This window comes from Bradyrhizobium sp. 160 (genome assembly GCF_023073735.1).
Classification (GTDB): Bacteria; Pseudomonadota; Alphaproteobacteria; order Rhizobiales; family Xanthobacteraceae; genus Bradyrhizobium.
Window position 1 is genome coordinate 187,665 of record NZ_JADPKD010000005.1, and the last position, 56,937, is coordinate 244,601.

At 63.8% G+C, this 56,937-nt stretch carries 50 protein-coding genes and 2 pseudogenes (1 of these 52 cut by a window edge); 24 read left to right on the forward strand and 28 right to left on the reverse strand.

What is annotated here, in order from left to right:
* Window positions 1-145 precede the first annotated feature (145 nt).
* Entirely contained in the window at window positions 146-1,525 is a 1,380-nt protein-coding gene (locus IVA98_RS01920; RefSeq protein WP_247299281.1) for an LLM class flavin-dependent oxidoreductase, read from the reverse strand.
* Between the two features lie 265 nt (window positions 1,526-1,790).
* On the opposite strand from IVA98_RS01920, the gene IVA98_RS01925 reads away from it, so the two are divergent.
* The 6 genes from IVA98_RS01925 (at window position 1,791) to IVA98_RS01950 (ending at window position 7,521) form a co-directional block, all read left to right on the forward strand.
* Window positions 1,791-3,176, forward strand: coding sequence for a M20 family metallopeptidase (locus IVA98_RS01925; RefSeq protein WP_247299282.1), 1,386 nt, complete (start codon window positions 1,791-1,793; stop codon window positions 3,174-3,176).
* Between the two features lie 86 nt (window positions 3,177-3,262).
* Window positions 3,263-4,174 carry an amino acid ABC transporter substrate-binding protein gene (locus IVA98_RS01930; RefSeq protein ID WP_247277654.1) on the forward strand — a complete coding sequence of 304 codons (912 nt, stop codon included), beginning with the start codon at window positions 3,263-3,265 and terminating at the stop codon, window positions 4,172-4,174.
* A 128-nt stretch (window positions 4,175-4,302) separates the two neighbouring features.
* A complete protein-coding gene (locus tag IVA98_RS01935; protein ID WP_247277760.1) occupies window positions 4,303-5,034 on the forward strand; it encodes an amino acid ABC transporter permease in 732 nt (243 codons plus the stop codon).
* Window positions 5,035-5,036: 2 nt separating this feature from the next.
* Window positions 5,037-5,729: an amino acid ABC transporter permease gene (locus tag IVA98_RS01940; RefSeq protein WP_247299284.1), complete on the forward strand. Its 693-nt coding sequence runs from the start codon at window positions 5,037-5,039 to the stop codon at window positions 5,727-5,729.
* A 12-nt stretch (window positions 5,730-5,741) separates the two neighbouring features.
* Window positions 5,742-6,473 carry an amino acid ABC transporter ATP-binding protein gene (locus IVA98_RS01945; protein WP_247277653.1) on the forward strand — a complete coding sequence of 244 codons (732 nt, stop codon included), beginning with the start codon at window positions 5,742-5,744 and terminating at the stop codon, window positions 6,471-6,473.
* Window positions 6,474-6,660: 187 nt separating this feature from the next.
* The gene (locus tag IVA98_RS01950) at window positions 6,661-7,521 is read left to right on the forward strand and encodes a D-amino-acid transaminase (protein ID WP_247299286.1); all 861 of its coding nucleotides are present in this window, start codon (window positions 6,661-6,663) and stop codon (window positions 7,519-7,521) included.
* Between the two features lie 88 nt (window positions 7,522-7,609).
* Here IVA98_RS01950 and IVA98_RS37435 read toward each other — a convergent pair whose 3' ends face one another.
* The 4 genes and pseudogenes from IVA98_RS37435 to IVA98_RS01965 all read right to left on the reverse strand — a co-directional run bounded on the left by IVA98_RS37435 (window position 7,610) and on the right by IVA98_RS01965 (window position 10,873).
* The gene (locus tag IVA98_RS37435; RefSeq protein ID WP_524536342.1) at window positions 7,610-7,789 is read right to left on the reverse strand and encodes a carboxymuconolactone decarboxylase family protein; all 180 of its coding nucleotides are present in this window, start codon (window positions 7,787-7,789) and stop codon (window positions 7,610-7,612) included.
* Between the two features lie 76 nt (window positions 7,790-7,865).
* Window positions 7,866-8,069: pseudogene (locus IVA98_RS37440) on the reverse strand (carboxymuconolactone decarboxylase family protein); the annotation flags it as partial.
* Between the two features lie 26 nt (window positions 8,070-8,095).
* The gene (locus IVA98_RS01960; RefSeq protein WP_247299287.1) at window positions 8,096-9,706 is read right to left on the reverse strand and encodes an MDR family MFS transporter; all 1,611 of its coding nucleotides are present in this window, start codon (window positions 9,704-9,706) and stop codon (window positions 8,096-8,098) included.
* 15 nt (window positions 9,707-9,721) lie between these two features.
* Window positions 9,722-10,873: an HlyD family secretion protein gene (locus IVA98_RS01965; protein WP_247354240.1), complete on the reverse strand. Its 1,152-nt coding sequence runs from the start codon at window positions 10,871-10,873 to the stop codon at window positions 9,722-9,724.
* A 133-nt stretch (window positions 10,874-11,006) separates the two neighbouring features.
* Between IVA98_RS01965 and IVA98_RS01970 the strand changes: the two genes are divergently transcribed.
* Complete coding sequence (locus IVA98_RS01970) at window positions 11,007-11,918, forward strand: LysR family transcriptional regulator (RefSeq protein ID WP_247299289.1); 912 nt, start codon at window positions 11,007-11,009, stop codon at window positions 11,916-11,918.
* Window positions 11,919-11,930: 12 nt separating this feature from the next.
* Here IVA98_RS01970 and IVA98_RS01975 read toward each other — a convergent pair whose 3' ends face one another.
* Window positions 11,931-15,362, reverse strand: a complete 3,432-nt coding sequence (locus IVA98_RS01975) for an indolepyruvate ferredoxin oxidoreductase family protein (RefSeq protein ID WP_247299290.1) — start codon at window positions 15,360-15,362, stop codon at window positions 11,931-11,933.
* A gap of 156 nt (window positions 15,363-15,518) precedes the next feature.
* Here IVA98_RS01975 and IVA98_RS01980 point away from each other — a divergent pair, with 156 nt between their 5' ends.
* Window positions 15,519-15,974: an Lrp/AsnC family transcriptional regulator gene (locus IVA98_RS01980; RefSeq protein WP_247299291.1), complete on the forward strand. Its 456-nt coding sequence runs from the start codon at window positions 15,519-15,521 to the stop codon at window positions 15,972-15,974.
* 185 nt (window positions 15,975-16,159) lie between these two features.
* Here IVA98_RS01980 and IVA98_RS01985 read toward each other — a convergent pair whose 3' ends face one another.
* The 3 genes and pseudogenes from IVA98_RS01985 to IVA98_RS01995 form a co-directional block, all read right to left on the reverse strand.
* Window positions 16,160-16,945, reverse strand: coding sequence for a fumarylacetoacetate hydrolase family protein (locus IVA98_RS01985; protein ID WP_247299292.1), 786 nt, complete (start codon window positions 16,943-16,945; stop codon window positions 16,160-16,162).
* A gap of 15 nt (window positions 16,946-16,960) precedes the next feature.
* Window positions 16,961-18,327, reverse strand: a pseudogene (locus IVA98_RS01990) (LLM class flavin-dependent oxidoreductase).
* Window positions 18,328-18,348: 21 nt separating this feature from the next.
* The gene (locus tag IVA98_RS01995) at window positions 18,349-19,401 is read right to left on the reverse strand and encodes an Ldh family oxidoreductase (RefSeq protein ID WP_247299295.1); all 1,053 of its coding nucleotides are present in this window, start codon (window positions 19,399-19,401) and stop codon (window positions 18,349-18,351) included.
* Between the two features lie 295 nt (window positions 19,402-19,696).
* On the opposite strand from IVA98_RS01995, the gene IVA98_RS02000 reads away from it, so the two are divergent.
* Window positions 19,697-23,812: a sensor domain-containing phosphodiesterase gene (locus IVA98_RS02000; RefSeq protein WP_247354241.1), complete on the forward strand. Its 4,116-nt coding sequence runs from the start codon at window positions 19,697-19,699 to the stop codon at window positions 23,810-23,812.
* Here IVA98_RS02000 and IVA98_RS02005 read toward each other — a convergent pair.
* The 5 genes from IVA98_RS02005 to IVA98_RS02025 all read right to left on the reverse strand — a co-directional run bounded on the left by IVA98_RS02005 (window position 23,786) and on the right by IVA98_RS02025 (window position 29,613).
* Entirely contained in the window at window positions 23,786-24,127 is a 342-nt protein-coding gene (locus IVA98_RS02005) for a hypothetical protein (RefSeq protein WP_247299299.1), read from the reverse strand. The two genes, IVA98_RS02000 and IVA98_RS02005, sit on opposite strands and share 27 nt — an antisense overlap.
* A gap of 217 nt (window positions 24,128-24,344) precedes the next feature.
* Entirely contained in the window at window positions 24,345-25,337 is a 993-nt protein-coding gene (gene galE / locus IVA98_RS02010; RefSeq protein WP_247299301.1) for a UDP-glucose 4-epimerase GalE, read from the reverse strand.
* Between the two features lie 18 nt (window positions 25,338-25,355).
* Window positions 25,356-26,159 (reverse strand): WecB/TagA/CpsF family glycosyltransferase, encoded by an 804-nt coding sequence (locus tag IVA98_RS02015; RefSeq protein WP_247299302.1) that lies wholly within the window; start codon window positions 26,157-26,159, stop codon window positions 25,356-25,358.
* A complete protein-coding gene (locus IVA98_RS02020; RefSeq protein ID WP_247299304.1) occupies window positions 26,152-28,533 on the reverse strand; it encodes an exopolysaccharide transport family protein in 2,382 nt (793 codons plus the stop codon). The genes IVA98_RS02015 and IVA98_RS02020 overlap by 8 nt, the downstream gene beginning before the upstream one ends.
* A gap of 279 nt (window positions 28,534-28,812) precedes the next feature.
* On the reverse strand, window positions 28,813-29,613 hold the full coding sequence (locus tag IVA98_RS02025) for a class I SAM-dependent methyltransferase (protein ID WP_247299305.1): 801 nt from the start codon (window positions 29,611-29,613) through the stop codon (window positions 28,813-28,815).
* 407 nt (window positions 29,614-30,020) lie between these two features.
* Here IVA98_RS02025 and IVA98_RS02030 point away from each other — a divergent pair, with 407 nt between their 5' ends.
* Window positions 30,021-31,049, forward strand: coding sequence for a glycosyltransferase family 2 protein (locus IVA98_RS02030; RefSeq protein ID WP_247299315.1), 1,029 nt, complete (start codon window positions 30,021-30,023; stop codon window positions 31,047-31,049).
* A gap of 16 nt (window positions 31,050-31,065) precedes the next feature.
* Here the strand turns inward: IVA98_RS02030 and IVA98_RS02035 are convergent, their stop codons facing one another.
* Window positions 31,066-32,052 (reverse strand): glycosyltransferase, encoded by a 987-nt coding sequence (locus IVA98_RS02035; RefSeq protein WP_247336820.1) that lies wholly within the window; start codon window positions 32,050-32,052, stop codon window positions 31,066-31,068.
* A 318-nt stretch (window positions 32,053-32,370) separates the two neighbouring features.
* Between IVA98_RS02035 and IVA98_RS02040 the strand changes: the two genes are divergently transcribed.
* Window positions 32,371-33,723, forward strand: coding sequence for an O-antigen ligase family protein (locus IVA98_RS02040; protein ID WP_247354242.1), 1,353 nt, complete (start codon window positions 32,371-32,373; stop codon window positions 33,721-33,723).
* A 118-nt stretch (window positions 33,724-33,841) separates the two neighbouring features.
* A complete protein-coding gene (locus tag IVA98_RS02045; protein WP_247299320.1) occupies window positions 33,842-34,975 on the forward strand; it encodes a GNAT family N-acetyltransferase in 1,134 nt (377 codons plus the stop codon).
* Window positions 34,976-35,027: 52 nt separating this feature from the next.
* On the opposite strand, the gene wrbA is transcribed toward IVA98_RS02045, so the two are convergent.
* The 3 genes from wrbA to IVA98_RS02060 form a co-directional block, all read right to left on the reverse strand.
* The gene (gene wrbA, locus IVA98_RS02050; RefSeq protein WP_247299322.1) at window positions 35,028-35,627 is read right to left on the reverse strand and encodes an NAD(P)H:quinone oxidoreductase; all 600 of its coding nucleotides are present in this window, start codon (window positions 35,625-35,627) and stop codon (window positions 35,028-35,030) included.
* 154 nt (window positions 35,628-35,781) lie between these two features.
* The gene (locus tag IVA98_RS02055) at window positions 35,782-36,480 is read right to left on the reverse strand and encodes a pirin family protein (RefSeq protein ID WP_247299324.1); all 699 of its coding nucleotides are present in this window, start codon (window positions 36,478-36,480) and stop codon (window positions 35,782-35,784) included.
* Window positions 36,481-36,517: 37 nt separating this feature from the next.
* Window positions 36,518-37,270 carry an SDR family NAD(P)-dependent oxidoreductase gene (locus tag IVA98_RS02060; RefSeq protein ID WP_247299326.1) on the reverse strand — a complete coding sequence of 251 codons (753 nt, stop codon included), beginning with the start codon at window positions 37,268-37,270 and terminating at the stop codon, window positions 36,518-36,520.
* A 117-nt stretch (window positions 37,271-37,387) separates the two neighbouring features.
* On the opposite strand from IVA98_RS02060, the gene IVA98_RS02065 reads away from it, so the two are divergent.
* Entirely contained in the window at window positions 37,388-38,323 is a 936-nt protein-coding gene (locus tag IVA98_RS02065) for a LysR family transcriptional regulator (protein WP_247277631.1), read from the forward strand.
* 118 nt (window positions 38,324-38,441) lie between these two features.
* On the opposite strand, the gene IVA98_RS02070 is transcribed toward IVA98_RS02065, so the two are convergent.
* Window positions 38,442-38,705, reverse strand: coding sequence for a hypothetical protein (locus IVA98_RS02070; RefSeq protein WP_247299328.1), 264 nt, complete (start codon window positions 38,703-38,705; stop codon window positions 38,442-38,444).
* A gap of 148 nt (window positions 38,706-38,853) precedes the next feature.
* On the opposite strand from IVA98_RS02070, the gene IVA98_RS02075 reads away from it, so the two are divergent.
* Window positions 38,854-39,840, forward strand: coding sequence for a tripartite tricarboxylate transporter substrate binding protein (locus IVA98_RS02075; protein WP_247354243.1), 987 nt, complete (start codon window positions 38,854-38,856; stop codon window positions 39,838-39,840).
* Between the two features lie 95 nt (window positions 39,841-39,935).
* Window positions 39,936-40,280, forward strand: a complete 345-nt coding sequence (locus tag IVA98_RS02080; RefSeq protein ID WP_247336826.1) for a hypothetical protein — start codon at window positions 39,936-39,938, stop codon at window positions 40,278-40,280.
* 74 nt (window positions 40,281-40,354) lie between these two features.
* On the opposite strand, the gene IVA98_RS02085 is transcribed toward IVA98_RS02080, so the two are convergent.
* From IVA98_RS02085 to IVA98_RS02095, 3 genes are all read right to left on the reverse strand, one after another.
* Window positions 40,355-40,825 (reverse strand): YbaK/EbsC family protein, encoded by a 471-nt coding sequence (locus tag IVA98_RS02085; RefSeq protein WP_247336829.1) that lies wholly within the window; start codon window positions 40,823-40,825, stop codon window positions 40,355-40,357.
* A 54-nt stretch (window positions 40,826-40,879) separates the two neighbouring features.
* Window positions 40,880-41,611: a haloacid dehalogenase type II gene (locus tag IVA98_RS02090; RefSeq protein ID WP_247299334.1), complete on the reverse strand. Its 732-nt coding sequence runs from the start codon at window positions 41,609-41,611 to the stop codon at window positions 40,880-40,882.
* A gap of 376 nt (window positions 41,612-41,987) precedes the next feature.
* Window positions 41,988-42,872, reverse strand: coding sequence for an amidohydrolase family protein (locus tag IVA98_RS02095; RefSeq protein WP_247277625.1), 885 nt, complete (start codon window positions 42,870-42,872; stop codon window positions 41,988-41,990).
* 300 nt (window positions 42,873-43,172) lie between these two features.
* Here IVA98_RS02095 and ykgO point away from each other — a divergent pair, with 300 nt between their 5' ends.
* From ykgO to IVA98_RS02110, 3 genes are all read left to right on the forward strand, one after another.
* Window positions 43,173-43,298 (forward strand): type B 50S ribosomal protein L36, encoded by a 126-nt coding sequence (ykgO, locus tag IVA98_RS02100; protein ID WP_006611362.1) that lies wholly within the window; start codon window positions 43,173-43,175, stop codon window positions 43,296-43,298.
* A 105-nt stretch (window positions 43,299-43,403) separates the two neighbouring features.
* Window positions 43,404-44,045, forward strand: coding sequence for a tetratricopeptide repeat protein (locus IVA98_RS02105; protein ID WP_247299336.1), 642 nt, complete (start codon window positions 43,404-43,406; stop codon window positions 44,043-44,045).
* Window positions 44,046-44,224: 179 nt separating this feature from the next.
* The gene (locus IVA98_RS02110; RefSeq protein ID WP_247299338.1) at window positions 44,225-44,485 is read left to right on the forward strand and encodes a hypothetical protein; all 261 of its coding nucleotides are present in this window, start codon (window positions 44,225-44,227) and stop codon (window positions 44,483-44,485) included.
* A 7-nt stretch (window positions 44,486-44,492) separates the two neighbouring features.
* Here the strand turns inward: IVA98_RS02110 and IVA98_RS02115 are convergent, their stop codons facing one another.
* Window positions 44,493-44,675, reverse strand: a complete 183-nt coding sequence (locus IVA98_RS02115) for a hypothetical protein (protein WP_018648440.1) — start codon at window positions 44,673-44,675, stop codon at window positions 44,493-44,495.
* Window positions 44,676-45,003: 328 nt separating this feature from the next.
* Between IVA98_RS02115 and IVA98_RS02120 the strand changes: the two genes are divergently transcribed.
* Window positions 45,004-45,960, forward strand: a complete 957-nt coding sequence (locus tag IVA98_RS02120) for an alpha/beta fold hydrolase (RefSeq protein ID WP_247299340.1) — start codon at window positions 45,004-45,006, stop codon at window positions 45,958-45,960.
* A gap of 18 nt (window positions 45,961-45,978) precedes the next feature.
* Here IVA98_RS02120 and cycA read toward each other — a convergent pair whose 3' ends face one another.
* Window positions 45,979-46,374, reverse strand: coding sequence for a cytochrome c-550 CycA (gene cycA / locus IVA98_RS02125; protein WP_247299342.1), 396 nt, complete (start codon window positions 46,372-46,374; stop codon window positions 45,979-45,981).
* Between the two features lie 276 nt (window positions 46,375-46,650).
* Between cycA and IVA98_RS02130 the strand changes: the two genes are divergently transcribed.
* A complete protein-coding gene (locus tag IVA98_RS02130; RefSeq protein ID WP_247299344.1) occupies window positions 46,651-48,144 on the forward strand; it encodes an FAD-linked oxidase C-terminal domain-containing protein in 1,494 nt (497 codons plus the stop codon).
* Between the two features lie 213 nt (window positions 48,145-48,357).
* Here IVA98_RS02130 and IVA98_RS02135 read toward each other — a convergent pair whose 3' ends face one another.
* From IVA98_RS02135 to IVA98_RS02145, 3 genes are all read right to left on the reverse strand, one after another.
* Window positions 48,358-48,696 (reverse strand): putative quinol monooxygenase, encoded by a 339-nt coding sequence (locus IVA98_RS02135; RefSeq protein WP_247336838.1) that lies wholly within the window; start codon window positions 48,694-48,696, stop codon window positions 48,358-48,360.
* Window positions 48,697-49,053: 357 nt separating this feature from the next.
* Complete coding sequence (locus tag IVA98_RS02140) at window positions 49,054-49,308, reverse strand: hypothetical protein (protein WP_247336842.1); 255 nt, start codon at window positions 49,306-49,308, stop codon at window positions 49,054-49,056.
* A gap of 367 nt (window positions 49,309-49,675) precedes the next feature.
* Complete coding sequence (locus tag IVA98_RS02145; protein ID WP_256466517.1) at window positions 49,676-50,581, reverse strand: ferritin-like domain-containing protein; 906 nt, start codon at window positions 50,579-50,581, stop codon at window positions 49,676-49,678.
* 317 nt (window positions 50,582-50,898) lie between these two features.
* Here IVA98_RS02145 and IVA98_RS02150 point away from each other — a divergent pair, with 317 nt between their 5' ends.
* From IVA98_RS02150 to IVA98_RS02165, 4 genes are all read left to right on the forward strand, one after another.
* Window positions 50,899-52,137, forward strand: coding sequence for an FAD-binding protein (locus IVA98_RS02150; RefSeq protein ID WP_247354244.1), 1,239 nt, complete (start codon window positions 50,899-50,901; stop codon window positions 52,135-52,137).
* On the forward strand, window positions 52,134-53,456 hold the full coding sequence (gene glcF, locus IVA98_RS02155; RefSeq protein ID WP_247299352.1) for a glycolate oxidase subunit GlcF: 1,323 nt from the start codon (window positions 52,134-52,136) through the stop codon (window positions 53,454-53,456). The genes IVA98_RS02150 and glcF overlap by 4 nt, the downstream gene beginning before the upstream one ends.
* Before the next feature lie 84 nt (window positions 53,457-53,540).
* Window positions 53,541-53,900 carry a histone gene (locus tag IVA98_RS02160; RefSeq protein WP_247299354.1) on the forward strand — a complete coding sequence of 120 codons (360 nt, stop codon included), beginning with the start codon at window positions 53,541-53,543 and terminating at the stop codon, window positions 53,898-53,900.
* Window positions 53,901-54,288: 388 nt separating this feature from the next.
* The gene (locus IVA98_RS02165; RefSeq protein WP_247277757.1) at window positions 54,289-55,302 is read left to right on the forward strand and encodes a TorF family putative porin; all 1,014 of its coding nucleotides are present in this window, start codon (window positions 54,289-54,291) and stop codon (window positions 55,300-55,302) included.
* A 265-nt stretch (window positions 55,303-55,567) separates the two neighbouring features.
* Here IVA98_RS02165 and IVA98_RS02170 read toward each other — a convergent pair whose 3' ends face one another.
* Window positions 55,568-56,937, reverse strand: the 3' portion of a protein-coding gene (locus tag IVA98_RS02170) for an ABC transporter ATP-binding protein/permease (RefSeq protein WP_247299356.1). The gene runs 385 nt beyond the window's last position; only the last 1,370 of its 1,755 coding nucleotides appear in the window; its start codon lies off the right edge, out of view — the gene reads right to left on this strand; the stop codon is at window positions 55,568-55,570.

Consider the following 56,937-nt stretch of genomic DNA (forward strand, 5'->3'; position numbering starts at 1 on the left):
GACGGCTGTGATTCCTCGATAGGCCGCGGCGTACTGGCTGCCCCGGTCCCGGCTGCGCTAGGCTACGCCGGGCCTGCAAACTCACTCGGCCGGCTAAGCTTCAGCGAAGAGGGCAAGCCGGGGCATGACAGTGAGGATGTGGCTCCTACCCCGTCTTCCCCACCCGATACCCCGCTGCCGGATGCGGCGCGCCTAACCGGGCACGTCCTTGGCCGAACAGCTTCTCCCGCAGCGTGCCCTTGGCATAGCCCGGCTTGTACCGTCCGCGCCGGGTCAGCTCCGGCACCAGCATGTCGGCGATGTCCTCGAAATCGCCGGGCGAGATCGCGAAGGCGACGTTGAGGCCGTCGACATCGGTCGCCTCGAACCATTGCTCGATCTTGTCCGCAACCATCTCCGGCGTGCCGATCACGACCGGGCCGGCGCCGCCGATGCCGACATGCTCGATGACGTCGCGCACGGTCCAGACCCGGTCCGGATCGGCCCGGGTGACGTTGTCCATGGCGCTGCGGCCAGCGTCGTTCTGGACGTGCCGGACCTGCTGGTCGAGGTCGTATCCGGAGAAGTCGACGCCGGTCCAGCCCGACATCAGCGCCAGCGCGCCTTCGGGGCTGATATGGCGGCGATAGTCGGCGTATTTCTCTTTCGCCTCGGCTTCCGTCCGTCCGAGGATGATCGTCATCATCGAGAACATCAGGATTTCGGCCGGGTTGCGGCCGAGCGCGGCGGCCTCTTGCCGGATTGCTGCCACGCGCGGCGCGATCACCTTGGCCGACGGTCCCGACATGAACACGCATTCGGCATGCTTCGCCGCGAATTGCCGGCCGCGCGGCGAGGTGCCGGCCTGGTACAGCACGGGCGTGCGCTGCGGCGACGGTTCGCTGAGATGAATGGTGTTGTTGATGCGGTAGTTCGCGCCCTCATGGTTGACGCGATGAACTTTCGCGGGATCGGTGAAGATGCCGCGCGTCCGGTCTCGCAGCACGGCATCGTCCTCCCAGCTTCCTTCCCAGAGCTTGTAAACGATCTCCATATATTCGTCGGCGATGTCGTAGCGGTCGTCGTGCCCGGTCTGCTTGTCCTTGCCGGCGCCGCGCGCGGCGCTGTCGAGATAGCCGGTGACGACGTTCCATCCGATCCGTCCCTCGGTGAGGTGATCGAGCGTCGACATCCGTCGCGCGAACGGGTAGGGCGGCTCGAAGGACAGGTTGCTGGTGACGCCGAACCCGAGATCTTGCGTTACTGCCGCCATCGCCGAGAGCAGCAGCAGCGGCTCGTTCGACGGCGTCTGTGCTGCGTTGCGCAAGGCTGCGTCAGGGCTGTTGCCGTAGACGTCATAAACCCCGAGCACGTCGGCGAGGAACAGCCCGTCGAATCGGCCGCGCTCCAGCGTCTTGGCGAGATCAATCCAATAGGGCAGGCGGTTATAGTTGGCGGTGCGATCACGCGGATGGGTCCACAGGCCCGGTGACTGGTGTGCGACGCAATTCATCGCAAAAGCGTTGAGCCTGATCTCTTTGGCCATGACGGTCCCTCGGCACTCTGTACTGAGCGCTCTTCGAATGGTAGACGTGCGCCCGAACTTGGCGAAGTTCTTGCATATCCTAGACTTGGATGTCTCGGCCTTGGCAAGGCCAAAATCCGCAGCGCTGCCGCACTTGGCAAGCCAGTCTCAAGAGAGCAAGAACCAAATTCCAAGAGAACTCCAACAACCATCGAAGTCCCGCCACTTTCGAAGAGCCGCCCGTCTCGGGTAATGTCCTTCGTCTCAAAATCTCGAAAAGCAAGTCATGACCAGAGCCGACGCCATCGCCCGCGCCCGCGAGGATTTCAAATCCGGTGCGTTCCTCACCGAGCTCGACCGCCGCGTCGCTTATCGGACCGAGAGCCAGAATCCCTCGCGCGGCACTGAGCTGCGCACCTATCTGGAACAGGAAATGCAACCGGCCTTTGCCGCGCTTGATTTCACCAGCCGCATCGTCGAATCCCCGAGCGGCAAGGCGCCGTTCCTGTTTGCCGAGCACCACGAGAGTGCCTCAGCGCCGACCGTGCTGATCTACGGCCATGGCGACGTCGTCGACGGCATGGAGGGCGAGTGGCGCGACGGCCGCGATCCCTGGCGCACGACGGTTGCGGGCACGCGCCTCTATGGCCGCGGCACTGCCGACAACAAGGGCCAGCACAGCATCAACATGGCGGCGCTGCGCGCCGTGCGCGAGGCGAGAGGCGGCAAGCTCGGCTTCAACGCCAAATTCATCGTCGAGATGGGCGAGGAGATCGGCTCGCCCGATCTCGGCAAGGTCTGCGACCTCAATCGCGATGCGCTCAAGGCCGATCTGTTCATGGCCTCGGACGGGCCGCGTCTGTCCGCCGACCGTCCGACGCTGTTTCTGGGCTGCCGCGGCGGCATCCGCATCCATCTCGATGTGAACTTGCGCGACGGCGGTCACCATTCCGGCAATTGGGGCGGCGTGCTCGCCAACCCCGCGACCATCCTGGTCAACGCGATCTCCACGCTGGTTGACGGCCACGGCCGTCTCCAGCTTGACGCGCTGAAGCCGCCGCGGCTCACCAACCAGATCCGCAGCTATCTCGCCGACGTGCAGGTGGTGCCGACCGCGGATGAGCCGGCGCTGGCGGAGAATTGGGGCGAGGAGAGCCTGTCGGCGGCCGAACGGCTCTACGCCTGGAACACGCTGGAAGTGCTGGCGATGGCATCGGGCAATATCGAGAAGCCGGCGAACGCCATTCCCGGACATGCCAATGCCGTGCTGCAACTGCGTTTCGTGGTCGGGACGAAGATCGAGGGTCTGATCGAGGCCATCCGCGCGCATCTGGTCGCAAAGGGTTTTCCGATGGTCGAGGTGCGGGCGGCCCAGAGTTTTGCCGCATCGCGGACCGATTTCGACAGCCCCTGGATCAATTGGGCGGCCAATTCAGTGCAGGAGACGACCGGCAAGGCGCCGGCCGTGCTGCCGAATTTCGGCGGCTCGCTGCCCAACGACGTGTTCTCCGAAATCCTGGGCCTGCCGACGATCTGGGTGCCGCACTCCTATCCCGGTTGCTCCCAGCATGCGCCCAATGAGCACATCCTGCTGCCATTGACCGAAGAGGCCTTGACGGTGATGGCCGGGCTGTTCTGGGATCTCGGCGAGTTGCCGGCGCCGTTAACCTGAGCCTTTGATCCAGCCGAAAGTTACATTCTAATCCGGCTCGATTTGTGCTTGCATCCGGGCCGCATCATCTGAAAGGGGAATAAAAAGTGAAACATTTCCGTTACATCGGGCTCGCGCTTGCCGCCACCTTCGCCGTCAGCCAGGCCGGGGCCCAGGAGCTGACCGGCACGCTGAAGAACATCAAGGACACTGGCGCGATCACGCTGGGCTTCCGCGACTCCTCGATCCCGTTCTCCTATCTCGATGACAACCAGAAGCCCATCGGGTTCGCGATGGACATCTGCTACAAGATCGTCGACGCCGTGAAGAAGGAGCTCAAGCTGGACAAGCTCGAGGTCAAGCTCAATCCGGTGACCTCGGCGACCCGCATCCCGCTGATGGCGAACGGCACCATCGATCTCGAATGCGGCTCGACCACCAACAATGCCGAGCGCCAGAAGCAGGTCGCTTTTACCAACACCCACTATCTGACGGCCAGCCGCTACGTGTTCAAGAAGTCGAGCGGCCTGAAGTCGATCGACGATCTCAAGGGCAAGACCGTGGTCTCGACCGCCGGCACCACCAACATCAAGCAGCTCACCGAGGCCAACGTTGCCAAGGGCCTCGGCGCTAACATCATTCCGGCCAAGGACCACGCCGAGGCCTTCCTGATGGTCGAGACCGACCGCGCGGTCGCCTTCGTGATGGACGACATCCTGCTGGCGAGCCTGGTGGCCGGCTCGAAGAACCCGGACGACTATGCCATCTCCAAGGATGCGTTCTCCAAGCCCGAGCCTTATGGCATCATGCTGCGCAAGGACGACCCCGCCTTCAAGAAGGTGGTCGATGCGGCGACGGCGGCGCTCTATACGTCCGGCGAAGCCCAGAAGATCTACGATAAGTGGTTCACCCAGAAGATCCCGCCGAAGGGACTGAACCTCAACACGCCGATCTCGCCAGAGCTGAAGAACGAGTTCGCCAAGCCGACGGACTCGCCGAATCCGGACGATTACAAGTAAGATCGAGCTGTTCGCCTCTCCCCGCTTGCGGGAGAGGCGGTACATTTCGGACATTCTGGAGGGAGAATGGCCGGACATTTGCATAGACGCCGGGACATCCATGATCGGCGCGTTCGCGCGGGGGACACGTGAACTACAACTGGAACTGGGGAATCTTTTTCCAGCCGAACCCGATGGGGACCGGCACCTATCTCGACATGCTGCTGTCGGGGCTGGTGCTGACCCTCAAGACCGCGGCGCTGGCGTGGGTCATCGCGCTGATCACCGGCTCCATCGTCGGCGTGATGCGCACGCTGCCGTCGAGGGGAGCGAATTGGTTCGGCTTTGCCTATGTCGAATTCTTCCGTAACATGCCGCTGCTCGTGCAGCTCTTCCTGTGGTTCTTTGTGCTGCCGGAACTGCTGCCAAGAGGCGCCGGCACTTGGCTGAAGCAGCTGCCGAACGCGCCGTTCTGGACGGCCGCGATCGGTGTCGGCTTCTTCATGTCGGCCCGCGTCGCCGTGCAATTGCAGGCCGGCATCGGTTCGCTGCCGCGCGGGCAGAAGATGGCCGCAACCGCCCTGGGTCTGACCACGGTGCAGGGCTATCGCTACGTGCTGCTGCCGATGGCGTTCCGCATCATCCTGCCACCCTTGACCTCTGAGTTTCTCAACACCATCAAGAACACGGCGGTTGCGATCACCATCGGCCTGCTCGAGTTGACCGGACAGGCGCGCTCCATGCAGGAATTCTCGTTCCAGGTGTTCGAGGCCTTCACCGCTGCGACTATCCTCTATCTCCTCGTCAACGCCGTCGTCGTGACCGCGATGCGCTTCCTCGAGCGCTGGGTTGCGATCCCCGGCTACATCACGGGGAAATAGCGATGTTCGGCAATCTCGATTTCGACGTCATCCGCCGCGCGCTGCCCTATTTGTTCTATGAGGGCATGACGTTCACGCTGACGCTAACGGGGCTCGCAGCACTCGGCGGGTTGGTCTTCGGCACGGCACTCGCGCTGATGCGGCTCTCCGGCTTCAAGATCCTTGGCCGGATCGCCGGCGTTTATGTCGACTTCATGCGCTCGCTGCCGCTGGTGCTGGTCATCTTCTGGTTCTATTTCCTGGTGCCCTATATCGGGCAGTGGCTGACCGGCGCCTCGCGCCCCATCAGCGTCGGCGCGTTCGCATCGTCGCTCATCACCTTCATCATGTTCGAGGCGGCGTACTTCTCCGAAATCATGCGCGCCGGCATCCAGTCGATCTCGCGCGGGCAGCCGGCTGCCGCCAGCGCGCTGGGGCTGACTTACGCCCAGACCATGCGCTATGTCGTGCTGCCGCAGGCCTTCCGCAACATGCTGCCGGTCCTGATCACGCAGACCATCGTGTTGTTCCAGGACACCTCGCTGGTCTACGTGCTGTCGATCACCGACTTCCTCGGCGCCGCCAGCAAGGTGGCGCAGCGCGACGGGCGCCTGGTCGAAATGTATCTGTTCGCAGCAATCGTCTACTTCACCATTTCCTGTATCGCGTCCTACGGCGTTCGCCGCCTCCAGGCGCGCATCGCCATCATCCGATAGAGCGTGTCCGTCATGATCGAAATCAGCCACGTCAACAAATGGTACACGCCGAGTTTCCAGGTGCTGACGGATTGCACCACCAGCGTCACCAAGGGCGAGGTCGTCGTGGTCTGCGGTCCCTCGGGCTCGGGCAAGTCCACGCTGATCAAATGCGTCAATGCGCTGGAGCCGTTCCAGAGCGGCGACATCCTGGTCGACGGCACCAAGGTCAACGATCCCAAGACCAATCTGCCGAAGCTGCGTTCGCGCGTTGGCATGGTTTTCCAGCACTTCGAGCTGTTTCCGCATCTCAAGATCATCGACAATCTCTGCCTCGCCCAGGAGAAGGTGCTGGGGCGCCCGCGTGACAAGGCGCAGACCAAAGGCATGCAGCTTCTGGAGCGCGTCGGGTTGATCGAGCAGGCGCAGAAATTCCCGGCGCAGCTCTCCGGCGGGCAGCAGCAGCGCGTCGCCATCGCTCGCGCGCTGGCGATGGATCCGATCGTCATGCTGTTCGACGAGCCGACCTCGGCGCTGGACCCCGAAATGGTCAGTGAAGTGCTCGACGTCATGGTCGATCTCGCCCGCGAAGGCATGACCATGATGGTCGTCACCCACGAGATGGGTTTTGCCCGCAAGGTCGCCAACCGCGTCATCTTCATGGACCGCGGCGAGATCGTCGAGGACGCAGCGAAGGACGATTTCTTCGGCAAGCCCCGCAGCGACCGCGCGCAGAAATTCCTGTCGAAGATCCTGTCGCATTAATCACCGCTGTCATTCCGGCGCGACGACTTCGCGAGCCCGGAATCCATTGTGCGGCAGTACGCGAGATGAGATCGATTCCTGGCTCATTCGCTTTGCGAATGCCCCGGAATGACGCATCGAGGGTTTATCGTCCGCGCCAAATCTCCTATACCGGTGGGCAAATCCCCTTTCCGCCAGGAGACCTGCCTTGGACTCGATTGCCTACGTCAACGGCTCATTCGTCCCGCTCTCGGACGCGAAAGTCTCGATCCTCGATCGCGGCTTTCTGTTCGCCGACGGCATCTACGAGGTCTCGGCCGTTCTCGATGGCAAGCTGGTCGACAATGCCTCGCATCTGGCGCGGCTGGAGCGCTCGGTCGGCGAGATCAAGCTGACGCTACCGGAGACGCTCGAGCGCATCACCGAGTTCCAGAAGGAACTGATCGCACGCAACAAGCTCGAGAACGGCCTCGTCTACCTCCAGGTCACGCGCGGTGCCGACAAGGGCCGCGACTTTGCGTTTCCCAAGGGTGACGTCAAGTCGAGCCTGGTGATGTTCACCTCGGAGAAGGATATCATCAACGCCGCGTCGGCGAAGACCGGCATCAGCGTGATCACCGTGCCCGACATCCGCTGGGAACGGCGCGATATCAAGAGCGTGGCACTGCTGGCGCAGGTGCTGGCGAAGCAGGCCGCGGCCGAAGCCGGCGCCGGCGAAGCCTGGATGCTGGAAGACGGCTATGTCACCGAAGGCGGCTCGTCCTCGGCATTCATCCTGACGCAGGACGATGTCATCGTGACCCGCAAGAACTCCAATGCGATCCTGCCGGGCTGCACCCGCAAGGCCGTGGTGGCGCTCGCCGAAGAGCGCCAGCTCCGCGTTGAGGAGCGTTCTTTCACGGTGGCCGAGGCGCTGGCTGCAAAGGAGGCTTTTGCGACGTCGGCCTCACTGTTCGTGCAGCCGGTGGTCGCGATCGATGGGAAAAAGATCGGCGACGGCAAGCCCGGCCCGTTGGCAACGCGGCTGCGCGAGATCTACGTGGAGTTCGCCAAGGCGACGGCGGTTTAAGCCACACCCATTGCTGTCATCGCCCGGCTTGACCCGGGCGACGACAGTTGTGGGGGTGGAGGCGACGTTGCGTCCATGACGCCACTCCTCACCCCACCGACGCCTTGACCTTCACCGGGTGAACTGCGCGGAACGAGATCGCGATCCTGTTCCAGGCGTTGATGGTCGCGATCAGCATGGTCAGGTTGACCGTTTCCTCCTCGGAGAACTGTGCGCGGACCTGCTCGTAGACGTCGTCCGGCGCGTGCGTCTGCGAGATCAAGGTCACTGCTTCGGTCCAGGCCAGCGCGGCGCGCTCGCGGTCGGAATAGAGCGGAGATTCGCGCCAGGCGTCGAGCAGATAGATGCGCTGCTCGGTCTCGCCGCTTGCGCGCGTCCTCGGTATGCATGTTGATGCAATAGGCGCAGCCGTTGATCTGCGAGGCCCGGATCTTGACGAGCTCGATCAGTGACTTCTCCAGGCCTGTCGACTGGATCTGCGTCTCCAGCGCCATCAGTGCTTTGATCGTGTCGGGCGCGGCCTGGTAGTAGTTCATGCGCGGCTTCATGGTCGTTCTCCTTGCTTGGATAGAGGTCAGTGGGCTCCGCCGGGGGAAGTCTGGCCGGGCTTCTTCAGGAACAGGGCTGCGACCAGGGCCACGATCAGCGCCGCGCCAAGCAGATAGAAGGTGTCGCTGAAGGCGAGGATATAGGCCTGCTTCTGCACGATACGGCCGATCGCGACATAGGCTCGATGCGACGCATCCGCATGGTCGAGGATGCCGTGATTGATGAAATACTGGGTGAGCTGCTCCAGCCGTGTGCGCGTCGCCTGCTCGAACACCGAGACCGACTGCATCAGCACGTTGGAGTGATACTGCTCGCGCTTGGTCAGCACGGTCTGGAGCAGCGCGATGCCGACGGCGCCGCCGAGATTGCGCATCATGTTGAACAGGCCTGACGCCGAGCCTGCGTTTTCCGGCTCGATGCCTGATGTTGCCACCGCGGACAGCGGCGCCATCACCAGCGCCTGGCCAATCGCACGGACGACGTTGGGCCAGAACAGCTGATCGGCGGCATAGTTGCTGGTCATGGTGATGTTCATGAAGTTGGAGGCCGCGAACAATACGAAACCGACGCCGATCACCAGCCGTGCGTCGAACCTCTGCATCAGGCGAGGGACGAGCGGGATCAGAACGAGCTGCGGCAACCCGGTCCAGGCCAGCACGAAACCGATCTGCTCGGCATTGTAACCTTGGATGCGAGCCAGATATTGCGGCAGGATGAACACCGAGCCGTAGAGTGCGATACCAAGCAGGAAGTTCGCGAGCATGCCGAAGCCGAAATTGCGCCGCACCAGCAGGCGCAGGTTCAAGAGCGGCTTCTTCACTGTGAGCTCGATGACGAGGAAGGCGGTGAGCGCAACGCCAGCGATTAACGACAGTTTCACGATGAACGGCGAGCCGAACCAGTCGTCCTTGTTGCCTTCCTCCAGCACGGTCTGCAGCGTGGACAGCCCGATCGCCATGGTGATGATGCCGGCCCAGTCGCCTTCCCGCAACAGCGACAGCTTCATGGGCGTTGCGTCGAGCGCGTACCAGAGCATACCGACCATGATCGCGCCGGGCACGAGGTTGACGTAGAAGATGTACTGCCAGCCGAAATTCTCGGTGAGATAGCCGCCGATGGTCGGGCCGATCGCGGGTGCGAACGTCGCCGATAGCGCGAACAGCGCAAGGCCCACGGGCTGTTTTCCGCGCGGCAATAACGTGATGATCAGCGTGAAGGCCATCGGAATCAGCACGCCGCCGGTGAAGCCTTGCACCGCGCGCAGCACGATCATCTGCGACAGATCCTGCGCCAGCGCGCAGGCCGCCGACAGAGCCAGGAACAGGATCGCGTTGGTGAGCAGATAGAGGCGGATCGAGAACACCTGCGCGAGCCAACCTGAGAGCGGGATCACCACGATCTCGGCGATCAGATAAGAGGTCGAGATCCAGCCGCCGTCGTCGATGCCGGCGCCGATCGCACCCTGGATATCGGCCAACGAAGCGTTGACGATCTGGATGTTCAGCACCGCCATGAAGGCGCCCAGGGTCGCGCCGATCACCGCGATCCATGTTCTTGCGGAAACCGCCGGGGTGGCAGGCGCAGCCGGGGCGGGGAGGCCGGCTGCGGCGTTGAGGGTGGGTTGGAGCGTGCTCATGGAAGCCTCGTCAGCTCAGCCGCCATTCGGACGGGATGTGTTGTCGGCGAGATGCCTGGCCGTCTCGCGCTCGGCCAGCACCGCCTGCTTGGTGTCGACGGTCGGCACCGCGGACATGCCGGGGCGCAGCAGGCCGGTCAGGCTGTGGTCGTCGAGCACGATCTTGACCGGCACGCGTTGCACGATCTTGGTGAAATTGCCGGTGGCGTTGTCCGGCGGCAGCAGGGCGAATTCGAGCCCGCTTGCCGGCGACAGACTGTCGACATGGCCGCGCAGGGTCCGGCTGCGGAAGCTGTCGACGCGTAGCTCGACTGGCTGGCCGGGGCGCATATGCGTGAGCTGCGTCTCCTTGAAGTTCGCGACGACATAGACGGCATCCAGCGGCACCACGGCCATCAATTGTGTGCCGGCTTGTACGTACTGGCCGACGCGTAGGCTCCGTGCGCCAACCGTGCCGTCGACCGGCGCGGTGATCTCGGTATAGGACAGGTTCAGCGCCGCCTGCTGCGCCACCGCGCGGGCGCGCTCGAGTTGGGCCGTCGCCTGGGCCCGCTGGGTGGTGAGCACGTCGACCTTGCGCTGCGCCGCCAAGAGGCCGGATTTGGCGTGCTGCAATTGCGCGGTGCTGGCGCGCAGCGCTGAATCGGTCTGCTGCGCGCGCTGGATGGTGCCGGAGCCCGACTTCATCAGGTCGTCGTAGCGGGCGCGTTCCTCCTGGGCGAATTTCAGGTTGGCCTCAGCAGCGATGACATCGGCGGTGCTCTGCGCGATGATCGGCTGTTGCAATTCGAGCTGGGCATCGATGTTGCGCACCGAGGCTTCGCCGGCCTCGACATCGGCGCGGGCCTGGTCGAGGGCTGTCTTGAAGTCACGATCGTCGATCTTGGCCAGCAGCTGGCCCGCTTTGACTTTCTCGTTGTCGCCGACCAGCACCTTCGCGATGTAGCCCGAGACCTTAGGCGCGATGATCGTGGAATCGGCCTTCACATAGGCGTCGTCGGTGGATTCGAGATAGCGGCCGGTCTTCAGGTAATCGTAGCCATAATCGGCAGCGACCACGACGCCGAGGGCCAGCGCCAGGCCGACCGCGCCCCGCTGGAGCGCCTGGCGAGACGGGCGAAGCCAGATTTTCTCATTTGTTTCAGTAACATACGAAGCGTTTGACATGACATCCTCGACATTCCCGGGCGCCTCCTAAGGGGCACCGCTGGCTCTAAGATGCGTTGTCCTCATAGCTGTGATAATCGTGGTATTAGTGGAAGAATTATCCAGTCCAGATGGATAATCGGAGCTCCGAGACATGGACCGCTTCAGCAGCCTCACGGCGTTCGTCCGGGTGGTCGATAGTGGCGGCTTTTCCGCCGCGGCCCGCCGGCTCGACATGTCGACGACAATGGTGAGCAATCATGTCCAGGCGCTCGAAGAGCGGCTGGGGGTGCGGCTGCTCAATCGGACCACGCGGAAAGTCAGCCTCACCGAAATCGGCAAGGCCTATTACGACCGTGCCACGCAGATCCTCGCCGATCTCGAACAGGCCGACGACATCGCGAGCGAATTGCAGTCGGTCCCCCGCGGCACGCTGCGCATCCACGTCGCCACGCACATGGTGCCGTTCGCCGCGCCGGTAGTCGCGCAGCTCCTGTCGACTTATCCGGAGCTCAAGATCGACCTGCGCATGGGCGAGGCCGACGTCGATCTCATCGAGGAAGGTTATGACGTCGCCTTGCGCATGACCCAGCCGCGGGATTCCAGCCTGATCGTGCGGAGTCTCGCCACGTGGCGCCATGTGCTGTGCTGTTCGCACGACTATCTCGAGAAGCACGGCCGCGTGCAGAAGCTCGATGAGCTCTCGGCGCATAATTGCGGCCGGCACCTGAATTATCCTTTCGGTGACGAGTGGCGCTTCCTCGATCGCAAGGGTGCGCCGGCATCGGTGCGCATCTCAGGCAGCTTCGTCACCAACAGCGGAGAAGCATTGCGGAAGGTGGCGCTGGAGGGCGCAGCCATCTGCCTAATGGCCGGGTTTCTCGTTCAAGACGATCTCGAATCGGGTCGGCTGGTCCGTCTGTTGCCGGAATATCGGACCGTCGAGCTGTCTATGAACGCGGTCTATCCGCATCGCCACCATCTGACGGCGAAGGTCAGGACCTTCATCGACATGCTCGTGCATCACAGCGCCGAGCAGCAGAAGCTGATCAACCCTTATTCATGAGGACGAATGCGGTCAGGCTGCCTTGGCCGCGACCGGCCGCGCCAGCAAGGATTCGACGTCGGTCTTCACCTTCGCGATCGCAGCCTCCTTCACCGGGCCATAACCGCGAATGTCCATGGGAGCCCTAGCGATGGCCGTGAGATTCGGCAGGCGTGCCGCGTCGAGCTCGCCGAGCATCCGCTCGATCAGGCCTTCGTACCAGGCGATCAGCTCCCGCTCGGCACGCCGTTCGGCCGTGTAGCCGAATGGATCGAACGGTGTTCCGCGCAGCCCCTTCAACCGCGCCAGCATGAGGAGCGGTGCCTGGATCCACGACCCGAAGGCGCGCTTGCGCGGACGCCCACGTGCATCGCGGCTTGACGGCAGGAAAGGCGGGGCAAGGTGATACTGGATGCGGAAGCCATCCTCGAACTCGCCTTTTAGCTCGTCGAGGAAGCCGCTCTGCATATGCAGCCGCGCCACCTCGTACTCGTCCTTGTAGGCCATCAGCTTGAACAGGGCGCGGGCAACCGCGCCGGTCAGAGCTTCGCTGTTCAGGACAGCCTCGGCGCGGCGGACCCTCGCGACGAGCGCCCGGTAGCCCGCCGCATAGGCTTCGTCCTGATAGGCGGTGAGGAAATCGGCGCGGCGTTCGATGAGTTGGTCGAGTGTCTCGGCCGTGGGCACGCCGTCCGTCTTCGGCAGAAAATCCGGAGCGGCAGCGGCGATGCGGCCCCAGGCGAACGCCTGCTTGTTGCGTTCGATGGCGATGCCGTTGAGCTCGATCGCGCGCAGCAGCGCTTGCAGCGAGACCGGCACCAGTCCGTGCTGCCAGGCAAAACCCAGCATGATGATGTTGGCATAGACGGCGTCGCCGAGCAGCCGTTCGGCCAGCGCATTCGCGTTGATCGTATCGAGATTGCCGTCGCCGATCACGCGGCCGATGGCGCGCAGGCGGGCAGTGGAGGCGAGGTCGGCATCGCGGAAGCGGACGACGTCGCCGGTCGGCATCTCCGCGGTATTGACCGCGGCGCGCGTGCCGCGGCGATAGGTGCCGGAGGCCTTCGACGAGGAGCTCACGACGAGATCGCAGCCGATCACCGCATCGGCCGCGCCTTGGTCGATACGAACCTGATGCAGCGCCCCGGGGGAAGCGGCAAGCCGGATGTAGCTCAGCACGGGGCCGAATTTCTGCGCAAAGCCGGTAAAATCCAGCACCGAGACGCCGCTTCGTTCGAGATGCGCGGCCATGCCGATCAGCGCGCCGACCGTAATTACGCCGGTGCCGCCGACGCCGGTCACCAGCAGGTCGTAGGGCCGGTCGAGCGTCGCGAAGGCGGGCAGAGGCAGCGTCGCGGCACGGCCGATCGCGTCGACCCGGCTCGCGGTTTTCTGGCGACGCGTGGCGCCTTCGACGGTAACAAAACTCGGACAGAAGCCGTTGAGACAGGAAAAATCCTTGTTGCAGGCCGAGAGATTGATCTGGCGTTTGCGGCCGAACGGCGTTTCCTTCGGCTCGACGCTGAGACAGTTGGACTCGACCGAGCAATCGCCGCAGCCTTCGCAGACGAGATCATTGATGTAGACATAGCGCTTCGGGTCGTTCATCTGGCCGCGCTTGCGCCGCCGGCGCTTCTCGGTGGCGCAGGTCTGCTGGTAGATCAGCACGGAGACGCCTGGCACCTCGCGCAGCTCGCGCTGCACCGCGTCCATCTCCTCGCGTGGATGGATGGTGACGCCGGTTGGCAGGTCGGGCGGAGAAAATTGCGCGGGATTGTCCGACACCAGCGCGATACGCTCAACACCTTCGGCGCGGACGCTGTGGGCGATGGCATGCACGCTGACCGGCCCGTCGACTGGCTGGCCGCCGGTCATCGCTACGGCATCGTTGAACAGGATCTTGTAGGTGATGTTGGCATTGGCCGCGATCGCCTGCCGGATCGCCATCGAGCCGGAGTGATAATAGGTGCCTTCGCCGAGATTTTGGAACACGTGCTTGTGGCCGGTGAATTTCGATGAAGCCGCCCAGTTCACGCCCTCGCCGCCCATCTGGATCAGCGAGGAGGTCTCACGGTCCATCCAGCTCGCCATGAAGTGGCAGCCGATGCCGGCCAGTGCCTTGGAGCCCTCCGGCACCTTGGTCGACGTGTTGTGCGGACATCCCGAGCAGAAATAGGGTGTGCGCGTCGCGCCTGGGACGTTGATCGTGCGCGCGGCCTCCGGCATCAAGGCAGCTGCCCGCGCGGCGAGATTGAGGCCTGGAAACATCGGGTCGAGCCGGCGCGCCAGCACGGCAGCCAGCGCGCGCGGCGACAATTCGCCGATCCACGAGATCAGCCGCGCCCCCCGCTCGTCATGCTTGCCGACCATGCGCTCGGGCTTCGCGCCCGGATAATCGTAGAAATATTCCTTGAACTGGCTCTCGATGATGCCGCGCTTCTCCTCGACGACGAGGATCTCGCGCTTGCCCTTCACGAACTCCATGGCGTCATGGAGCGCCAGGGGCCAGACCATGCCGACCTTGTAGATGTCGATGCCGATGCTGCGGCAGGCCGTTTCATCGAGGTCCATCAGCCGCAGCGCTTCCATAAGGTCGAGATGCGCCTTGCCCGTGGTGACGATGCCGTAGGTGGCACCCGGAATGTCGTAGATGTGCCTGTCGATCGGATTGGCCTTCGCAAAGGCGTAGACGGCGTGCTTCTTCGCTTCCAGCCGTTCCTCGATCTGCGGACCCGGCAGGTCTGGCCAGCGATAGTGCAGGCCTCCCGGTGGTGGCGCGAAGTCGGGCGTGCGGAAGTCGCGGGGCGGGCTTAGCGCCACGGACGCGCCAGACTCCACGATCTCCGAAATCGCCTTGAAGCCGACCCACATGCCGGAGAAGCGGCTCAGTGCGTAACCATATTCGCCGAACTCGAGATATTCGCCGACGCTTGCCGGGTGCAGCGTCGGCATGAACCAGCTCATGAAGGCGACGTCGGACTGGTGCGGCATCGAGGATGAGACGCAGCCATGATCGTCGCCGGCGACCACCAGCACGCCGCCATGCGGCGAGGAGCCATAGGCATTACCGTGCTTGAGCGCATCGCCCGAGCGATCGACGCCGGGGCCCTTGCCGTACCAGAGCCCGAACACGCCATCGACCTCGCGGTCCCCTTGCGTCTCGACTTGCTGCGATCCGAGCACGGCGGTTGCCGCAAGGTCTTCGTTGACTGCGGGGAGGAATTCGATGCGGTCGCGCTTTAATCGCTCCTGGATGCGCCAGAGCTCGAGATCGACGCCGCCAAGCGGCGAGCCGCGATAGCCGGAGATGAAGCCCGCGGTATTGAGGCCGCGGGCGCGATCGCGCCTGACCTGGTCGAGTGCGATACGGACGATCGCCTGTGTGCCCGTGAGGAAGACACGGCCTTGCTCGCGGTCATAGCGGTCGGAGAGTTCGTAGATGTCGAGGGACGGAATGGCGTCCATGCGGACCTCCCGCGGCATTTCCTGCCGGATCAGCAGAGGTTAGGCTCGGACGGCTGGTAGGTCTTACCTATCTTTCCCGGTAGGCGCGGTTATTCTGGTAGATATAACCCGATTTGGCCTATCATTCGGTCAAGTTATCCGGTTTGTGAGGATTCCATGATCGAAGAGCAGGATGCGCGGATTCTTGCGCACCTCCAGAAGGACGGCCGCGCCACCAACCAGCAGCTTGCCGACGAGGTCGGCATGTCCACCTCGGCCTGCTGGCGCCGGGTGCGCGCGCTTGAGGAAAGCCGCGTCATCCGTGGCTATGCAGCGCTGATCGATCGCGAGCGGGCGGGCTTTGCGATGTCCGCCATCCTCCACGTCTCGCTGGAGCGGCATGACGCCAAGTTCGTCGATGAATTTGTCGCGCGGGTCACCACGCGCCGCGAGGTGCTGGAGTGCTTTGCGACCACGGGCGATGCCGATTATCACTTGCGCGTCGTCGTGCAGGACATGGCCGCCTACAACAGATTCTTGGACGAATTCATGTTCCGCATCCCCGGCATCCGCTACGTCCGCAGCAATGTGGTGCTGAAGGAGATCAAGACGAGCGTGGCACTGCCGTTTTGACGCAGGTGTGCACGGATTATCCGTGGTCGTCCCGGCCCTGCTGCGCCATTGCGCAGGGAGCCGGGACCCATGATCACGAATGCCAATTGTTTGCGAAGCTGTAACAACGAGTCCCGATCATGACATCGGCTGCGGCGGTATGGCTCCCGGCTTTCGCCGAGACGACACTGTGGGTGCAGCGTGCGCTATACCTTCTCCCTGACAAACCTATTCCGCAACGTCCCGATGCCGCTGATCTCGATCTCCACGACATCGCCGTGCTTGATATCCGGCGAGGCTCCGTCCGTCCCCATCCAGATCACGTCGCCGGGCCACAGCGTGAAATACTTCGTCAGCTCGACCAGGAACGGCACCACGCCGAAGATCATGTCGTTGGTTTGGAAGCGATTGGTCTCCTTGCCGTTGACCCGGACGATCGTCTGCATCCCGGCGAGGTCCGCCTCGGTCTCGATCCACGGACCCATCGGCTTGAACGTGTCGGCGTTCTTGGAGCGCCACAGGCTGCGATCAGCCTTCTGCCAGCTGCGCTCGCTGACGTCGTTGCCGATGGTGTAGCCGAACACGCAATCCATCGCGTTCGCTTCGGTGAGATGCTTCACTTTTTTGCCGATGACGACGACGAGCTCGCCTTCATAGTGGATCTTGTCCGTTGCAAAGGAAGGGATCACGACATCCTGGTCATGTGCGATCAGCGCGTTTTGGGCGCGATAGCCGATCTCGGGACGGTCTGGCACTGCCGGCACCTCGCCGCGCTTGTCGGCGGCCTCCTTCAGGTGCTTCAGGTAGTTCAGGCCGACGCAATAGAAGGTGCGGGGAATCAGCGGCAGCTCGATGGTAACTTGTGACAGCGGATGCGTGCGCGAGCTGCGCCGCCATTCACTGAAGGGGTCGCCGTCGACGGCGATCACCTGGTCGTCTTCAACGATCCCCCAGGACGTCCTGTCCCTGGCAGTGAATTTCAGCCAGCGCATGTTATGCCCTCATTGTCATTCCGCGGCATCGCGGGCTGCGTCTTCCAGGCACCGGGTGCCGGCCGCTTGAGCCCGAGATTTTCCCGCAACGTCTTGCCGCGGTATTCTTTCTGGAACAGGCCGCGCCGCTGCAATTCCGGCACGACGTGTTGCACGAAATCCGCGTAGGAGCCGGGTACGTAAGTCGCGGCGATGACAAAACCGTCGCAGCCGCGCTCGGCGAACATCTCTTCCAGCTTGTCCGCGATCTCCTTGGGACCGCCGACCATCGCATCCTGAACCTGGCCGCGGCCGGAGTAGGTGACGAAGTCACGCGCGCTCGGATTGTTCTTGCCCGAATTCTTCAGCACGCCGTCGCGAATGCCTAAGATGCCCTGCATGCTCTTCAGCTCTGCCGTCGTCAGCGGCTCGTCGAGATCCTTGGAGGCGAAATCGTAGTTGAGCGCTTCGGCGAGCAGCGACAACGCGTCGATCTCGAGCGGAAGTTTGTTGATCAGCGCCATCTTGTCCTCGGCCTCCGCCTTGGTCGCCGCGCAGACCGGCGTCGTCAGGTTGCAGAGGAGCATCTGGTCGGGATCGCGGCCAGCCTTGGCGGCTTCGTTGCGCACGGAAGCATAGCCTTCCTTGGCGCCCGCGAGGTTGCGCGCAGCGGTGAAGATCACCTCACCCCATCGCCCGGCAAAGCGCTGGCCGCGACCGGACGCGCCGGCCTGGATGATCACGGGATGGCCCTGGTCCGAGCGCGGCACGGTGAACGGTCCGCGCGACTTGAAGGCCGGTCCATTGTGATCGAGTCGCTTGACCTTGGTGGGATCGGCAAAGCGGCCGCTCTTCTTGTCCATGATGAGCGCGCCGTCCTCCCAGGTGTCCCAATGGCCGAGCACGACCTCCATGAACTCGTCGGCGCGGTCGTAGCGGGAATCATGCTCGGGGTGCGAGTCGCGCCCCATGTTGAGCGCCTCGCCGTCGTTCAGCGAGGTGACAACGTTCCAGCCGGCGCGCCCGCCGGACATCAGGTCGAGCGTTGCGAAGCGTCGGGCGACGTCGAACGGCTCGTAATAGGTGGTCGAGCAGGTCGCGCCAAGTCCGAGCTTCTCGGTGACCATGCCCATCGTGGTCAGCACGATCAGCGGGTCCATCTTCACGCAGCGGATGCCGTATTCGACGGTGTGGGCGTGATCGTTGCCGTAGCGGTCCGGCATCGCAAGGCGATCGTCGAAGAAGGCCATGTGGAATTTGCCGGCTTCGAGGATTCTCGCGATCTCCTGATAATAATCCGCCGACATCGAATCGTTGCGCGAGTCCGGATGCCGCCAGGAGCTCGGCAAGTTCGTGCAGTTCTGCGCCTGGAGGAAGCCGACCAGTACCATCTGCCGCGTCATGCTGCTGTTCTCCTGATGCCGTCAAGCCAGATCGAGGACGGTGTCGAGCCGGTACTCGCGCGCCAGCGCGCGCAGCTTCCCCCAGGTAGTATCCTCGATCTCGATGCCGTCGCGCAGGCGTTGCCGCTCGCGCAGGCCCTCGATCTCGCCGGGATAGAACACGCCCGTGCTGCCTTCGGACGGCGGCGTCGATTTGAGGTAATGCGCAAACTCGGCGACTTCACGCTTGAACTCCTTCAGCGGACGGAAGGCCGCGACGTTGAACACCGCCATGAAGCATCCGTCATTGTGCCGCCCGGTCGGCTCGACGCCGAAGCCGAGACCGGTGAGCAGGCCGCACAGCACCTCGACCATGGCAGCAAGACCGCTGCCCTTGTAGCCCTCGGTGCCGCCGAGCGGCAGCAGCGCGCCGCCGTTGCGATATTGGGACGGATCGGTGGTGTGCCGCCCCTCGGCATCGATGATCCACCCCGCCGGAATCTCCTCGCCGCGGGCGAGCGCGAGCTGGATCTTGCCGGCCGCCACCGCCGAGGTTGCCATGTCCAGATAGAACGGCGCATCGAGGTCGGACGGCACCGCGATCGAGATCGGGTTGGTGCCGAGCCGCGCCTCCTTGCCGCCAAACGGGGCGACGTGCTTCGGCGAGCGGCCGGAGTCCGCGGTCGCGATTCCGATCATACCTTCCCGCATCGCCATCAACGGATAAGCGGCAAGGCGGCCGACATGGCTCTGCCGGAACACGGTGCAGGCGGCGACGTTCGCCGTCTTCGCCTTCTCGATGGTCAGTGCCATGGCCTTGGCGTTGACGTGGTAGCCGAACCCCCAATGGCCGTCGATCACGGTCGTGGTCGGCGATTCCTGGACAATGGTCCATTTGGCGCCGGGAACGATGTGTCCGGCCTTGATGCGGTCGATATAGGTCGGAACGGCGATCACGCCGTGCGAGTCATGGCCGGCGAGATTGGCGTTGACGCAGCCGAACGCCACCGCGTCCGCTTCTTCCTCGGACGCTCCGGCGGCGCGGAGCAGCGCTGCGCTGATGCACGTGAGACGTTCGGCCCCGACGATCGGCATGGCGTTTCCCCGGCTTGGTGCCCTTAACAGGGAGTTTGTTCGGTGCATGGTCTCAAAGCGCCGGTGCGATATCAATCTCCCGTAAACCAATACAGGGCTGCATTTTCGTAAAGAGAACGCGCCTTCGGTCGAAAGTTCATGCCATGCGGCGGTATTTTCGACAGTTTGGCGCCGGCCGTTCGCCGCTCATTCACTTTGATCGAGGGTTTGCAGCGCGCAATAACGTCCACTTAGGCGATCGCCACCCATAAAGTCACCCGGGAAAAATAGGCAGAAATGCCCGGGAGCTGAGAACGTGCCGACGACCCTCGCACGCACCTTTGCGGCGTTGAGCGCCATTAACGAAGCGATTCTCTACGCGAAATCGCCGGACGAGCTGTACCAGAAGGTCTGCGACGCCGGGTTTTCGAGCGGAGATTTTTTGGCCGTCGCAGTGTTTCTGGTGGGACCGGACGGCCGGCGGCTGCACTTTGCGGCCGGCTGCGGCGATGACGTTGCGCGCCTGCGCTCGATCGTGATCACGACGGAAGCAGGCACGCCGGAAGGATCTGGCGTCGGTGGCGAGGCGTTCCGCGATCAGAAGCTGTGCATCAGCAATGACTATCTGAACGATCCGCGTTCGCCGGCGTGGCGCGAGGGTGCGGCGAAGCCCCAAATCGGCGCGGCTGCGGCAGTCCCGCTCCTCTGTAACGGCAAGGGCGTCGGCGTGCTCTACGTGACCCGCCGCGAAGCCGGATCGCTGAACGAGCAGATGGTGTCGCTGTTCGAGCGCATGTCGGCCAATATCTCCTACGCGCTCGAGAATTTCGAGCGAGAAGGAGCGCGCCGGGACAGCGAGGCGGCAATGCGGCGGCTGAATCGCATGTTTGGCGCGCTTAGCGCGACCAACGAAGCAATCCTCAAAGCCAGTACCGAGTTGGACTTGTATCAGCGGGTCTGCGACGCAGCAGTGCACGGCGGCAAATCGCTGGCGACTTTCGTGCTGTTGCGCGAGGAGAACTCGCACTGGCTGACGCCGGTGGCCGCGACCGGACAAAATCTCGATCTAATCAGACAAGCACGCTACTCGATCAATCCCGACAATCCTCACGGTCGGGGCATCTCCGGCCAGGTCTTCCGGACGCAGAAGGCGATGGTCGAAGACGACCTCGTCGGTCGTACCAAGGGAACGACCTGGGAGCGGGCCAGCATCAATGCCGGCGCGGTCGCCTGCGTCGCCGCACCATTGATCAAGCGCGGAACCAGCGTCGGCGTGATGTTCTTCTTCGTCAGCAAGTCGTGGGCGAAGGACCATGGCATCGTCGCGCTGTTGCTGCGGATGACCGAGAACGTGTGCTTTGCGCTCCAGAATTTCGATCGCGACGAGGAGAAAGCGCAGATCGCGCGGGAGGAGGAGCGGCTCGCGCGCATGTACGCCGCGCTGAGCGCGACCAATGAAGCGATCATCCGGGCCACGTCGCGTGCCGAGCTGTTCGATCTCGTATGCGAGGCGTCCGTGCAGGGTGGAAAGTTCGGCTCGGCGACGATCGCGCTTGCCGAGCCTGCCTCCGGGTTGCTGCGGGTCGTCGCCTCCGCAGGGCCGTACTCCGATGAAGTACGCAGACTCAAATTCGCCACGACCGACAAGGTGCCGGAGGGAAGAGGCCTGACCGGCACGTGCTTCCGCACCGGGCAGCCGTGCATCTCCAATCACCTGCTCGCCGACGAGCGCCTCAAGCCCTGGCACGAGAGTGCCCGCCGCACCGGCGTCAAGTCCTCCGCCGTGTTGCCGTTGCTGAACGGCGACCGCAAGGAGGGCGTATTCCTGTTCAATTCGCTCGAGATCGGCACCTTTACGCCGGAATTGGTTGAACTGCTGGAACGACTCGCACGCAACGTGTCATTTGCGATCGCAAATCTCGACCGCGCCGAGGAGAAGGCGAAGGCCGACAAGCAGCGAGACCGGCTGAGCGGCATGTTCGCGGCGTTGAGCGCCACCAACGAAGCCATCATGCGCGCCGAGACCCGTGAGGAGCTGTTCGAAGTCGCATGTCAGGCGGCCGTGCTGGGCGGCATGTTCGCCTCTGCGACGATTGGAATCATCGACGAGAAACGTGAGTTGGTCCGGGTCGTCGCCGTGAAGGGACGGCTCCAGCAGCGAATGGTCGGGTGCACCTGCACGATTACCCCGGATCATCCCGAGGGCCAGGGCATCATTGGAACCTCGCTGCGGACGCGCCGGCCCAGTGTCGTTAACGACTATATGCACGATCCGCGCTCGGCACACTGGCACTCCAAGGCGGTTGAGGACGGAACCCGGGCCGCTGCCAGTTTCCCGCTTCTACGCTCCGGTCAGGAGCCGATCGGCATCCTGCTGTTCCTTGCTCCGGAGGAGGATACATTCACGCCCGATCTGGTCGAACTGCTGGCCCGTCTCGCAGAGAACGTCTCGTTCGCGCTCGACAATTTCGACCGCGCCGAGGAAAAGGCGCGCACCGAGGCGCAGAAGGAGCGCCTGACTCGCATGTTCGCGGCGCTGAGCGCGACCAACGAGGCGATCATGCGGGCGAAATCGTGCGCCGAATTGTTCGACCTCGTATGTCTCGCCGCATCGAACGGCGCCAAGTTCACCTCGACGACCATTGCGCTCGCCGGCGCCGACAGCGACCAGCTCAAGATCGTTTCAAGCGCAGGACCGTCGTCCGACACCACGCGCAATGTCCGCCTCTCGGTCGACCCCGAGCGCCCCGAAGGTCGGGGCATGGCCGGCACGGCGTTCCGGACCCGGCAGCCCTGCATCAGCAACGACTATCTCAACGACCAGCGCGTGAGCGCCTTCCACGACATTGTTCGTGGCGACGGCGCACGGTCGGGCGCGGCGATCCCGCTCATCGTTCATGATCTGGCCGTCGGCGTCATGATCTACATGTCGACCGACAAGGACACGTTCACCGCCGAGTTCGTCGAGCTGTTGCAGCGCCTCGCCGACAACGTCGCCTTCGCGATGGAGAATTTCGATCGCGCCGACGAGAAAAAGAAGGCCGACGAGCGGATCGAATACCTCGCCTCGCATGACAGCCTGACGGACCTGCCGAACCGCGAGACATTCAACGGATTGTTGCGCGAGGCGATCGGCGCGGCGCAGCGTCGCGATCACCGCTTTGCGGTGCTGTTCATCGATCTCGACCGCTTCAAGGTCATCAACGATTCGCTCGGCCACGAGGCCGGCGACCTGCTCTTGCTCGAAGTGGCGAGTCGGTTGCGGGGCGCGCTGCGGACTAGCGACGTGGTGGCACGGCTCGGCGGCGACGAATTCGTGGTGATCCTCGACCGGTGCGGCGAAATCGACGAGGTCCAGCGCATCGCCAGCGGGCTGCTCGCCGTGCTTGGCGAGCCCATGGAGCTGGCCGGGCACGAGTGCCACACCACGGCCTCGATCGGCATTGCGATGTATCCGACCAACGGCTCCGACGCGCAGACACTGACCAAGAATGCCGACATGGCGATGTATCTCGCCAAGGAAGACGGCAAGAACGGCTATCGCTTCTTCTCGAAGGAAGTGAAGACGCAATCGATCGAACGTCTGTCGCTGGAGAGCGCGCTGCGCCGGGCGCTGGAGCGCCAGCAATTTTCGCTGAATTACCAGCCCAAGGTGGATATGGAGACCGGCCAGATCACCGGAGTGGAAGCGCTGCTGCGCTGGACGCATCCCGATCTCGGCAACGTCTCGCCGGCGCAATTCATTCCCCTTGCCGAGGAGACCGGGCTGATCGTGCCGATCGGCCGCTGGGTGCTGAATGAAGCCTGTGCCCAAGCGATGGCTTGGCAGCGCCGCGGCCTGCTGCCCTTGTCGATGGCGGTCAACCTGTCGCCGCGGCAGTTTGCCGACGAGCATCTGTTGCAGGACGTCGATGAGGCGCTGGCTGCCAGCGGCATGTCGCCGGTGCTGCTCCAGCTTGAGGTCACCGAGAGCATGATGATGCGCAATGTCGGGCGCGCGCTCAAGGTGCTCGACGCCATCCAGAGCCGCGGCATTCGCCTCGCCATCGACGATTTCGGCACCGGATATTCATCGATGTCGCTGATGAAGCACTTCCCGATCGACACCATAAAAATCGACCGCTCCTTCGTCCGCGACCTGCCGCAGGATTCGGAAGACCAGGCCATCGCGCAGGCGATCATCAGCATGGGCAAGGCGCTCGGCATGACCGTCGTCGCCGAAGGCGTCGAGAACGCCGAGCAGGAGGCATTCTTGCGCACCCATGGCTGCGACGAGATGCAGGGCTATCTGATCTCCAAGCCGCTGCCGGCGCGGCAGATGGCCGAACTGCTGCGGCCGATAGAACTGCCCGTCGCGCCGCCGCTCCAGCCGGAGCCGGACCTTGCCGCAACCGAGGCCGCAGCGTTACGGCTGAAACGCGCTGTCGTCTGAGGGCTGCGGGTGCAGCTCGCGGACGTCATCATCCTTGCTTTCCGCCTTGCGCGGAAAATCTTCCGGCCACGGCAGTGAGGTCTGATCCTCAAACAGCGCGAGAAGCAGGCGCGCGCCATCGGCAAAGGCCGATCCTTCGCCGAGGCCGAGCGTGCGCGACCACGCACTTGGCATAGGCTGGCGCACGTCGAGCACCGCGATCGCGGGTCCCCACCACCAGGCCGGCGCCGGCGAACGTTCGTCCTCGGGCACAGCGAGCCAGCGGGCGAACTCGTCCACCACGCGCTCGAATTGCAGGCTTGCGGCCTGATGCATTCGCTCAGTGCTCCTTGGGTCCGCCTGAAAGCAGGCCGATGTGCGCACTCGGTCGTGGTCTTTACGTTGAAGAACGGCTCGCGTCGCGCAGCCACGTCTGCCGCTCCCATCGGCGGCCAGGCCTGAAACATGCGGCGGCCGGAAAAGCGGTCGACGCCGGTCGTCATAGTCTCTTTAGCCGCTGAAGGCCCCTGCCGGCAAGGTGCAGGACGGTTACCTAACGCGACCTGAAGGGATGCGCCTTCTGGTGCCAGGCCCAGGCCGTGCGGATGATCGTAGGCAGGTCGGAATGACGCGGCACGAAGTTCAGCACCTTCTTCGCAGCAGAGGGATCCGCGACCAGATAGGTGGGATCGCCGGCGCGGCGCGGCTTGACGGTGTGTGGCACCTCGCGTCCGGTCTCCTGCCTGATGGCGTTGAGGATCTCGCGCACGGAAAAGCCGGAGCCGGTGCCGAGATTGAAGCTGCCGCCGGCATGCCCTTCTTCCAGAAGCTTCAGTGCCGCCACATGCGCCGCGGCGAGATCGGTGACATGGATGTAGTCGCGGATCGCGGTGCCGTCGGGCGTGCCGTAGTCGTCGCCGAACACTGCGAAGTCGACATGACCCTGAAGCGCCATCATGGCGCGCGGAATGAGATGGGTTTCGTTGTCGCGCAGTTCTCCGATGCCGCCGGCTGGGTCGGCGCCGCTGGCGTTGAAATAGCGCAGGCAGAACGCGCCGAAGCCATAGGCCGCGCGGTAATCGGCGAGCATGCGCTCGATCATCCATTTCGATGCGCCGTAGGGGTTGATCGGCACGCAGGGAAAGTCTTCCGGCAGTTCCTTGGAATCGGCGTTGCCGTAGACGGCGCCGGTCGAGGAGAACACGATGCGATGGCAGTTCGCGTTACGCATCGCCTGCAACAGCGACAGCGTGCCTTGCACGTTGTTGATGTAATATTTCTGCGGGTCGATCATGGACTCCCCGACGAGGCTCGCCGCCGCGAAATGCATCACTGCCGTGATCTTGTGATCGGCGAAGGCGCGTGCCAGTGCTGTGCCGTCGAGCAGATCGCCCGTCACCAGCGGGCCGGTCACGAAACTGCGATGGCCCGTCGAGAGATTGTCATAGACGACGGGCTGATAGCCGGCGGCGGTCAGTGCGCGGCAGGCATGCGAGCCAATATAGCCCGCGCCCCCGGTGACGAGGACGGTCGGTCGGTCGGTCATGTCGTGTTCAGCTCTTCCCTAACGGACGGGTCGGTTACGGCTGAAGAGAAGATAGAGCGCGCGGGGGTTGGTGGTCAAATAGCGCCAGAACAGGCGGCGTGGCTCGAGCCAGGTGCGCCAGGCCCACTCGAGTCCGATCTTCTGCATCCATTGCGGCGCGCGGGAGCGGCTGCCCGACAAAAAGTTGAATAGGCCGCCGGATGTCTTGATAACGCCAACATTGGTGAGATGCGGCGTGAATTCCTCCACGAATGCCTGCTCGTTGGGCACGCCGAGCGCAACCCAGAGATAATCCGGCGCAAGCGCGTTGATTTCCTCGACCTTCGCGCGCAGCGCTTCGCCGCGCAGATAGCCATGGCTGCGGCCGACGATCCTAAGATTCGGATACATCTTCTGGACGTTCTCGACCGCTGCGATGTTCTCGGCCTCGCTGGCGCCGAGCATGTAGAAGGTGCGGCCGAGCGCTTCCGCCTTGCGCGCGACGACATGGAACAGGTCCGTGGTTGCGACGCGCTCCGGCAGCGGAAACCAGGATTGTAGCTTCGAAGCCGCGACCAGCGGCTGGCCATCGGCGTTGATCAGGTCGGCGACGCGGAACAGGCGCTCGGTCTGCGGCTCGGTCGAGCAGCGCGCCAGCACCTCGCCATTGGCCGAGGTCAGGAACAGCGGCCGGCCGATGCGCTTGTCAGGATCGGTCGCCTCGATCATGAAATCGGCGGTCGCTTCCAGGTCGATCGCGGCCATGCGAAGGCCGCCGACGGTGATCCGCGGCACGTCGGCAGTTGCCGCCCGTCCCTCGAAGTTGACGCGACGCTCAAGCATATTGCCTGCCTCGCTGGCGCGTTTGGGCTGCGGGAGTGAGCTCGTCGAGCACGACGCCGACGAGCTTGCGCTCGGCGCGACCGAGCGTGGTCAAGATCTCTTCCAGGCTGTCGTTGATGTCGAGGCTGGTCGGCAGCACCGCCACTAGCGCGTCGGTGTCGTCCAGCAGCTTACGGCCGCCAGCCGAAAGCGGCACCGCGGGGCCGTCGAGGATCACGAGATCATAGCCACCCGCGGCTCGCGCCTGTGTAATCGCCTTGCGGATGGCGTCGGCCGCCTTGCCGGCGTCGCCCTCTGCGGCCGGCAGCACCGAGATGCCGTTGACCGTCTTGATCTCGCGGGCGTCCTTGCTGCCAATCGAGAGCCAGCCGAGCCTGCTCGGCTCGTTCTTGCCGCGACGATCGACCTTGTTCGAGAGCGAACGCGCCTGATGGTCGGCATCGATCATCAGCACGCGGGTGCCGTCGCGCGCGGCCGCCAGTGCGAAATTCAATGCGGTCACGCTACGCCCGGTGGTCTCGCCTGCCCCGACGAGTGCGATGACGGGCATCGCCTTGCCACCGGCGCGCCGGGCCACGGCAGCGCGCATGTCGCGCCAGGCATTGAGCAGCGTGGTGAGGGGAAAGCCGGGGCGCAGCGTCGGCCAGCCCAGCCGGGTGAGATCGACGCCGCCGCCAGTGGCGAGAATGGCGCCGAGCGTGTGAATGACGTCGGCCTCCTGGAGGCGTGCGATCAGCGGCTTCTCGATCAGGGGCTTCTCGACGATCGAAGGCTGTAACGGAGGTGCGGCAAGTTCCGGCGGAGCTTGCTCTACTTCCGGAGCCCCTGAGACCTGCGGGGGCGGCGAGGCCTCCGAGAGCTCTGGAGCCCGCGCGCGCTGCGGAGCTCGCGTTGCATCCGGCACCGGCGTGCGCTGTGGACGGGCAGGTGTTGGCGCCGGCGCGCTCGCACGAGAGAACAGGAGCTCGGCCGCAGCGAACCAGCTTGACGCCGCGACCGCACCGAAGATGAAGCCGATCATGGCAAACAGGCTCATCGCCGGCGGAAACGAGCGCCGCTGCGGCACCGTCGCTTCGCCGATGACGCGGGCTGCGGAGGTGTTCAGGCTCTCCTGCTCCTCGGTCTCGCGAGAACGCTTGAGGAAGGACTGGTAAACGTCGCGGCTGGCGTCGGCCTCGCGTTCGAGCTCGCGCAGGCGGACTGCGGCCTGGCTAAGCTGGACGCTCTGCCGCTTCTGCGCTTCCAGCGCCCGGTTGAGCGAGGCTTCGAAGTCGCGGGCACGCGTCAGGTCGTTCTTGGCGGATTGGGCGAAGCGATCGATTTCCTCGTTGATGGTGCGCTTGAGATCCTCGACCTGCTTCTCGGTCTGGCGCAGCGCCGGGTGGCGCGGGCCGAGCTCGCCGGCTTGTTCCGCATATTTCTTGCGGGCGTCGGCATATTGCGCGCGCAGGTTCGCAATCGTCGGCGATTGCAGCGCCTCGGGGATTGCGCCCGCATCCGCCGCCGTGCGCCGGCTCGCCTCGATCTGGTCGAGCCGCGCCTGCGCATCCATCGTCGCCGCGCGGGCCGCGGCCAGCCGCTGGTTGCTGGCGGAGAGCTGCTGGTCGCTGATCAGCGTGTCCTGGGTGCCGACGAAATTGTTCTGTGCCTTGTAGGTGGCAAGCGCGGTCTCGGCGTTGCGCAGCCGCTCGCGCAGCTCCTTCAGACGGCCGGAGAGATCATTGGTGGCGCGCCGTGCGGCCGAGGCCTGCGAGTTGCGGGATTCCGCAAGGTAGGCATTGGTCAGCGTGTTGGCGAGCATCGCCGCTTTCGCGGGGTCCGTCGACCAGACCTCGATGTCGACGATGAAGCTCTTCTCGGTCTTGCGGACCGTGATGTGGCGGTTCAGCGCGTCGAGCGCCGCGAGCTGCACTTCCTTCTTTTCCGCGGCCGAGGGCGCGCGGGGCTGAAGGCCGATCAGGCCGAGCAGCGAGGACATCAGGCTGGTGCCCTCGCCACCGCCGAATTCCGGATCCTTGTCGAGGCCGGCTTGCTGGATGACCTGGAGCAGCACGCTATTGGAGGTGATCAGGCGCGCCTGGCTCTCCACCACCATGGACATGCCGGAGACGTCCTGCGCGCGCGGCGTCAGCTCGCGATCGACGAGCTGAAGCTCGCGCGGGTCGACATAGAGCTGTGCGGTGGCGGTGTAGCGGGGCGTCAGGCTCTTGCCGACGGTGACCGCGAGCGTCGCGCCGAGCAGGGCGGCGGCGGCAATCGCGACCTTTCGCCGCCAGAGCAGATTGGCGAACTCCAGCACGCTGAGACCGGCCTGAGGCTTTCCTTGCGGGGCCTCCGATCTAGCCCGATCAATCGGCTGGTTATAGTCAAGCATGATCCCCAGCTTTCATTCCAACTGCCGCGGGCTGAGGGGTTACTCTTCGGTTCACGCCACGCACCCGGGACATAGGTGCCCAATCAACGCAACAGGGAAAATTAACCATACTCATTGAGGGACTATTCACCGAAATGGCAAACAAAGCGTTTAAGCGCATGCCGTTCTTCGGTGCGTCGCCGCGACGCTGAGGTCGCTCAGAGATTAACGGTTCGTTACCGCACGCAGCGTGGCCGCGAAGCTTCGCTTGTTGTGCGATCCGCTGCGCGCGCATGGCCGTCAGCTCTTTCGCAGGATGACGTGATAATCGCCGCGGCGGACGTCGGTGCCGCGCGGCAGCACGGCGTTCAGCACCGCGGCCCCAGCGTCGACGAGGACCGCAAACAAAGGCTTGCGCCGGCGCATCTCGGGATAGCGCGGGCTCTCGACTTCACGACGATAGATCATCTCGAGACCGTTGGCGGCCGCGAACGCTTCGAGCCTCGGCAATGTCACCAGCGGATGGAAGAACGTCGGGAACGGCGGCTCGCCCGGCAGGCCGGCATCCTTGATGCCGCGGATGTTCCGGTAAAACCAGACGTGGAACCAGTGCGGCGAGTATTTGGTGACCACGCCGGACAGCGAGCGCGGGTTGGGGGCGCCGATCAGGATCAATCCGCCGCGCTTGAGCGCATCGCGGAAATTCAGCAGTGCAGCTTCGACGTCGGGAAGATGCTCGATCACGTTGTAACAGATCACGAGATCGAAGGTCTCTTGCCCGAAACGGTAGGTCTGGACGTCACCGAGGATCGCCTCGTCGGCGTAGGTATTGTTGCGGACCTGATCCTCGTCGATGTCGACGACGGTGACGTGGCTGCGGCTCGGCAATTCCGGCGGCAGAACGCTGCACGAGCCACCGCCGGCTTCATAGATGGCGAGCCGGCCCTGCGGCAGCTCGCGGCGCAGCACGTCATGAATTGCGAGCAGGCTGTCGCGGGCTTCGCCAGGGATCAGATCGTGCAGCGCCTGGGTGGGGGGAGTGGCCGCGGAGACGTTGATTGCCGTGGCTGTCGCGAACTCGATCGTCGCTGGCTTGTTCATGATTTTCTGACCGCACTTGTTCTATTCAAATTTACAGGAAAAAACTCGCTTGCCCGAAGAGCAAATCTGATGCCGCGCCGTGTCACTGATCGCAGTGCTTACGGTCGGGTTAATGCGCATAGGCGTTAACTAGGGCATTGTTCATGTTGAGCTGTTGCCGGCGCATTGGACCGCGAGTTGCACTAACACGGGTGCGAGGTTTCGCTGCAGAAGCGTGCGAAGGCGGTTAACTGCATGATGTTTGTGCCAAGATGACTGGAGATCGCCGGCGTGCGCGAGGATTTTCCGCTCGCCGGACGTTCATTTTGGGACGCATCTGTCCCGCCGCGATGTGCCGCCGCGGGACGCGGCCGATCCGCGCGATCGAAGCAGGGCTTTTTCAACATATCTCGGACATCTAGGACGTCATGACATTGATCCCGACAGACTTGTCCGCGAGGCGCTTCTCGGACCTCGTGTGCGATCCCAACCGCGAGATCGCGGCGAGCTCCAGCGTCATCGACCTGTCGGTCGGCATCGTCGTCTGCATTCCCTGCTTCCGCCGCCCGCAGCATCTGCGGCTGACGTTGGACTCGCTGGTCAGCCAGCGCACAGCTCGCTCCTTTGCGGTCGTCATGGTCGAGAACGATGCCGCGCGGCGTGAGAGCGCGCCGGTCGCCGCGGAATATCTCGCCGACGGCAGGCTCCAGGGCATCTGCCTCGTCGAGAAGCGGCAGGGCAATTGCCAGGCGATCAACGCCGCGTTCGAGACGGCCCAGGCCCTGTTTCCCGCCGCGACCCGCTTCCTGATGATCGACGACGACGAGATCGCTTCGCCCGATTGGCTCGAGCTGATGGTTCGCACCGCGGAGGCGACCGGCGCCGACGTGGTCGGCGGGCCGGTGTTGCCGGTCTTCGACGACGACAGCCAGCCCTGGCTGTCGCGTCATCCCGCGTTCTGTCCCGCCTATGATTACAGCGGCGCGGTGCCGCTGATCTATGGCTGCGGCAATTGTCTGATCACGCGCGCGGTGTTCGAGCGGTTCGAGCGTCCGGCCTTCGACCTGCGCTTCAATTTCCTCGGCGGTGGCGACTGCGATTTCTTCGTGCGGTGCCGCGATGCCGGCATGACATTCCACTGGACGGCGGAGGCGGTCATCACCGAAACCGTGCCGCAAAGCCGCACCAGCCTCGGCTGGATCGCGAAGCGAGGCTTGCGCATCGGCGCGATCAATTATCGCGTGCAGTCCAAGGCTGCGCAGAGCGCAGCGGCGCGGATGCTGGTGTTTGCGCAGATGGTTGGCCGGTTGCCGCTGTCGCTGGTGCGTGCGGCCGGTCTGCTGACATCGTCGAAGACAGTCGTCGCGATGCATCCCGTGATGGTCGCGCTCGGCTCCGTGCTTGCGGCATTCGGCATCGAGCCGAAGCCCTATGAAGCCTCGAAGATCGTGTCCTGACGTCCTGGCAGCGGAGCTAGATGCCAAAGCGGGCGAGGACGACCCGGAGCGCGGAGCGCGGCAGCGATTTGAGCGACCGCCGGCCGACCATAGCGAGATAGGCGAAGGCGTCGCGATATCTGCCGAAGCGGACCGCCTGCATCGCCGAATAGGTGACGAGATGAATCTCGGCGGCCCGGCGCAGCGCGCCGGCCGTGCCTTCGGGCAGTCTCGCCAGGATCAGCCCGTCGCCGAAGACTCGCGCGACCGCCGGGAAGAAATCCTGCGGCGTCCGCACCGCCGCATTCATCGTGTTCGCCGTGTGCAGGCGATAGTCGAGTAGGAGCTTTGGCGCGAATTCGAACTCGCCGATCGCGGCAAGTCGGCACCAGCAATGCCAATCCTCACAATATCTGAGGGAGACGTCGAAGCCGCCCACAGCGCGGAAAGCCTCCGCACGGGTGAGCACGATGCCGCCATTGACGATGAAGTTGCCGGCTGCGAGCCGCGTCAGCACGTCGCCGGTCGGCTTGCGGCGTCCCTTCAGCAGATCGCGCCGGCCGATCTGCCGTCCCTCGCTGTCGATCGTGTTGTAGTCGCCATAGACGAGAACCGCGCGCGGAGCGGCGCGCGCTGCCGCCAGCAGGGCCGCCACGCCATCGGAACGCAGGCGGTCGTCGGCATCGAGGAAGAGCAGCCAATCGCCGACCGCCTGCCGCGCGCCAAGATTGCGCGCCGCTGACACGCCCGCGGAGTCGTTTTGTATCATGCGCAGCCGTGGATCACGCATGGCGCGGACGATCGCAATCGTGTCGTCGGTCGAGCCGTCGTCTACGACGATGATTTCGGCGACATCGCGTTGCGCCAGCGCGCTGGCGATGGTTTCACCGATATAGGCCGAAGCGTTCTTGGCGGGAATGACGACAGATACCGACGCGCCCGGGTTCACCGGCAGCGGCAGGCGCGCCGCCGGCATCACGCGTGAGGCAGCCGTTAGTTCGAGAACCTCGTCGGCGGTGATCAAGCTGCGGCTCGTCTTTAATGATCCGTTAACCAGGGCGCGTCTGCCGAGCCGGCAATGCCAGCAATCGAAATCTCGGCTGCTGCGGATGATACCCGCATTATGGGCAAGTCGCTGCCGCGAGCGCCTGCGCGGCGCCGGATTCGTGGAATAACGTTAAGCCGGTGACATTGAACCTGCGGCAAACCTAGCAGGGTGCGGCAGCGCTGCCGCGCAGAATGTGCCTGTCGTCTTCGGCATGCTGGTTGACGGATGGTTAACGACGGTGAGCTAGAAGCTGAAGCTTCCCGGCCTCACCTGCCTTAAGCTATGGATCGCAGCTTGGATCGCAGCGCCGCTGACATGACTGACGTCGAGGCCCGATCGTTGGGCCACGTCCTGCGCGGCGGGCTCGCAGGGCTGAACGCGGTGCGGGCAGCGCGCTGTCTCGTCGCCGTCGCGACCTTGCTGTTGATCCTGGTGACGCTCGATCCGTTTCCGGACCTGCGGAGTGAGAATTTCGCTACTGTCGTCAGCGGGCGAATGGCGCTGACCTACATCGCCTTCGGCCTCTTGGCCGTGGTCGCCGTGCTGTTCGTCGCCGTGACCGATGCGCCAGCGGTGAAGTCCCTGCTGACGCCGCTGCATCTCTGTCTCATCGGTTGGCTCTTGATCAACATCGCCTTTTCCGAGAACCGCGGCGTTTCGTTTCAGCGGTTCGTGCTCGCGGCGAGCGTGACGTCGCTCGCCGTGCTCCTGCCGCTATTGCCGCCGACGCAGCGCAGCTTCAACCTGTGCCTCGGCGGTGCCGCGCTCGCGCTGCTCGTGCTCTGCTATCTCGGCGTCTTCCTCGCGCCGCAATATTCGATTCACACCGCGTTCGACATCACCGAGCCGCAGCTTGCCGGTGACTGGCGCGGCAGTTTCGGCCACAAGAACGTCGCCTCGCCGGTGATGACCGTCCTGGTCTATGTCGGCATCTACCTTTGCGGTGTCGGCTCGTTCATGATGGGGCCGGCGATCGCGGTGCTTGCCGGCATCTTCCTGATCTTCACCGGCGGCAAGACGTCCTCGGTGCTCTGCCTTGCGATCTACGCGCTGGCGTCGCTGGTCTACGTCACGCGGGGCCTGTGGCTGAAGCGGATCATCTGTTTCGTGCCGCTGATCGCGATGAACCTGCTGACGGTGGGCAGCGTCTTGAGTCCGGCGCTCGGCGCCATGACGCGGCTGCTTCCGCTCGACCCCACCTTCACCGGCCGCTCCGCCATCTGGGAATTCGCGCTCGCAGCCGTCGCCGAGAAGCCGATCATCGGCCACGGCTATGCGGCCTTTTGGGATGATTTGACCGAGCGGCAGACCGCGCAAGGCGCGGAATGGGCGACGAGCGCGGCGCACAGCCACAACAGCTATCTCGACCTCGCGGTCACCATCGGCCTGCCGGGGCTGCTGCTGGTGATCCTCGTCTTCGTGCTCGCACCGCTCGGCAATTTCCAGTCGGCCCAGGCGCATAACCGCAGTCGCGCGCTGGCAAAGCTGTTCCTGACCGTATGGCTGTTCGGCCTGTATTACGGAGCCACCGAGACCTTCCTGCTCGACCGACAGAGTCCGATCTGGTTCATGTTCACTGTCGCAGCGGCCGGCTTGCACTTCCTGGCTCGGTTCCAGTGCGCAGGGCAGGTGGAACCGGAGCACTGACACCTTGTCGCAGCGGGCGGCTTGATTGGCATCGCTTAACGATAAGCAGCGACGTTACTTGTCCTGCGCGGCAAAACATAATCTATCCGGAAACATTCAGTAATCCTATGTCCCGCGGATGACGTTCCTCAGCGTCGAGCAATCAGAAGGCCGGGTGTCGCGCACGTCGGGAATCGCGGTCGATTTCATACGCGACTGGCGGCCGGCCGCATTGCGCCTGAATGCAAGCCATCGCACCGCATTCCAGCACGGTTACTGGCTCGGCGCCTGGTACGAGGCGTTCCACGACCTCGCACCGCTGATCGCCGTGATCTCCGATGCCCCGACCGGCAAGGACATCGCTCTTGTGCCGATGATCAGCCATATCAGGCGCGGCATCCGCGTGGTCGAATTTGCCGATCTCGGCGTCTCCGATAACAATGCGCCGATCCTGTCGCTTGGGGTGGATGCGCCAGATGCCATCAGCAAGGCGTTAATCGATGCGCTACGCGCCTTGCCCGATGGCTTCGATCTGCTGCGCCTGAGGAAGATGCCGGCCCAAATCGGCGCCAAGCCGAACCCGCTGGTCTCGCTCGGCCGGATCGGATCCTCCTCGCTCAACGGCAATCTGGTGCTGATGGGTGACGACTATGAGGCTTACCGGGCCTCGATCAAGCGCATGCAGATGCCGCGCTGCTGGCGCGTCTTCAGCCGTCATGCCGGCGCGCGGTTCGAGATCGCTGCGGATGTCGCTCGCGCGCATGAGCTGCTGGATGTCATGGATGTTCAGCAGCAGGCGCGCATGAGAAAGCTCGGCTCGCCATTTATCCTCAACGACGAGAGCCATGCGCGATTTTACCGCGAGATCGCCCGCCAGGGTGTCGCGGAAGGCTATGCCGTCCTCTCGGCGCTGGTCTGCGACGAGGGCGTCGTCGCCACCTCGCTCGGCGTCAGGCAGGATGCGACCTACTACCTGCTGCGCATCAGCCACGCCGGTGATTCATGGTCGAGCTGCTCGCCCGGGCTGCTCGTCGCCGAGCGCACCATGGCCGCACTGCATGCACGGGGCGTGCGCCGCTTCGATCTCAGCATCGGCAATCAGGACTATAAGCGCCGCTTCGGCGCTCAGAGGGTCCCGCTGACCGATGTCAGCATCGCACTGTCCTGGCGGGGCCTGCCCTATGCATGGCGCGACCACGCCGCGCAGGGCCTGCGCCGTCACCCGAGGCTCGCCGCGCTTGCGGCGCGGGCGATGGGCAAGGGGACGCGCTAAAGCGGCATTCCCGAACGAGAATGCCGCCCCGCGATCGCGTCAGCCGTGCAGCTCAGCCATGTAGTTTCCTGGCGGTCTCCGCGATCTGGCGGCCCTGATAGCGTGCGCCGGCGAGCTCGTTGGCGCTGGGCTGGCGGCTGCCATCGCCGCCGGTGATGGTGGTGGCGCCGTAGGGTGCGCCACCCGTGACCTCGTCGAGCTTCATCTGTCCGGCGAAGCCGTAATTCATGCCGACGACGATCATGCCGAAATGCAGCAGGTTGGTGATGATCGAGAACAGTGTCGTCTCCTGGCCGCCATGCTGGGTCGCGCTCGACGTGAACGCGCCGCCGACCTTGCCATGGAGCGCGCCCTTGGCCCACAGCCCGCCGGCCTGGTCGAGGAAGTTGGCCATCTGCGAGGCCATCCGGCCGAACCGGGTGCCGGTACCGACGATGATCGCGTCGTAATTGGCGAGATCTTCGATCTTGGCGATGGGGGCGGCCTGATCGAGCTTGTAGTGCGAGGCTTTCGCGACCTCCGCCGGCACCAGCTCCGGCACGCGCTTGACGTCGACATTGGCGCCGGCCTCGCGCGCGCCTTCGGCAACGGCATTCGCCATCGCCTCGATGTGGCCATAGGCGGAATAATAGAGGACGAGAACTTTGGTCATGGGTGGTCTCCGTTGGATGACGAGGTGAGTTATTTGTTCGCCGTCGTTGCCGGGCTTGACCCGGCAACCCATCGCTTTTCAAAAAGCTCTTTACGAAGGCGATGCATCCCCGGCTCAAGGCCGGGCATGACGAGTTGCTGTGTGCTGGCGGCGCCTACGCCGCATCGACGAGCACGAGCTCCGAATCTTCCAGAGCGGTGATCTTCAGCCTGTCCTCGTCGCGGATTGCGGCACCGTCGCGGGCTTCGACGCGAACGCCATTGATCTCGACCGCGCCCGCAGCCGGCACCAGGTAGAGGTGCCGTGACTTCTGCGGCGTGTATTCTGCGCTCTCGCCGGCCTTCAGGGTGGTGGCGAGCACCCGCGCATCGGCGCGGATCGGCAGCGCGTCGGTGTCGCCGTTGAAGCCGCTCGCGATGGTGACGAGCTTGCCGGAACGGTCCGCCTTGGGGAATGGTCTCGAGCCCCAGGTCGGCTGACCGCCGCGTGCGGTCGGCTCGATCCAGATCTGGAAGATCCGCGTTCTGGTCGGCTCGAGATTGTACTCGGAGTGGCGGATGCCGCTGCCGGCGCTCATCACCTGCACGTCGCCGGCCGCGGTGCGTCCCTCGTTGCCGAGGCTGTCCTGATGGGTGATCGCGCCCTCGCGCACATAGGTGATGATTTCCATGTTGGCGTGGGGATGAGCGGGAAAGCCGGTGTTCGGCGCGATCTCGTCGTCGTTCCACACCCGCAGGGCACCGTGGCCCATGTTGTTCGGGTCGTAGTGGCTGGCGAAGGAGAAATGATGCTTGGCCTTGAGCCAGCCATGATCGGCGCCGCCGAGCTTTGCGAAGGGTCTGAGTTCGATCATGTGCGTAATTCCTTGATTTGAGCGGATGGCGCCTGAATCAGGCGCCGAATCCGCCGTCGACATTGAGCACCGTTCCGGTGACGAAGGAGGCTTCGGGGCTTGCGAGGAAGACGACGCCGGCGGCGACTTCCTCGGGGCGACCGAAGCGCTGGAGCGCGTGCTGCTTGCGCTGGGTCTCGGCGAACTCGCCGCCGTCCTTCGGATTCATGTCGGTGTCGATCGAGCCCGGCTGCACCACGTTCACGGTGATGCCGCGCGGGCCGAGATCGCGCGCCGCACCCTTGGTGTAGCCGACCACGGCCGCCTTGGTGGCGACGTAGTCGGCAAGTCCGGGGAACGAGGCGCGGTCGGCCAGCATCGAGCCGACCGTAATGATGCGACCGCCCTCATTCATCAATTGCGAGGCGGCGCGGATCGCCGCGATCACGCCATGCACGTTGACCAGATCCTGGCGGGCGAACGCTTCGATGTCGGCATTGGCATCGTCGATCGCTCCGCCCGCGGCGACGCCGGCATTGTTGACGAGGATGTCGAGATGGCCGAACTCCTTGGCCACGTCTTTGACCAGCTGCGTCACGTCATCGGCCGAAGCCTGATCGGCCTTGAAGGCGCGTGCCTTGACGCCCTTGGCTTTCAAATCGGCAACGACGGCCTCCGCCTTTTCGGGCGAGGCGACGTAGCTGATGGCGACGTCCGCGCCTTCATCTGCGAGCGCGCGGGCCGAAGCCGCGCCGATGCCGCGCGAGCCGCCGGTCACGAGAGCAACCTTGCCTGAGAGCTTCTTGGTCATTGGATGTCTCCATTGCTGGAATTGCGATTGACCCTTGGATAAGCCTCCGTCTGTGGTATAGAAATAGAAACTGTTGAAACTCATTGTTTCACTAAATGCCCCAACGACGGACTTCAGATGGCAAAACTCCCTGATTTCGAGGCGCTCGCGGTTTTCGCAAAAGTCGTGGAATTGCGGTCGTTTGCAGGGGCCGCAAGCGAGCTCGCGATGTCGAAGGCGACGGTCTCCAAGGCGGTCACCCGGCTGGAGGAGAGGCTCGGCGCCCGGCTGTTCAACCGCACCTCCCGCCGGCTCGCGTTGACCGATGCCGGCCACAAGCTCGCCGAACGCGCGACGCGCCTGCTGGCCGATGGCGAAGCCGCGGAGAACGAAGCGCTGGCGCAATCGGTGGCGCCGCGCGGCCTGGTCCGGCTCGCGGTGCCCATGACATTCGGCATCAAGGCCGTGGCGCCGCTGCTGCCGGAATTCTTTCAGGCCTATCCGGAAGTCTCGGTCGACCTGCATTTGAGCGATGCGACCGTCGACCTGATCGGGGAAGGCTTCGACATGGCGGTACGGATCGCGCGGCTGCCGGATTCCTCGCTGATCGCACGGCAGCTCTTCACCATGCCGCGCTATACCGTGGCGGCGCCGTCTTACCTCAAGCAATATGGCCGTCCGACGCATCCGATGCATCTGGCCGAGCACAAATGCTTCAGCTACGCCTATCTCTCGACGCCGAATGCTTGGCACTACACCAATTCTGCCGGTGAGCAGGCCAGCGTGCGCCCGGGCGGCCAGCTCCGCGTCAACAATGGTGAAGCGGTGATGCCGGCGCTGATCGCGGGCCTCGGTATCGCCGAGTTGCCCGAGTTCATCGTCGGCGAGGCGATCTCCTCAGGTCAGGTCGAAGTGATCCTCAAGGACTGGAAGCAGGCCGAAGGCGCCGTGCACCTGGTGACGCCGCCCGGTGGCCCGCGTCCCGCGCGCGTCGAGGCCCTTGGCGATTTCCTGGCCGCGAAGCTGCCGGGCACCTGTAAGCGGCGGACACGCGGGAAGGCAAAGACGTCGTAGAGCCACGCAGACTGACAGATCTCACGACCTCGTCATTGCGAGCGCAGCGAAGCAAACCAGAGTAAACCCGCGGAGAGACTCTGGATTGCTCGTTGCAAGAGCTCTTCGCAATGACGGGTTAAAACGAAGGCAACTTCACGCCGTCGATCGCGACAATGCGCAAGCTCGGCTTCAGCGTCTCTTCCAGCTGCGACTTCAATTCGTGAACACGAGGGTCGCTCGAGCGTCTCGCGCAAACCGCATATTGATGGACGGATTGCGCCAGTGCGCGTCGCGCTTCCGGCGTTCGCGTCATTTCGGGCGTTGAAAGTCGCAAGACGATCCCGGCGAGATTCACCAGCATCTCGTCCAAGGCGACGTCGATGGTCGCAAGTTTTCCCATGGCACACTCCTCGGAGGGAAACGGAGGCCTCAGGCATGCGTTCCGGACCCGGTCGAACATGGCTAATGCTTCGTAAACATCTTGTTCTTGCCGATCGCGACGTTAGGCTGGCAAGCGAACGAAGAAAAAATGAGGGGAGGGACCTGCCATGGACCGACGCGACGTCCTGCGCGCCGCTGCTGCACTGCCGTTGCTTCGCGCTGCGTTACCTGACAATGCCTTCGCTCAAACCTATCCCGCCCGCAACATCACCATGATCGTGCCGTTTCCCGCTGGCGGACAGGCCGATCTGGCGGCGCGTCCGGGGGCCCAGGCGCCGGAGCGGATCCTCGGCAAGCCCGTGATCGTCGACAATCGCGCCGGCGGTGGCGGCGGATCGGTGGGCAATGCCGCGGCCGCGCGCGCCGAGCCCGACGGCCACACGCTGCTGATGACACTGTCCTCGCTCGCGGTGCTCCCGGAAGCCGACCGCCTGTTCGAGCGTCCTGTTGCCTACGAGGTCTCGCAGTTCATGCCGATCGCGCGCGTGCTCGCCGATCCCACGCTGCTCGCGGTGCCAGCCTCGGCACCGTGGAAGACGGCGCAGGATTTCGTCGAGGACGCGAAGAGGCGACCGGGCCAGATCACCTATGGCTCGTCCGGGCCCTACGGCACGCTGCACGTGGCGATGGAAATGTTCGCAAGCAGCGCCGGCATCAAGCTGCTGCATGTGCCGTTCCGCGGCGCAGGTCCCGCACTGACCGCCATCCTCAGTGGTACCGTGCAGGCGATCGCCGCCGCACCCGGCACGCTGAAGCCGCAGGTCGACGGCGGCAAGCTGCGCGTGCTCGGCAATTGCGGCGCGCAGCGCATCGCGAGCTTCCCCGACGTGCCGACCTTTCAGGAGCTCGGCTACAGGGATGTCGAGATGTACATTTGGGCCGGCCTGTTCGCGCAGAGCGCGCTGCCGGCCACGATCGCGACCCGTCTGCGCGAGGCGATGGCGCAGGTGATGACGAGTCCGGACGTGCTCAAATCGTTCGAGGCCTCGGGCAGCCTCGTGGCCTATCAGGATGCCCCGGCCTTCGCGCAATTCGTCGCGGCCGACAGCGCGCGGCTGATCGCGGCGGTGAAGAAGATCGGCAAGGTGGAGTAGGTTCCAGGCGCGCTTTCACGTTTTGTTGTTGGTCCAGAACCTTCCCCCGCCTCATTGATTGAGGAGGTTTTGACGGATTCGGGAAGGATCGGGACATGCGAACAGAGCGGATTGCGCTGGGTGTGGCGCTCGCGGTCAGCGGCATCGTCGCGCAGAGCGCGGCATCCGCGCAAGAATACCGCGGCACGATGGAACAGCAGATGGCCTGCACACCTGATGTGTGGCGTCTGTGCAGCGATCAGATTCCCGACGTGAACCGTATCGTGGCCTGCTTGCAGCAGAACACGCCGCAGCTCTCCAGCGGGTGCCGTGCGGTGTTCCAGTCGAACAATCAGACCCAACCGCAGCAGCCGGTGCCGCGTAACCGCGCCGCACCGCCGCCGCCGCGCTATAACGCGGCTCCGCCTGGGGCTCAGCCCCGACCCTACGATGACGATTAAAGCGCTTTCACGCGACGTGGATACCCGGTCGCGTGGAGAGGTTCGGTTTTGATTCGATCAAAACCGATAAGGCCCTAGTCGGACCTGATTTCGCAGACGTCGACCCATTCGGCCGCGACCAACTCGGCCATCCGATCCGGGGCGATGCGCACGGCACTGTGGGTCGAGCCCGCGGCTGGCACCACGACGTCGAACGCTTTCAGCGAGACGTCGCAATAGATCGGCAGCGGTGCCTTCAGGCCGAACGGGCACACGCCGCCGACCTCGTGGCCGGTGATCTCGGCGACCTCTTCCGGTCCCAGCATTTTCGGCTTGCCCCCGAACTGCGCCTTCACCTTCTTGTTGTCCATGCGCGATGTGCCGGCGGCGACGATCAGGATCACGCGCTCGCCGACGCGCAACGAGAGCGTCTTGGCGATGCGCCCCGGCTCGACACCATAGGCTTCAGCCGCCAGCATCACCGTGGCGGAGCTAATCGGGGATTCGATGACGGTAATGTCGGGGGCTTTCTCGGCGAAGAAATCGCGAACGGATTGCAGGCTCATTCCAAACAGCTCATTCCAAACAGTTCACTCGAACTCATGGGCAGCTAGCGATCTCTAAGCGATGCTTGGCAGCTCGGAGAGCGCGCGGACACGATGATCCGGCGCGAAGCCGAGCTCGTCCATCTGGGTGCGGATCGCCTTGAACATCGTCAGCGGTGCCATGAGTTCGGTCTCGACGCAAGCCAGCGCCATGGCTTCGGGTGCCACCCGCTCGATCCAGGCAACCTTCAATCCGAATGATTTCGCGCCGGCGGCGTCCCAAGGATTGGAGGAGACGAACAGAACCTCATCCGGCGCGGTGCCGAGCACCTCGCCGATGAGTTCATAGGCCTCCGGGCTCGGCTTGAAGATGTTCTTGGCGTCGACGCTGATGGTGGCATCGAGCAGGGCATCGAGGCCGGAATTGCGCACGAGCGCGTTCAGCATGTCCGGGCTGCCGTTGGAGAGAATGGCGAGCTTGCGCGGCCTCAGGGCCGCAAGCGTTGCGGTCGCATCCGAATAGAGATCGAGATGCAGATACTTCTCGATCACGCGCTCGAACGCCTCGCTGTCATAAGCGAGCCCGAGCACGCGCAACGTATAAGCCAGGGAGTCGCGCGTGACCGCCGAAAAATCCTGGTAACGCCGCATCAGCGAACGCAACCAGGTGTATTCGAGCTGCTTGATGCGCCAGACCTGCGTGATGATCTCGCCATAGCCTGGAAATGCATCCTCGGTGATCTCAGCGACCGACTGGATGTCGTAGAGCGTTCCGTAGGCGTCGAAGACGACGGCTTTGAGGGGCAATTGACCGTCCTCCGGGCTCGATGCAGGCGCAGGACTATAGCGGGCGCGGTGATATCGATCCAAGCAGGAAATTCGGATCGGGCGCTGTTGCGCGGCCAAGCGTGTGCGAGGAATTCGATCGGGTTGCGAGGCGAACGCTGCAATCTTTCAACGAAGCGAAGCGCATCTGGCGTGAATGCGTTCCGAAGTCGATCAGGCTGATACCACCGAAGGGGAGCTCTTGCGTGCAGTTGAGAAGCTGCGCGCCGAAGCCACTAGAGAACCGGGAGTTACACCGTGATTTGGCGCGGACGATGTGACCGGAAGCAGCTTCCGTTGGCGCAGTATCCGTTGCGCCCACGAAAATCAGCCAGACTCCACCGATCCATGAGCGCGTCTAGATTCCCAGCAGCTTGCGCGCATTGGCTTTGAGCACCTTCGGCCGGATCTCGTCGCGGATGTCGATCTTGGCAAAATCCGACAGCCAGCGGTCCGGAGTGATCACCGGCCAGTCCGAGCCGAACAGCATCTTGTCCTGGAGAATCGAGTTGATGTAGCGCACCAGGATCGGCGGGAAATATTTCGGCGACCAGCCCGAGAGGTCGATATAGACGTTCGGCTTGTGGGTCGCGACCGACAGTGCCTCCTCCTGCCACGGGAAGGAGGGGTGGGCGAGAATGATCTTGAGGTCGGGGAAATCGGCCGCGACATCGTCCATGTACATCGGGTTGGAGTATTTCAGCCGCATGCCCATGCCGCCGGGCATGCCGGAGCCGACGCCGGTCTGGCCAGTGTGGAACAGCGCGATGGCGCCGCCATTGTTGATCTCTTCATAGAGTGGATAGGCCATGCGGTCGTTGGCGTAGAAGCCCTGCATGGTCGGGTGGAATTTGAAGCCGCGTACGCCGTATTCCTCGATCAGCTTGCGCGCCTCGCGGACGCCCAGCTTGCCCTTGTGCGGATCGATCGAGACGAAGGGGATGAGGACGTCGAGGTGGTCGGAGGCGACCTCCAGCATCTCGTAATTGTTGTAACGGCGGAAGCCCGTCTCGCGCTCGGCGTCGACCGGGAAGATCACGGCGGCGATGTTCTTGGCGCGGTAGTACGCCGCGGTCTCCGGCACTGTCGGCGGATGCTTGTTTGGCGACTTGAAATACTCCGCCATCTGCGCCTGGAAATCGTCATAGCCGTCGTCGGCATGGCAGCCGCAGGGCTCCTCGGCATGGGTGTGGATGTCGATGGCGACGACATCGTCGATGTTGGGCAGCTTCAGCTTCGGCATGGGTTTCCTCCCGGCGGGTTGCCGAATTGATTATATGATATAACGAATTTTGCAAGGCGCTGCCGCAGGTTATCGCTTGGCCGATCCGGCCGATCCGGCCGTTTCTACTGTGCATGGGGTTGTTTTCACGAATTTGCTGGATCGGAACGGGGCCGTTAACATTGACATCACCGCCCGCCATGCCTTAAGAACCGCCCCGTCCCGGGCGGTCCGCCAGCGGGAAAAATCTCATTTTGCCACATTCGCGCGTGCCGAAACGGTAGTGCCGAACACGGCCTTTCGAACGTTCAGGATTCTGCCATGAAGGTCCGTAACTCGCTGAAATCGCTGCGCGGTCGCCATCGCGCCAACCGCCTGGTCCGCCGCAAGGGCCGGGTCTATGTGATCAACAAGGTGCAGCGCCGCTTCAAGGCGCGCCAGGGCTGATCTCGCCCTGCCGGACGCCGCGCGCGTCCCGCAAGACCCGGTCTCACACGAGTTTGACGCCGCCTTTGCTTTGCAAGGGCGGCTTTACGCGTTTAGACTTTCACCATGGCAGTGAGATTCCCTTTCGCGCTTACGCTGTGTCTGGCCCTTGTCCTGGGAACCGCCGGCTTCGCCCCGGCGCGAGCGCAGCAGATTGAGCCGCCGCCCCCGCCCGGCAAGCAGAAGAAGCTGCCGGAAGCGCCGGCCAAGCTGCCCAAGGTCGACCGCACCAAGAACCTCGATTTCCTATTCGGCGCACTGAAGGCGGCGCCCGACGAGGCCAGCGCCAAGCATGTCGAGGCGCGGATCTGGGCGATCTGGCTCCAGACCCCGAGCGACACTGCGGCACTGTTGATGTCGCGCGCCAAGACCGCGGTCGACGCGCAGAAGATCGAGGTCGCGATCAAGCTGCTGGATTCGGTCATCAAGCTCAGGCCCGACTACATCGAGGCGTGGAACCGGCGCGCTACGCTCTATTACATGCAGAACGATTACGGCCGCTCGCTCGCGGATATCCAGCAAGTGCTGATCCGCGAACCGCGCCATTTCGGTGCGCTCGCAGGGCTCGGCATGATCATGCAGGAGGTCGGTGATGAGAAGCGCGCGCTGGACGCCTACCGCAAGGCACTCGCCGTCAATCCGCACCTCGAGAAGATTCCGGAGCAGGTCAAGGCCCTGACCGAGAAGGTCGAAGGCCGCGACATCTAGAGCACGATCCGGAAAAGTGTGCAGCGGTTTCCCGGAGAGATCGTGCTGAAGCAATAAGGCTTAACTCGATCATTTCTAGCGATCGCGGCCGGCGCGGATTAACCACGATAGCAGGCGTCGCATCGTGAGGGCTATTGCCGGGGCCGACGCCGGCCTACCTGCATGGCGGGAGCAAAGCCATGAAGCGTTTAATCTTTGCGGGTAGCTTGCTGCTCGCGTCGGGCACGGCGAGCCTCGCCGACGGATTGTTCTGGGTGGTCGGCAACCGCGCCACCGGCAAATGCAACATCGTGACCAGCAATCCTGTGATCATCGGCGATATCTGGTTCGGTGACGGCCCCTACAAATCCAAGGCCGACGCCAAGCTTGCGCGTTCGACGATCCGCGCCTGTCCCGCGCTCACGCCGGACGAGGAAAAGGACGAGGACGGGTCGAACTAGCCTGCACTCAATGCAGGACGCTGCCGCCGCGCTCGGCGAGGCCGCGATCGGCGGCCGCAGCGTAAGCTTTTGCAAGCTCCGCTTCGAGATGCTCGTTGATCAGGAGCAGCGCCCGCACGGCACCGCGCAGGTCGCCGTTACAGCTCGCGACGATCTCATCGATCGCAGTGTCGTTCGATCTGAAGCTCATCGAAAATCCTCCGGTTCAAACCAGGAAAATCCTGCCGGTCTTTCCCGCATCCCCGAGGTTGCGAGCAGGATCGGCGCCCACCCGCGCCTAGATGGCCGAACCGACCATGGCGATTATATGGATTCCGGGATAACGACCGCATGAAGCTGGGCCGAGGTGTCCGTATCGCCAAGGAATATTGTTGATTCCATTGAGTTTTTACGGTCCGAGATTGTGCACATATCCACAGCCCACCATTTCCGGTGGAAGCCTTGATGCCGGCTGAGCGAAACTGCCGTGTGCCAAGACCCGTAACTGCCCTGTGTCCAGGATCGCCCGGATTCTCTCGATGATCGTGATGTCAATCGTGACGGCGCTGGTTCTGTTGGCGCTGGTCACGCAGGCTGGAATCGTCGTCGTGCAGCGCGCCTTTCCGGCGCAGGGCCGGATGATCGAGGTCGACGGCGCTGTGCTTCACGTCGTCGATCTCGGCCCGCGCGACGCTGGCCTGCCGATCGTGATGCTGCACGGCGCGAGCTCCAATCTCGAAGCGATGCGGCGGCCGCTCGGCGATCTCCTCGCCAGGGATCGTCGCGTCATTCTGATCGACCGCCCCGGCCACGGCTGGAGCACGCGCCTGCGGCGGCAGGATTCGACGCCGCAGATCCAGGCGCGGATGATCGATGAAGCGCTTCATAGGCTCGGGATCGATCGCGCGGTGTTCGTGGTGCATTCCTGGAGCGGCGCCCTCGGCGCGCGGATCGCGCTCGATCACCCCCACCGCGTCGCCGGCCTCGTGATGCTCGCGCCCGTCACTCATCCCTGGCGCGGCGGCGTCGGCCGCTACAACGAGATCATCGCAACGCCCGTGGTCGGTCCGCTGCTCGCCTACACGATCACGCTGCCGCTCGGCTACGTCCTCGCTGAATCCGGTGCGCGCAACGTCTTCCTGCCCCAAGTCATGCCGGACGGCTTCGTCAAGGATTCCGCGACGCCGCTGCTGCTGCGTCCACGCGAGTTCATCGCCAATGCCTATGATCTGGTGACGCTGAAGGAAGCCGTGGCCGGGCAAGTCGCGCGTTACGGCGAGATATCGGCGCCGGTCACGATCATCGCCGGCGAGCCCGATAAGACCGTCTCGACCGGCATCCACGCGCGCCCGTTCGCTGCCACCGTGCCGAATGCGAAATTGATCGTGCTGCCCGATCTCGGCCACATGGTGCAGAACGCCGTGCCGGATCTCGTGAAGGCGGAGATCGAGGCGATGATCGGCAAGATCGTGCCGGCGCAGGCGGCCGCCGATTAGCGGCCGCCTTTTCCGCGCTTACTGCTTGATCTTCCCGTCCTTGTCGAATTGGGAAATGAAGGCCCAGAGATTGTTGATCTCGGTCTCGTTCTTGATGCCGGCGAACGCCATCTTGGTGCCGGGGATCTTGGCCTTGGGATCCTTGATGTATTCCTTGAACGTCGCCTCGTCCCAGGTGATGCCGGAATTCTTGTTCGCATCCGAGTAGTTGTAATCGGGAGCGGTGCCCGACTTGCGGCCGTTGAGGCCGTTGAGCTCGGGGCCGACCTTGTTCTTGGCGCCTTCGCCGATCGCGTGGCAGGCCAGGCATTTGTTGAACGACGTCTTGCCGGCCGCGACATCCTGCGCCATCGCGGCGGGTGCGGTGGCAATCACGGTGAGGATCGTCAGTGCGCCAAAAGTCAGTTTTGTCATCGGGTGCTCTTCGTCTCTTCCCTGGTGGGTCTAGTCAGTCTCTTGCCTGCGCGGCAATGGTCGGACGTGCCGGTTTTGGCAGGCCTGCCCGGCTTGGACAAGCCGCCAGACCATGACAGGTTTCACGATTTCCTACTTGTCCCAGAGCGAACTCTCGGAAAGATCGTTGATCCGACTTTCGATTGGCCTACCCAAACATCCGCGGACGTGGTTGATTTGCCGCGACAAATTATCAGGCGGCGTGAGCCGGAAACGAAATGCCGTGAAGGACTTGATATGGCCATCATGATGCCTGCGAGCGACCAGGCCGTGCTTGCACGCCGCGCGGACATCGTTGCCGCACTGCGCGCAATCGTGCCTGGCGAGGGTGTGATCGACAGCGCCGCCGAGATGCGAGCCTATGAATCCGACGGATTGACGGCCTATCGGCAGCCGCCGATGGTCGTGGTGCTGCCCGACACCACCGAGCAGGTCTCGCTGATCCTGAAATATTGTGCAGGGCAGGGCATCAAGGTCGTGCCGCGGGGGTCCGGTACCTCGTTATCCGGCGGCGCCCTGCCGCTCGAGGACGGCGTGCTGCTCGGGCTCGGCAAGTTCAAGCGCATCCGCGAGATCGATTTCGACAACCGCGTCGTCGTGACCGAGCCCGGCGTCACCAATCTCGCCATCAGTCAGGCGGTTGCGCATGCCGGCTTCTATTACGCGCCCGACCCGTCCTCGCAGATCGCCTGCTCGATCGGCGGCAACGTCGCGGAAAATTCCGGCGGCGTGCATTGCCTGAAATACGGCATGACCACCAACAACGTGCTCGGTTGCGAGATCGTGCTGATGAGCGGTGAGATCCTGCGCATCGGCGGCAAGTCGGCGGAGAATCCCGGCTACGACCTGATGGGAGTCATCACCGGTTCCGAGGGCCTGCTCGGGGTCATCACCGAGATCACCGTGCGCATCCTGCAAAAGCCTGAGACCGCGCGTGCGCTGATGGTCGGCTTCGCAGAAGTCGAAGCCGCCGGCGAATGCGTGGCACGCATCATCGGCGCCGGCATCATCCCTGGGGGCATGGAGATGATGGACAAGCCCGCGATCCACGCGGCCGAAGCCTTCGTCCACGCCGGCTATCCGCTCGACGTCGAGGCGCTGCTCATCATCGAACTCGACGGTCCCAAGATCGAGGTCGACGAGCTGATCACGCGCGTCGAGGCGATCGCGAATGGCTGCGGCTCCACCACCTGCCAGATCTCCAATTCCGAGGCCGAGCGCAATCTGTTCTGGGCGGGCCGGAAAGCCGCGTTCCCCGCGGTCGGGCGCATCTCGCCCGATTATCTCTGCATGGACGGCACCATCCCGCGCGGTGCGCTGCCGAAGGCGCTGGCGCGCATCCGCGAGCTCTCGGAAAAATACCAGCTCGGCTGTGCCAATGTGTTCCATGCCGGCGACGGCAATCTGCATCCGCTGATCCTCTACGACGCCAACAAGCCGGGCGAGATCGAGCGTGCGGAGGCCTTCGGTGCGGACATCCTGCGTGCCTGCGTCGAATTCGGCGGCGTGCTCACCGGCGAGCACGGCGTCGGCATCGAGAAGCGCGATCTGATGCCCGACATGTTCAGCGAGATCGACCTCAACCAGCAGCAGCGCCTCAAATGCGCCTTCGACGCCCAGGGCCTGCTCAATCCCGGAAAAGTGTTTCCGACCCTGCATCGCTGCGCCGAGCTTGGCCGCATGCATGTCCATGCAGGCAAGCTGGCGTTTCCGGACATCCCGCGGTTCTAGGCTCGCAATGTCGGATCTTCCTCATCCTGGACTGTCTATGTCGACGCTGTCGGGAGAAGTGCTCGCCGCAATTCACACCCGAAGATCGGTCACGTTTCAGCTCGATCGCGCGTGAGAGGCGGCGATTGGCAGGAGACACATGACCGGGCGTGGCGCGTCGCCGAACGGCGCAGCGAGGCTACACCATTCGGCTTTCCTGATGCTACCGCGGGTCTATATCAGCGCATATTGCGTACGTTCGCGCCTGGTCAGCAGAGGTAGGGCTTGACCGGCGATATGGCTCTTAAAATGTGCGCTGTCCTGATGCGCCTTGAACGCGGCCTCGTCGCGGAATAGCTCGTAGAACAGGAACTGGGCCGGATTGTCCTTGGCGCGGCTGATCAGGAATAGTTTTACGCCGGGCTCGCTTTGAGCCTGTGGCAGGAAGCTACGCAGGATCTCGGCAACCCGATCGGCTTCTTCAGCCTTCGCTTCCCATTGCGCCACGACCAGCAGACCGCCGCCGCCGACGGCCTGATGGATGGCTTGTTGGTTCATTGATTGTTCGTCCATGATGGAGCTCCGTTGTGACGAGAACCATGCGACCGGTAGCGAAGTCTCGGGTGAAGATGGTTCGATGATGATCGAAGTGCGGATGTCGCCGGGCGTAGGCCGAGGTGCACTCCATATCCTCATGGGAGACCGACAAGCTGTCGTCTCGCCCATGAAGGCCCGGCGGTTGCAGCGCGGATTTCGTCCTTGAGACGCTTGCTGCGCAAGCTGCTCAGGACGAGGGAAGGCGCGACGCTCGGGGTGGCCGCCCACGTTCGCAACCCTCGTCGTCGCCTTGGGATCGCTCACACAAAGAGCCGCCGGGTTGAGACCGCGGCGGCTCTTGTCATTGGCCTATTGGCAATTGCGAGATGGCCGTCAGTAGCTACGTTTCGTGCTCGCGCCCGTGGTTTGGCCGGGAGCGTAGCCAGAAGCGCCGGGATGACCTTTCTTAGAACCCATGGCCTGCTTCTTATGTCCCGGAGCGTAGCCGGATGCTCCCGGATGGCCTGCCTTGGAGCCCTTGGTTTGCATCTCGTGGCCCGGCGTCTTGCTTGATACGCCTTGGGCAAAGACGGTTGGTGCAGTGCCAATGAGGGCGATGGCAGAAAGTGCAATTATCATCCTCTTCATCTTCATTCCTCCTCTCAGCGAAGAACTTTGATCAACGGGTTGGAAACTGCGCCGTTCCATGAACGCCTGTTCATCAATCCATTATCGCAGGTCAGCAAACGCCCGACGTGCGCGGCTCCGATTCGCCGAAAAAGCAGTGCCGATGATCGCGACGGTTGATGCAGAACGCGGAGTCTAGCTGTGGGCGCCGAGCGATTGCGTCGCTCACGGTTTGCTCGCTCGACCTGCCGACAATGCTCTCGTCCGGGTGGGCGAGCCACGCGAACAAGATCACCACAGCGTCAAAAGCGACCTACCCGACGATCGTGCCAAGGCGCGCTTCGGCCGCCGGCACGACGGCCGATCCGGCTCCCATTTGGCCGAGAACTCAGGTGGATTTGAGCACGCCGTTCATTCCGTTCGGATAGAACCCGCCTTTGCTGACACCCTGCTTCTCGGTCAGATAAACGATATGGAGCACCTCCTGCGGCGTGCGGCGGAAGGCAATGGCATCGGGCGTGGACGGAACGACATTGGCTTTGCCGTTCATCCGGATGCCCTGGTCCTTGTCCTGACCACCGTCGACCTTGTCCCGGGCGTCGGAGATGGCGTTGGCCGCATTCCAGGCCTTTTCACCCATCAAATAGAGCTGCGAGCGCGCCATCCCCATGTGGTACGCCTCGACGGCCAGAATGCCCGCCGCAGCCTCGACGAACTCCTTGCTCTTGAGCAGCGGCGCTGCCCCGGCATATGCCGTCACGCCGACATCCTCAAACAGCATGCCGCCCAGCAAGACACTCATGTCATCAGCAAACGGATCGAAGTCGGCGGGGAGACCAGCGGCCTGGGCGGCTGCCTTGAAGCCCGCATCGAAATCGATGGCCGGGCGCGATACTGCCATCCGGCCCAGCGTCTTGCGATAGAAGCGCACGTGGGCAAGCTCGTTCTCGGCCAGCTCCTCGACAAACTCGCGGATTTCCTTCCTGTCGAATTTGGCTTCGTGTCCGCCAGCGACCCTCGCGGCGTCGGGTCCAGCGTCAGAATCATCGATCCCCTTGCCGGTCGTGGCACGCAGATAAAACTCAGCCTCCATGTATTCCAGGTTCAACGCGAACTGAAAGATGTCCTCATCCTTCACTTCGGCGGCATGTATTCCGACGCCAGTGGTTTCCTGGTGCTTCTGTTGTGCTTTGTGCTGCGCATGGGCTGTGGGGATCAACAGCCCGCTCAGGCCAAGGACCGACAAACCGGCAACGGATTGCCGTCGGGAGATACGAACTCGCTCCACGTTCATGGCAAACCTCCTCTTCGTGGTGGTTGTGACGCGCCTTACAAGAGCCGCAGATCGCCCCGCCCATTTTCGCCCGCTTCGCGCTGGCGCGCCGAATGCATGTCAAATGCGAGTGCGTGCGTCCGTTCCTATTGGGGAGCAGGCAACCCTGATCGTCCGCAATCGCCCTGTGACAGTCCGCGGCGTGCGCTGATGTCTGCCCAGCAAGGGGAGCGCGTGGCCGCCGCTCTTTCGCGTTGCACCAGAGATTGCCGGGCCGAGCGATGCGCAAGGCTTGCCAGATTTGATTTCCGGCGCGAATTTCGTTACGGCCTCTTCCCGTGGATACGCTGAAGGTCAGAGACGCCAAAGACGTCGAAGAGGTGGTGCGCGCGGCGATCGCCAACGAGCAGCCGCTCGAGATCATCGGTCATGGCTCCAAGCGCGGCATCGGCCACGCGATGGCGACCAATGCTGTACTCGACGTCTCGGCGCTCAATGCAGTCACCTCCTACGAGCCCAACGAGCTGATCGTCACGCTCCAGGCCGGTGCGCCGCTGGCCGACGTGCTGTCGCTGATCGATGCCAAGAACCAGCAATTCGCCTTCGAGCCGATGAACACGGCGCCGTTGCTCGGCGCGCCGGCGCTCGGAACCATCGGCGGCATGATCGCCGCCGGGCTCGCTGGTCCGCGGCGGATCAGGGCGGGCGGGGCGCGCGATCACCTGCTCGGGGCGCACGCCGTCTCCGGTTTCGGCGACAGCTTCAAGACCGGCGGCAAGGTGGTGAAGAACGTCACCGGCTACGACCTCTGCAAGCTTCTCGCCGGCTCCTGGGGCACGCTGTCGGTGATGACGGAGGTCACGCTCAAGGTGATGCCCAAGCCCGAGGCCGAGCGGATGTTGGTGCTGCGCGGGCTCGACGACGCCGAGGCCAACAAGGCGATGACGGCGGCACTCGGCTCGCCCTTCGACGTTTCCGGTGCCGCGCATCTGCCGAAATCGGCCTTTCGGGCCAAGTCGGAAGGACTTGGCGACATCGCGAGCCAGGACGAGGCGTTGACCGTGCTGCGGCTCGAGGGCATCACGGCCTCTGCCGCGCACCGCGCAGGCTCCTTGCGCGAATTGCTGGCGCCGTTCGGAACTGCGACGCTGGTCGAGGACGTGGCATCCGCGGCGCTGTGGGCCACGATCCGCGACGTCCTGCCGTTCGCGGCAAGCGGTGCGCTGGGCGCCTGGCCGGTCTGGCGGATCGTCTGTCCGCCGGCATCAGGGGCAGCGCTCGGCACCCAATTGGCCCGTGAGACCGGCGGGGACGTGATCTACGATTGGGGCGGCGGGCTGATCTGGGCGGCGTTGCCGCCGAAGCCGGACGCGCATGCCCCGGCCGTGCGCCAGCGCACCAACGCGTTCGGAGGACATGCCACGCTGATCCGGGCGACCGAGGGCGTCAGGCGTGACGTCGATGTCTTCCATCCGCAAGCGCCTGGCATTGCCGCGCTGAGCGAGCGGGTGCGCACCAGCTTCGATCCGAAGACCATTCTCAACCGGGGGCGGTTGACGCGGAGCGCTGCGACATGAAGACCGAATTCTCACTGGCGCAGCTCGCCGACCCCGACATCGCGGAGGCCGACAAGATCCTTCGCGCCTGCGTCCATTGCGGCTTCTGCACAGCAACCTGCCCGACCTATGTGCTGCTCGGCGACGAGCTCGATAGCCCGCGCGGCCGCATCTACCTGATCAAGGAGATGCTGGAAAAGGACCAGGCGCCGACCGCCGAGGTGGTCAAGCATGTCGACCGCTGCCTGTCGTGCCTCGCCTGCATGACGACCTGCCCCTCAGGGGTGAACTACATGCATCTCGTCGACCAGGCCCGGGTCCGGATCGAGCAGCGCTATCAGCGGCCGCTGACTGAGCGGTTGTTGCGCCAGGTGCTGGCCTTCGTCCTGCCAGACCCGCGGCGCTTTCGCGCGAGCATGGTGCTGGCGCGGCTGGCCCGCCCGCTTGCCGTCTTCCTGCCGACGCCCCGGCCCTCGGCCACGCCCGGGTTGATCCAGCGCATCAAGGCGATGCTGGCGCTGGCGCCGAACCGGCTGCCATCGCCGGGGCCCCGCGCCGGCAGCGTGTTCGCCGCGCTCGGCAAGAAGCGCGGCCGGGTCGCTCTGCTGCAAGGCTGCGCTCAGCAGGTGCTGGCGCCGCGCATCAACCAAGCCGCCGTCAGCCTTCTCACCCGCCACGGCATCGAGGTTGTCCTGGTCCGGGACGAGCAGTGCTGTGGCGCGCTGACCCATCATCTCGGCGACGACCATGACGCCTTGACGCGAGCCCGCGCCAATGTCGCGGCGTGGCGGAAGGAAGCGGCCGGCGAGGGGCTCGACGCCATCCTGGTGACGGCCTCCGGCTGCGGCACCGTGATCAAGGACTACGGCTATCTGCTGCGCGAGGACGCTGCGTTCGCCGCCGACGCGGCCAAGGTCTCCGCGATCGCCAAGGACATCACCGAATACGTCGCCGGCCTCGAACTCGCGACCACCGCGCCGCACGATGACATCGTCGTCGCCTATCACTCTGCGTGTTCGTTGCAGCATGGGCAGAAAATCACGGACCTTCCGAAAGAATTGCTTTCCAAGAATGGATTCGTGGTGAAAGATGTGCCGGAGAGCCATTTGTGTTGCGGTTCGGCGGGGACCTACAACATTCTCCAGCCCGAGCTTGCGGGCCGGTTGCGCGATCGCAAGGTCGCCAACATCGCGAGCGTCAAGCCGGACATGATTGCCGCGGGCAATATCGGCTGCATGGTGCAGATTGCCAGTGGCACGTCAGTTCCGGTCGTACACACGATTGAGCTTCTCGATTGGGCTACGGGCGGGTCGCGGCCGGCATTGAACGCGCAAGTTTGAGCTTTCAAAAGCTGAGCTTTCGTCCGGAGGTGACGGCTGAAGACGCCCGATCGACCATTGTTCGGCGGCAACAGGAGGACCACGATGGCGAAAGCGAAGAAGAAAAAAAGCAAGAAGGCCAAAAAGGCCAAGAAGGTCGTAGCGGCGAAGAAGAAGACCGCTAAGAAGGCAGCCAAGTCCGCGAAGAAGTCTGCCAAGAAGGCTACGAAGAAATCTGCCAAGAAGGCAGCCCCGAAGAAGGCCGCCAAGAAGGCGGCGACTAAGTCGGCCAAGAAGGCCGCACCCAAGAAGGCCGCGAAGAAAGCGGCACCGAAGAAGGCGAAGGCAGCTCCCGCGCCGAAGCCATCAACGCCGGCAGCTCCGGCTGCCGAGCCTGTCGCTGAGACAAGCTGGGCGATGCCTTCGTCTTCTGCGGAAGCTGCGCCGGCCGAGGGGCAAGGCTAGGCAGAGCGACCACCACCATCGACGACAGGAAGGCCGCTGCGGTGACGCGGCGGCCTTTTTGCATCGCCGCAAGCACCTTTAGAGGCCGCCCTTTTCTGCGCCTGTCTGATTCGTAGCCGGGGTGCCACGCTGCCTGGCTTTCCCGTACTTGCACGGTCCCTCTCGTGCACCTTGCAACGCAAAGAATGTGTTCGAGAAGACACACAGGCTGACAACGTTTCGTGGAATCGTCAAAACGCCTAAAAAGTCGGCAGATGCCCGCGCTTTTTGCTTCACGGCTCGCACCCCTCAATCCAAATTGCCGCAGTTACGAGATTGCAATCAAGTCGAGCGCTCCGGGGGGTACCGGGATCCGACTGGGGCTTAAGAACTGGCGATGGGGATCGAAATGAAAAAAGTGGCTTTGTTGGCAACGGCGCTGGCAATGGTGACGGGTTCGGCTTTCGCGGCAGACATGCCGGTCAAGGCATTGAAAGCCCCGCCGCCGCCCGCCTTCGATCCCTGGGACATCGCTTTTGGCGGCGCGATCATGAGCGACTACATCTTCCGCGGTATCAGCCAGTCGAACCACAAACCGTCGGTCGCCGCCTATTTCGAGCCGCGCTACAACGTCACCAAGGACCTCCAGCTCTACATCGGCGTCGCCGGTGAGAGCATTTCCTTCCCCAACCGCGCCGCGGCCGAGATCGACGTCTACGGCGGCATCCGCCCGACCTTCGGTGCATTCGCTTTCGACATCGGTGTTTGGGGTTATCTCTATCCGGGTGGCACCTGCTTTTACGGCGCGCCGACCGACACCGCCGGCAACCCGCTTAGCGCGCAGTGCGCCGCCAACGCTCTGCTCAACGGCAACGTCATGAAGAAGGACGTGAGCTTCTTCGAGGTCTACGGCAAGGTGAATTACACCATCAACGACAACTGGACCGTTGGCCTGAACGAGTACTATACGCCGAGCTTCCTGAACTCCGGTGCGTGGGGCGACTATGTGTCGATCACCGCCAAGTACACGGCGCCGAGCACCTTTTTCGGCTCCAGCGGCGTCGGGATGTACGTCTCGGGTGAGTTCGGCCGCCAATTCCTGGGCACCTCCGACTCGTTCTATGGCACCGGCTTCGCTGCGCCGGGCTTCGCTGGTCCGTTCCCGAACGGCATCAAGTACGCCGACTACAACACCTGGAATATCGGCATCGGATTCACGTACAAGGTATTCACTCTCGACCTGCGTTACTCCGACACCGACCTTTCGAAGGCGAACTGCAACGCCTTCACCAGCGACTACACGGCAGGCTTCAACGGCAGCTTCAGCAACATCAATCCGACTGGCGTCGGCTCCAATTGGTGCGGCGCCGCCGGCATCGCCAAGCTGTCCTTCGACCTGACAGCGATGACCAACCTGAAGTAAGTTTCTTCCCGAAACGACTTGATGAGGGCGGCGGAGCAATCCGCCGCCCTTTTGCTTTGGGGTCGGGTCTCTTCGCAAACGTCATGCCCGGGGCTTGTTCCGGGCATCCACGTTCTTTGGCACTGCCGCGCAATGAGCGCGTAGATGGCCGGGGCAAGCCCGGCCGTGGCGACGCAGAAACACCGGTGAAAAGCCGCTGGCGCCTTGTCGCGAGGCAGACTCGGCATCCGTTCTGACGAGAACGCAGTAGGGATTGCCCTGCGCCTCAACGCGCCGCGCTCGGCTCCGCTGCAGCCCGTTCGCCGCCGAGGACGTGGATCGCACCGTCCTTCACCAGCGCCACCTTGCGGGTGTGGAAAGCGTCGAGCGTCGAGCGGTGGCCGATCGAGACGATGGTGGTCTGCGGTAGCTTCTCAGCGAGCAGCCGGTAGAGCCGGGCCTCGGAGGGTTCGTCGAGCGAGGCGGTGGCCTCGTCCAGGAACAGATAATCCGGCACATGCAAGAGCGCGCGGGCGAGCCCGAGGCGCTGCTGCTCGCCGAGCGAGAGCATCCGATTCCAGTGACCGTTCTCGTCGAGCCGCTTTGCCAGCCGCGGCATGCCGACCGCGTTCAGCGCCTCTGCGATCTTCTCGGGTGCGATCGCGCCACGCCCTGCGGGGTAGATTACGGCGTCGCCGAGCGGGCCGATCGGAAAATACGGCCGCTGCGGCAGCATCATTAGCTTGGCCTTCTCGGGAATCGCGATGGTTCCGGTGCCGAACGGCCAGATTCCGGCGATGGCCCGGAACAGCGTGGATTTCCCGGAGCCCGACGGCCCGGTCACCAGCACGCGCTCCGCCGGCTGGATCGCGAAGGCATCGGCCGCAACAAGCGGCTCGCCGTTCGGCAGCTTTACCAGCAACTGATCGAGACCGATTGCCTTGCCGCTCGATGGTGCAACGCCGATGGTCGGCTCGCGCGTCGCCGTGTGGGCCGCCGACTTGACCGACATCTCGAAACCGTCGAGACGGGCAATCACCGAGCGCCATTCCGCGAGCGAGCGATAGGCTGTGACGAAAAAAGAGAGCGCATCTTGCACGCTGCTGAACGCCGAGCCAGTTTGCATCATGTCGCCGAGCTGAATTCTCTTGGCGAAGTAAGCCGGAGCAACGACCACATAGGGAAAGATCACTGCAGCCTGGCTGTAGCTTGCCGTGAAGGCGGTCAGGCGCTTGGTCCGGCTCATGATCGCGTACCAGTTGCCGATGACGAAACCAAAGCGCTGCAGCAAATTCCCTCGCTCCGCGCTCTCACCTTTCAAAAGTGCGATCTGCTCGGAATTTTCGCGCACGCGGATCAGGTTGAAGCGGAAGTCGGCCTCAAAGCGCTGCTGCTCGAAATTGAGGTTGATCAGCGGGCCACCGATCCAGTGCGTCAGCGCCGTACCCAGGATCGCGTAGACCAGCGCACACCAGACCAGAAAACCGGGGACGATGATGTCTGTGCCGTAAATGTGCAGCGGCGCCTTGTCCGACAGACCCCAGAGGATGACGACGAACGAGGCCAGCGTCACGATCGACGACAGCAGGCCGAGCCCGAGGGTCAAGGTCTGCTCGACGAAATTCTTGACGTCCTCGGTGATGCGCTGATCCGGGT

Coding starts and splice junctions, on each gene's coding strand:
- IVA98_RS01920 (WP_247299281.1), bottom strand. CDS start 1,525: ATGGCCAAAGAGATCAGGCTCAACGCTTTTGCGATGAATTGCGTCGCA.
- IVA98_RS01925 (WP_247299282.1), top strand. CDS start 1,791: ATGACCAGAGCCGACGCCATCGCCCGCGCCCGCGAGGATTTCAAATCC.
- IVA98_RS01940 (WP_247299284.1), top strand. CDS start 5,037: ATGTTCGGCAATCTCGATTTCGACGTCATCCGCCGCGCGCTGCCCTAT.
- IVA98_RS01945 (WP_247277653.1), top strand. CDS start 5,742: ATGATCGAAATCAGCCACGTCAACAAATGGTACACGCCGAGTTTCCAG.
- IVA98_RS01960 (WP_247299287.1), bottom strand. CDS start 9,706: ATGAGCACGCTCCAACCCACCCTCAACGCCGCAGCCGGCCTCCCCGCC.
- IVA98_RS01965 (WP_247354240.1), bottom strand. CDS start 10,873: ATGTCAAACGCTTCGTATGTTACTGAAACAAATGAGAAAATCTGGCTT.
- IVA98_RS01970 (WP_247299289.1), top strand. CDS start 11,007: ATGGACCGCTTCAGCAGCCTCACGGCGTTCGTCCGGGTGGTCGATAGT.
- IVA98_RS01975 (WP_247299290.1), bottom strand. CDS start 15,362: ATGGACGCCATTCCGTCCCTCGACATCTACGAACTCTCCGACCGCTAT.
- IVA98_RS01980 (WP_247299291.1), top strand. CDS start 15,519: ATGATCGAAGAGCAGGATGCGCGGATTCTTGCGCACCTCCAGAAGGAC.
- IVA98_RS01985 (WP_247299292.1), bottom strand. CDS start 16,945: ATGCGCTGGCTGAAATTCACTGCCAGGGACAGGACGTCCTGGGGGATC.
- IVA98_RS01995 (WP_247299295.1), bottom strand. CDS start 19,401: ATGCCGATCGTCGGGGCCGAACGTCTCACGTGCATCAGCGCAGCGCTG.
- IVA98_RS02005 (WP_247299299.1), bottom strand. CDS start 24,127: ATGCATCAGGCCGCAAGCCTGCAATTCGAGCGCGTGGTGGACGAGTTC.
- galE (WP_247299301.1), bottom strand. CDS start 25,337: ATGACCGACCGACCGACCGTCCTCGTCACCGGGGGCGCGGGCTATATT.
- IVA98_RS02015 (WP_247299302.1), bottom strand. CDS start 26,159: ATGCTTGAGCGTCGCGTCAACTTCGAGGGACGGGCGGCAACTGCCGAC.
- IVA98_RS02020 (WP_247299304.1), bottom strand. CDS start 28,533: ATGCTTGACTATAACCAGCCGATTGATCGGGCTAGATCGGAGGCCCCG.
- IVA98_RS02025 (WP_247299305.1), bottom strand. CDS start 29,613: ATGAACAAGCCAGCGACGATCGAGTTCGCGACAGCCACGGCAATCAAC.
- IVA98_RS02030 (WP_247299315.1), top strand. CDS start 30,021: ATGACATTGATCCCGACAGACTTGTCCGCGAGGCGCTTCTCGGACCTC.
- IVA98_RS02045 (WP_247299320.1), top strand. CDS start 33,842: ATGACGTTCCTCAGCGTCGAGCAATCAGAAGGCCGGGTGTCGCGCACG.
- wrbA (WP_247299322.1), bottom strand. CDS start 35,627: ATGACCAAAGTTCTCGTCCTCTATTATTCCGCCTATGGCCACATCGAG.
- IVA98_RS02055 (WP_247299324.1), bottom strand. CDS start 36,480: ATGATCGAACTCAGACCCTTCGCAAAGCTCGGCGGCGCCGATCATGGC.
- IVA98_RS02060 (WP_247299326.1), bottom strand. CDS start 37,270: ATGACCAAGAAGCTCTCAGGCAAGGTTGCTCTCGTGACCGGCGGCTCG.
- IVA98_RS02065 (WP_247277631.1), top strand. CDS start 37,388: ATGGCAAAACTCCCTGATTTCGAGGCGCTCGCGGTTTTCGCAAAAGTC.
- IVA98_RS02070 (WP_247299328.1), bottom strand. CDS start 38,705: ATGGGAAAACTTGCGACCATCGACGTCGCCTTGGACGAGATGCTGGTG.
- IVA98_RS02075 (WP_247354243.1), top strand. CDS start 38,854: ATGGACCGACGCGACGTCCTGCGCGCCGCTGCTGCACTGCCGTTGCTT.
- IVA98_RS02080 (WP_247336826.1), top strand. CDS start 39,936: ATGCGAACAGAGCGGATTGCGCTGGGTGTGGCGCTCGCGGTCAGCGGC.
- IVA98_RS02085 (WP_247336829.1), bottom strand. CDS start 40,825: ATGAGCCTGCAATCCGTTCGCGATTTCTTCGCCGAGAAAGCCCCCGAC.
- IVA98_RS02095 (WP_247277625.1), bottom strand. CDS start 42,872: ATGCCGAAGCTGAAGCTGCCCAACATCGACGATGTCGTCGCCATCGAC.
- ykgO (WP_006611362.1), top strand. CDS start 43,173: ATGAAGGTCCGTAACTCGCTGAAATCGCTGCGCGGTCGCCATCGCGCC.
- IVA98_RS02105 (WP_247299336.1), top strand. CDS start 43,404: ATGGCAGTGAGATTCCCTTTCGCGCTTACGCTGTGTCTGGCCCTTGTC.
- IVA98_RS02110 (WP_247299338.1), top strand. CDS start 44,225: ATGAAGCGTTTAATCTTTGCGGGTAGCTTGCTGCTCGCGTCGGGCACG.
- IVA98_RS02115 (WP_018648440.1), bottom strand. CDS start 44,675: ATGAGCTTCAGATCGAACGACACTGCGATCGATGAGATCGTCGCGAGC.
- IVA98_RS02120 (WP_247299340.1), top strand. CDS start 45,004: ATGATCGTGATGTCAATCGTGACGGCGCTGGTTCTGTTGGCGCTGGTC.
- cycA (WP_247299342.1), bottom strand. CDS start 46,374: ATGACAAAACTGACTTTTGGCGCACTGACGATCCTCACCGTGATTGCC.
- IVA98_RS02130 (WP_247299344.1), top strand. CDS start 46,651: ATGGCCATCATGATGCCTGCGAGCGACCAGGCCGTGCTTGCACGCCGC.
- IVA98_RS02135 (WP_247336838.1), bottom strand. CDS start 48,696: ATGGACGAACAATCAATGAACCAACAAGCCATCCATCAGGCCGTCGGC.
- IVA98_RS02140 (WP_247336842.1), bottom strand. CDS start 49,308: ATGAAGAGGATGATAATTGCACTTTCTGCCATCGCCCTCATTGGCACT.
- IVA98_RS02145 (WP_256466517.1), bottom strand. CDS start 50,581: ATGAACGTGGAGCGAGTTCGTATCTCCCGACGGCAATCCGTTGCCGGT.
- glcF (WP_247299352.1), top strand. CDS start 52,134: ATGAAGACCGAATTCTCACTGGCGCAGCTCGCCGACCCCGACATCGCG.
- IVA98_RS02160 (WP_247299354.1), top strand. CDS start 53,541: ATGGCGAAAGCGAAGAAGAAAAAAAGCAAGAAGGCCAAAAAGGCCAAG.
- IVA98_RS02165 (WP_247277757.1), top strand. CDS start 54,289: ATGAAAAAAGTGGCTTTGTTGGCAACGGCGCTGGCAATGGTGACGGGT.